This is a genomic window from Prescottella equi, from assembly GCF_020171745.1.
GTDB classification, from domain to species: domain Bacteria; phylum Actinomycetota; class Actinomycetes; order Mycobacteriales; family Mycobacteriaceae; genus Prescottella; species Prescottella equi_A.
Genome location: NZ_JAIVAH010000023.1, coordinates 1 through 57671, shown reverse-complemented (window position 1 = coordinate 57671; position 57671 = coordinate 1). Strand labels below are relative to the sequence as shown.

52 protein-coding genes (1 of these 52 running past the window's edge) are annotated in these 57671 nt (G+C 69.3%); 21 read left to right on the top strand and 31 right to left on the bottom strand.

The annotated features are described in order from the left end of the window. The 4 genes from infB to rimP form a co-directional block, all read right to left on the bottom strand. Positions 1-1426, bottom strand: the 5' end (the start) of a protein-coding gene (gene infB, locus LCL87_RS19585) for a translation initiation factor IF-2 (RefSeq protein WP_225022821.1). It extends 1460 nt beyond the left edge of the window; only the first 1426 of its 2886 coding nucleotides appear in the window; the start codon lies at positions 1424-1426; its stop codon lies off the left edge, out of view. 226 nt (positions 1427-1652) lie between these two features. Then, positions 1653-1967, bottom strand: coding sequence for a YlxR family protein (locus LCL87_RS19580; RefSeq protein WP_225022818.1), 315 nt, complete (start codon positions 1965-1967; stop codon positions 1653-1655). Positions 1968-2011: 44 nt separating this feature from the next. Beyond that, positions 2012-3043, bottom strand: coding sequence for a transcription termination factor NusA (gene nusA, locus LCL87_RS19575; protein ID WP_225022817.1), 1032 nt, complete (start codon positions 3041-3043; stop codon positions 2012-2014). Further along, complete coding sequence (rimP, locus tag LCL87_RS19570; RefSeq protein ID WP_225022815.1) at positions 3040-3609, bottom strand: ribosome maturation factor RimP; 570 nt, start codon at positions 3607-3609, stop codon at positions 3040-3042. The genes nusA and rimP overlap by 4 nt, the downstream gene beginning before the upstream one ends. A gap of 226 nt (positions 3610-3835) precedes the next feature. On the opposite strand from rimP, the gene LCL87_RS19565 reads away from it, so the two are divergent. From LCL87_RS19565 to LCL87_RS19555, 3 genes are all read left to right on the top strand, one after another. Continuing rightward, positions 3836-4327, top strand: coding sequence for a hypothetical protein (locus LCL87_RS19565; RefSeq protein WP_225022813.1), 492 nt, complete (start codon positions 3836-3838; stop codon positions 4325-4327). Then, on the top strand, positions 4324-4770 hold the full coding sequence (locus LCL87_RS19560; protein ID WP_225022811.1) for a ferritin-like domain-containing protein: 447 nt from the start codon (positions 4324-4326) through the stop codon (positions 4768-4770). The genes LCL87_RS19565 and LCL87_RS19560 overlap by 4 nt, the downstream gene beginning before the upstream one ends. An 86-nt stretch (positions 4771-4856) precedes the next feature. Further along, complete coding sequence (locus LCL87_RS19555; protein ID WP_225022803.1) at positions 4857-5345, top strand: nuclear transport factor 2 family protein; 489 nt, start codon at positions 4857-4859, stop codon at positions 5343-5345. On the opposite strand, the gene LCL87_RS19550 is transcribed toward LCL87_RS19555, so the two are convergent. Continuing rightward, on the bottom strand, positions 5279-6790 hold the full coding sequence (locus tag LCL87_RS19550; protein WP_225022801.1) for an MFS transporter: 1512 nt from the start codon (positions 6788-6790) through the stop codon (positions 5279-5281). The genes LCL87_RS19555 and LCL87_RS19550 overlap by 67 nt on opposite strands. A gap of 129 nt (positions 6791-6919) precedes the next feature. Between LCL87_RS19550 and LCL87_RS19545 the strand changes: the two genes are divergently transcribed. Continuing rightward, positions 6920-7531 carry a TetR/AcrR family transcriptional regulator gene (locus LCL87_RS19545; RefSeq protein ID WP_225022800.1) on the top strand — a complete coding sequence of 204 codons (612 nt, stop codon included), beginning with the start codon at positions 6920-6922 and terminating at the stop codon, positions 7529-7531. 204 nt (positions 7532-7735) lie between these two features. Beyond that, complete coding sequence (locus LCL87_RS19540) at positions 7736-7891, top strand: hypothetical protein (protein WP_225022791.1); 156 nt, start codon at positions 7736-7738, stop codon at positions 7889-7891. A 71-nt stretch (positions 7892-7962) separates the two neighbouring features. Here LCL87_RS19540 and nuoN read toward each other — a convergent pair whose 3' ends face one another. The 14 genes from nuoN to LCL87_RS19470 form a co-directional block, all read right to left on the bottom strand. Then, positions 7963-9552, bottom strand: a complete 1590-nt coding sequence (gene nuoN, locus LCL87_RS19535) for an NADH-quinone oxidoreductase subunit NuoN (protein ID WP_225022789.1) — start codon at positions 9550-9552, stop codon at positions 7963-7965. After that, positions 9549-11129 carry an NADH-quinone oxidoreductase subunit M gene (locus tag LCL87_RS19530; protein WP_225022787.1) on the bottom strand — a complete coding sequence of 527 codons (1581 nt, stop codon included), beginning with the start codon at positions 11127-11129 and terminating at the stop codon, positions 9549-9551. Before LCL87_RS19530 ends, nuoN begins: the two co-directional genes overlap by 4 nt. Next, a complete protein-coding gene (gene nuoL / locus LCL87_RS19525; RefSeq protein ID WP_225022785.1) occupies positions 11129-13078 on the bottom strand; it encodes an NADH-quinone oxidoreductase subunit L in 1950 nt (649 codons plus the stop codon). The genes LCL87_RS19530 and nuoL overlap by 1 nt, the downstream gene beginning before the upstream one ends. A 1-nt stretch (position 13079) precedes the next feature. Then, entirely contained in the window at positions 13080-13379 is a 300-nt protein-coding gene (nuoK, locus tag LCL87_RS19520; protein WP_005513807.1) for an NADH-quinone oxidoreductase subunit NuoK, read from the bottom strand. Then, entirely contained in the window at positions 13376-14212 is an 837-nt protein-coding gene (locus tag LCL87_RS19515) for an NADH-quinone oxidoreductase subunit J (RefSeq protein ID WP_225022777.1), read from the bottom strand. The genes nuoK and LCL87_RS19515 overlap by 4 nt, the downstream gene beginning before the upstream one ends. Further along, positions 14212-14781 carry an NADH-quinone oxidoreductase subunit NuoI gene (gene nuoI, locus LCL87_RS19510; RefSeq protein ID WP_225022775.1) on the bottom strand — a complete coding sequence of 190 codons (570 nt, stop codon included), beginning with the start codon at positions 14779-14781 and terminating at the stop codon, positions 14212-14214. The genes LCL87_RS19515 and nuoI overlap by 1 nt, the downstream gene beginning before the upstream one ends. Beyond that, complete coding sequence (nuoH, locus tag LCL87_RS19505; RefSeq protein WP_225022767.1) at positions 14774-16075, bottom strand: NADH-quinone oxidoreductase subunit NuoH; 1302 nt, start codon at positions 16073-16075, stop codon at positions 14774-14776. The genes nuoI and nuoH overlap by 8 nt, the downstream gene beginning before the upstream one ends. After that, entirely contained in the window at positions 16072-18519 is a 2448-nt protein-coding gene (locus LCL87_RS19500; RefSeq protein ID WP_225023090.1) for an NADH-quinone oxidoreductase subunit G, read from the bottom strand. The genes nuoH and LCL87_RS19500 overlap by 4 nt, the downstream gene beginning before the upstream one ends. 8 nt (positions 18520-18527) lie before the next feature. Continuing rightward, complete coding sequence (gene nuoF, locus LCL87_RS19495; protein WP_225022765.1) at positions 18528-20594, bottom strand: NADH-quinone oxidoreductase subunit NuoF; 2067 nt, start codon at positions 20592-20594, stop codon at positions 18528-18530. Continuing rightward, positions 20591-21925 carry an NADH dehydrogenase (quinone) subunit D gene (nuoD, locus tag LCL87_RS19490; RefSeq protein WP_225022763.1) on the bottom strand — a complete coding sequence of 445 codons (1335 nt, stop codon included), beginning with the start codon at positions 21923-21925 and terminating at the stop codon, positions 20591-20593. Before nuoD ends, nuoF begins: the two co-directional genes overlap by 4 nt. Beyond that, complete coding sequence (locus LCL87_RS19485; protein ID WP_225022761.1) at positions 21922-22674, bottom strand: NADH-quinone oxidoreductase subunit C; 753 nt, start codon at positions 22672-22674, stop codon at positions 21922-21924. Before LCL87_RS19485 ends, nuoD begins: the two co-directional genes overlap by 4 nt. Then, positions 22674-23246: a NuoB/complex I 20 kDa subunit family protein gene (locus tag LCL87_RS19480; RefSeq protein WP_225022759.1), complete on the bottom strand. Its 573-nt coding sequence runs from the start codon at positions 23244-23246 to the stop codon at positions 22674-22676. Before LCL87_RS19480 ends, LCL87_RS19485 begins: the two co-directional genes overlap by 1 nt. Before the next feature lie 39 nt (positions 23247-23285). After that, positions 23286-23654 carry an NADH-quinone oxidoreductase subunit A gene (locus LCL87_RS19475; protein WP_225022757.1) on the bottom strand — a complete coding sequence of 123 codons (369 nt, stop codon included), beginning with the start codon at positions 23652-23654 and terminating at the stop codon, positions 23286-23288. 301 nt (positions 23655-23955) lie between these two features. Further along, on the bottom strand, positions 23956-24369 hold the full coding sequence (locus LCL87_RS19470; protein WP_225022755.1) for an Rv3143 family two-component system response regulator: 414 nt from the start codon (positions 24367-24369) through the stop codon (positions 23956-23958). 92 nt (positions 24370-24461) lie between these two features. On the opposite strand from LCL87_RS19470, the gene LCL87_RS19465 reads away from it, so the two are divergent. After that, entirely contained in the window at positions 24462-25031 is a 570-nt protein-coding gene (locus tag LCL87_RS19465) for a hypothetical protein (protein WP_225022753.1), read from the top strand. 18 nt (positions 25032-25049) lie between these two features. Here LCL87_RS19465 and LCL87_RS19460 read toward each other — a convergent pair whose 3' ends face one another. Continuing rightward, positions 25050-25670: a YdcF family protein gene (locus LCL87_RS19460; protein ID WP_225022752.1), complete on the bottom strand. Its 621-nt coding sequence runs from the start codon at positions 25668-25670 to the stop codon at positions 25050-25052. Between the two features lie 117 nt (positions 25671-25787). Beyond that, positions 25788-27518: an acyl-CoA dehydrogenase family protein gene (locus tag LCL87_RS19455; protein ID WP_225022750.1), complete on the bottom strand. Its 1731-nt coding sequence runs from the start codon at positions 27516-27518 to the stop codon at positions 25788-25790. Between the two features lie 184 nt (positions 27519-27702). Here LCL87_RS19455 and LCL87_RS19450 point away from each other — a divergent pair, with 184 nt between their 5' ends. The 6 genes from LCL87_RS19450 to LCL87_RS19425 are packed head-to-tail and all read left to right on the top strand — an operon-like array spanning position 27703 to position 34733. Continuing rightward, complete coding sequence (locus LCL87_RS19450) at positions 27703-28635, top strand: oxygenase MpaB family protein (RefSeq protein WP_225022748.1); 933 nt, start codon at positions 27703-27705, stop codon at positions 28633-28635. 30 nt (positions 28636-28665) lie between these two features. Beyond that, positions 28666-30021 carry a cytochrome P450 gene (locus LCL87_RS19445; RefSeq protein WP_225022746.1) on the top strand — a complete coding sequence of 452 codons (1356 nt, stop codon included), beginning with the start codon at positions 28666-28668 and terminating at the stop codon, positions 30019-30021. Positions 30022-30039: 18 nt separating this feature from the next. Continuing rightward, positions 30040-30639: a TetR/AcrR family transcriptional regulator gene (locus LCL87_RS19440; RefSeq protein WP_510850812.1), complete on the top strand. Its 600-nt coding sequence runs from the start codon at positions 30040-30042 to the stop codon at positions 30637-30639. A gap of 43 nt (positions 30640-30682) precedes the next feature. Next, entirely contained in the window at positions 30683-32263 is a 1581-nt protein-coding gene (locus tag LCL87_RS19435; RefSeq protein ID WP_225022735.1) for a succinic semialdehyde dehydrogenase, read from the top strand. Positions 32264-32274: 11 nt separating this feature from the next. After that, on the top strand, positions 32275-33891 hold the full coding sequence (locus LCL87_RS19430; protein WP_225022733.1) for an AMP-binding protein: 1617 nt from the start codon (positions 32275-32277) through the stop codon (positions 33889-33891). Then, the gene (locus LCL87_RS19425) at positions 33888-34733 is read left to right on the top strand and encodes an SDR family oxidoreductase (RefSeq protein ID WP_225022731.1); all 846 of its coding nucleotides are present in this window, start codon (positions 33888-33890) and stop codon (positions 34731-34733) included. The genes LCL87_RS19430 and LCL87_RS19425 overlap by 4 nt, the downstream gene beginning before the upstream one ends. A 47-nt stretch (positions 34734-34780) precedes the next feature. On the opposite strand, the gene LCL87_RS19420 is transcribed toward LCL87_RS19425, so the two are convergent. Further along, positions 34781-36526, bottom strand: coding sequence for a proline--tRNA ligase (locus tag LCL87_RS19420; RefSeq protein WP_225022729.1), 1746 nt, complete (start codon positions 36524-36526; stop codon positions 34781-34783). A gap of 275 nt (positions 36527-36801) precedes the next feature. Here LCL87_RS19420 and LCL87_RS19415 point away from each other — a divergent pair, with 275 nt between their 5' ends. The 3 genes from LCL87_RS19415 to yaaA all read left to right on the top strand — a co-directional run bounded on the left by LCL87_RS19415 (position 36802) and on the right by yaaA (position 41239). After that, the gene (locus LCL87_RS19415) at positions 36802-38847 is read left to right on the top strand and encodes a neocarzinostatin apoprotein domain-containing protein (protein ID WP_225022727.1); all 2046 of its coding nucleotides are present in this window, start codon (positions 36802-36804) and stop codon (positions 38845-38847) included. 186 nt (positions 38848-39033) lie between these two features. Beyond that, entirely contained in the window at positions 39034-40377 is a 1344-nt protein-coding gene (locus LCL87_RS19410) for a hypothetical protein (protein WP_225022725.1), read from the top strand. 118 nt (positions 40378-40495) lie between these two features. Next, entirely contained in the window at positions 40496-41239 is a 744-nt protein-coding gene (gene yaaA / locus LCL87_RS19405; RefSeq protein WP_225022723.1) for a peroxide stress protein YaaA, read from the top strand. Here yaaA and LCL87_RS19400 read toward each other — a convergent pair. The 8 genes from LCL87_RS19400 to mqo all read right to left on the bottom strand — a co-directional run bounded on the left by LCL87_RS19400 (position 41226) and on the right by mqo (position 50964). After that, positions 41226-42104: a DMT family transporter gene (locus tag LCL87_RS19400; protein ID WP_225022721.1), complete on the bottom strand. Its 879-nt coding sequence runs from the start codon at positions 42102-42104 to the stop codon at positions 41226-41228. The two genes, yaaA and LCL87_RS19400, sit on opposite strands and share 14 nt — an antisense overlap. Before the next feature lie 28 nt (positions 42105-42132). Beyond that, positions 42133-43539, bottom strand: coding sequence for an MFS transporter (locus LCL87_RS19395; RefSeq protein WP_225023080.1), 1407 nt, complete (start codon positions 43537-43539; stop codon positions 42133-42135). Between the two features lie 86 nt (positions 43540-43625). Further along, the gene (gene cobA / locus LCL87_RS19390; protein ID WP_225022719.1) at positions 43626-44852 is read right to left on the bottom strand and encodes a uroporphyrinogen-III C-methyltransferase; all 1227 of its coding nucleotides are present in this window, start codon (positions 44850-44852) and stop codon (positions 43626-43628) included. 45 nt (positions 44853-44897) lie between these two features. Then, positions 44898-45260, bottom strand: coding sequence for a cobalamin biosynthesis protein (locus LCL87_RS19385; RefSeq protein WP_225022717.1), 363 nt, complete (start codon positions 45258-45260; stop codon positions 44898-44900). Then, positions 45253-46635 (bottom strand): cobyrinic acid a,c-diamide synthase CobB, encoded by a 1383-nt coding sequence (locus LCL87_RS19380; protein WP_225022715.1) that lies wholly within the window; start codon positions 46633-46635, stop codon positions 45253-45255. The genes LCL87_RS19385 and LCL87_RS19380 overlap by 8 nt, the downstream gene beginning before the upstream one ends. Then, positions 46629-47243 carry a cob(I)yrinic acid a,c-diamide adenosyltransferase gene (cobO, locus tag LCL87_RS19375; protein WP_225022713.1) on the bottom strand — a complete coding sequence of 205 codons (615 nt, stop codon included), beginning with the start codon at positions 47241-47243 and terminating at the stop codon, positions 46629-46631. The genes LCL87_RS19380 and cobO overlap by 7 nt, the downstream gene beginning before the upstream one ends. 42 nt (positions 47244-47285) lie before the next feature. Then, the gene (locus LCL87_RS19370) at positions 47286-49187 is read right to left on the bottom strand and encodes a magnesium chelatase subunit D family protein (RefSeq protein WP_225022710.1); all 1902 of its coding nucleotides are present in this window, start codon (positions 49185-49187) and stop codon (positions 47286-47288) included. A 241-nt stretch (positions 49188-49428) separates the two neighbouring features. Next, positions 49429-50964, bottom strand: coding sequence for a malate dehydrogenase (quinone) (gene mqo, locus LCL87_RS19365; RefSeq protein ID WP_225022708.1), 1536 nt, complete (start codon positions 50962-50964; stop codon positions 49429-49431). Between the two features lie 177 nt (positions 50965-51141). Here mqo and LCL87_RS19360 point away from each other — a divergent pair, with 177 nt between their 5' ends. From LCL87_RS19360 to LCL87_RS19350, 3 genes are read left to right on the top strand one after another with little or no spacing between them, the layout of a single operon-like run. Beyond that, entirely contained in the window at positions 51142-52164 is a 1023-nt protein-coding gene (locus LCL87_RS19360) for an alpha/beta hydrolase (protein ID WP_225022706.1), read from the top strand. Continuing rightward, a complete protein-coding gene (gene mtr / locus LCL87_RS19355; RefSeq protein WP_225022704.1) occupies positions 52161-53549 on the top strand; it encodes a mycothione reductase in 1389 nt (462 codons plus the stop codon). The genes LCL87_RS19360 and mtr overlap by 4 nt, the downstream gene beginning before the upstream one ends. A 59-nt stretch (positions 53550-53608) precedes the next feature. Then, on the top strand, positions 53609-54886 hold the full coding sequence (locus tag LCL87_RS19350; RefSeq protein ID WP_225022702.1) for a lipase family protein: 1278 nt from the start codon (positions 53609-53611) through the stop codon (positions 54884-54886). Here the strand turns inward: LCL87_RS19350 and LCL87_RS19345 are convergent. Further along, positions 54855-55289, bottom strand: a complete 435-nt coding sequence (locus LCL87_RS19345) for a hypothetical protein (protein ID WP_225022700.1) — start codon at positions 55287-55289, stop codon at positions 54855-54857. The genes LCL87_RS19350 and LCL87_RS19345 overlap by 32 nt on opposite strands. A gap of 257 nt (positions 55290-55546) precedes the next feature. On the opposite strand from LCL87_RS19345, the gene LCL87_RS19340 reads away from it, so the two are divergent. The 3 genes from LCL87_RS19340 to LCL87_RS19330 are packed head-to-tail and all read left to right on the top strand — an operon-like array spanning position 55547 to position 57511. After that, the gene (locus LCL87_RS19340) at positions 55547-56431 is read left to right on the top strand and encodes an ABC transporter ATP-binding protein (RefSeq protein ID WP_237692485.1); all 885 of its coding nucleotides are present in this window, start codon (positions 55547-55549) and stop codon (positions 56429-56431) included. Further along, complete coding sequence (locus LCL87_RS19335; protein WP_225022689.1) at positions 56428-57279, top strand: ABC transporter permease; 852 nt, start codon at positions 56428-56430, stop codon at positions 57277-57279. The genes LCL87_RS19340 and LCL87_RS19335 overlap by 4 nt, the downstream gene beginning before the upstream one ends. Then, positions 57269-57511: a helix-turn-helix transcriptional regulator gene (locus tag LCL87_RS19330; protein WP_084846777.1), complete on the top strand. Its 243-nt coding sequence runs from the start codon at positions 57269-57271 to the stop codon at positions 57509-57511. The genes LCL87_RS19335 and LCL87_RS19330 overlap by 11 nt, the downstream gene beginning before the upstream one ends. Positions 57512-57671: the final 160 nt, after the last annotated feature.

Below are 57671 nucleotides of genomic sequence, written 5' to 3'. Positions count from 1 at the left end.
GCAGGCGGGTCTTGCCGTGGTCGACGTGACCCATGACGGTGACCACCGGCGGACGCGACGCGAGATCGTCCTCGTCGCCCGCGTCCTCGCCGTAGGTGAGGTCGAACGACTCGAGCAGCTCGCGGTCCTCGTCCTCCGGGCTGACGACCTGGACGACGTAGTTCATCTCGCCGCCGAGCAGCTCCAGGGTCTCGTCGTTCACCGACTGAGTGGCCGTGACCATCTCACCGAGGTTGAACAACGCCTGGACCAATGCTGCGGGGTTCGCGTCGATCTTGTCTGCAAAGTCCGACAGCGACGCGCCACGGGCGAGACGGATGGTCTCGCCGTTGCCGCGGGGCAACCGCACGCCACCGACGGCGGGCGCCTGCATGCTCTCGTACTCGGCGCGCTTCGCCCGCTTCGACTTGCGACCACGTCGCGGAGCACCACCGGGGCGACCGAACGCACCCGCGGCACCGCCGCGACCGCCCGGACGTCCACCGCCGCCACCGGGGCGACCGCGGAAGCCACCGGGAGCGCCTGCACCTGCGCCTGCACCCGCACCGGCACCTGCACCGGGAGCGCCGCCGCCACCACGGTATCCACCGCCGCCGCCACCGGGACGACCACCGGGAGCACCGGGACGACCGCCACCGGGACGACCGGCACCGGGTGCCGGACGCGCCGCACGCTGCGGCATCGCACCCGGGTTCGGGCGCGGAGGCATCGATCCGGGGCTAGGACGGGGACCGCCCTGGCCGGGAGCCGGACGCGGACCACCGGGGCCGGCGGCCGGACGCGGAGCACCGGGCACGCCGGGACGCGGCGCACCACCCTGCGGGCCGGGGCGCGGACCGCCCGGACGCGGAGCGCCGGGAGCCGGACGCGGCGCGGGGCGCTCGGCCGGAGCCGACGAGTACGGGTTGTTGCCGACGCGCGGCGGCTTGGGGCCGGGGCGCGGACCGCCGGGCTTGGGACCCGCCGGGGCGGCCGACGCAGCCGGAGCTGCGGGGGCCTGGGCGGCCGGAGCTGCAGGCGCCGGAGCAGCCGGAGCTGCCGGGGCCGGCTTCGGCGCCGGACCCGGACGCGGTCCGGGGGTCTGGGCTGCCGGAGCGCTCGGTGCTGCGGGGGCCGCCGGAGCCGCGGGCTCTGCGGGGGCTGCCGGAGCCGCCGGTGCGGGCTTGGGGCCGGGGCGCGGGGCGCCCGGCTTGGGTGCGGAAGCACCGGGAACACCGGGCTTCGCCGACGGACGCGACGCATCGCCGCCCTCCGGCTTCGCATTCGCCGACGGGAAGGACTCCCGCAGACGACGCGCGACCGGGGCTTCGACGGTCGAGGACGCCGACTTCACGAACTCGCCCTGCTCCTTGAGCCGTGCGAGTAGTTCCTTACTTGTGACACCGAGTTCTTTAGCCAACTCGTGCACGCGGGCCTTGCCTGCCACTGCTCTCCTCTACTGAGAGGTCGAGCGAGCGACTGGTGCCCGCACGACCTCGGTTATCTCCGAAGGACGTTCATCGCTGGTGCTTCACGGTGTGCTCATGAGTGCTTGTGCCTGTTCTCTGAGGTACTGCTCGACGTTCTCGAGTGGTTGTGCAACTCGAGGGGGCTCGAGTGGTACTGCGTCCCGCGTATTCACTGTCGTGCTCGCACAGGTTCGGATGGTCCGCCTACGACGACTCGGAATTCTCGACCAAGCGGTCGAGCTCCGAGGAGTCCAGACTTCCGGACACCCGCAGTGCTCTGCCGAATGCTCGGCGCCGCCCTGCTTCGCTCAGACACTTCGGATCGCGATGCAACCATGCACCTCGCCCCGGGAGCCTTCGCTTCGGATCGGGAGTGAGGACGAATCCGCCGGATTCGGCCTCTCGCGCCACGACCCTGAGCAAGTCGGTGGCCAGCCCTTTCTGTCTGCACCCGACGCAAGTTCGCTCCGGAATCCCGGCTCGGACACGCGTCGATACAGCCAGTTCACGCTGAACCATCGACCACTCTACCGCTGTATACCCGCGAACTCCGCATTCTGTTCCTAAGCACCTGTCGTTTCGCGACCGATCTGTGACTCGGGGTCGGTCGCTGCATCGCTGCGGATGTCGATGCGCCATCCGGTCAATCGCGCAGCCAGACGTGCATTTTGCCCCTCCTTGCCGATGGCCAGCGACAACTGGAAATCGGGGACGACCACCCGCGCGGCCCGCGCCTCGGGGTCGACAACAGTGACGGACACCACTTTCGAGGGCGACAGCGCGTTGCCCACGAACTTCGCCGGGTCGTCGTCGTAGTCGATGATGTCGATCTTCTCGCCGGCGAGTTCGCTCATCACGTTCCGGACGCGCTGCCCCATCGGACCGATGCACGCCCCCTTGGCGTTCAGACCGGGAACCCGCGAATGGACCGCGATCTTCGAGCGGTGGCCGGACTCACGGGCGACCGCGACGATGTCGACGGAACCGTCGGCGATCTCGGGGACCTCGAGGGCGAACAGCTTGCGCACCAGGTTCGGATGCGTGCGCGACAACGTGATCTGCGGTCCACGCTGGCCACGCGAGACCCCGACGACGTAGCACTTGATCCGGTCACCGTGCTCGTAGGTCTCCCCCGGCACCTGCTCGGCCGGCGGAATGAGGCCCTCGGCACCGTTGGCCTCGCTGCCGATCCGGACCACGACCATGCCACGCGCGTTGGCGCGATTGTCGCGCTGGATGACGCCGCCGACGATCTCGCCCTCGTGCGTCGCGAACTCGCCGAAGCTGCGCTCGTGCTCCGCGTCGCGCAGGCGCTGCAGGATCACCTGGCGCGCGGTGGTCGCCGCGATCCGCCCGAATCCCTCCGGGGTGTCGTCCCACTCCTCGCCCACCTGGTTGCCGTCGGCATCGACGTCGCGGGCCATGACCCGGACGACACCGGACTTGGTGTCCACGTCGATGCGGGCGTGGGGCTGATGCCCCTCGGTGTGGCGGTACGCCGTCAGCAGGGCCGTCTCGATCGCGGCGATGATGGTGCCCGCGGAGATTCCCTTCTCGGCCTCGATTGCGCGCAGCGCTGCGATGTCGATATTCACTTGTCCGACCCTTCTTCGTTCTCTTCGTTCGACGCTTCCACGTCCGCAGGCGCTACCCGGCCCTCGGGAATTCCTCCCGCAAGCTCGAGCTCCTTCGCGTCCGGACGCGAGAACTCCACCTGCACTACAGCTTTCCGGACATCTTCGAGTTCCACCCGGCGCACGACCGGACCACCCTTGGCCTTGACGACGATGTCGACGCCGCCGCCGGAGAGCCGTCCGACCCGGCCGGTCACCGACTCCTCCGGGAGTTCGACGAGAACCTTGCGCCCCTGAGCGCGGCGCCAGTGCCGCTCCTCGGTGAGCGGCCGGTCGATTCCCGGCGACGTCACCTCGAGGGTGTACGGCGACTCCCCGAAATCCGACACGGCGTCGAAGGCGTCGGAGATGACATGACTGAGGCGGGCGACCTCGTCGAGTTCGAGCCCCGCATCGCTGTCGACCATCACGCGCACCGCGCTGTGGCGACCTGCGAGCGTGATGGTTACATCCTCGAGGTCGTAGCCCTCACGCGCGATGGGATCGGCGAGAAGCTCGATCACCCTCTCCCTCGACGGCACCGGCATCTGGGACGCTCCTCGCTTCAGTTGTGGTCATCGCTGACGTGCGGCGATAGCGTCGATTGTCGACTTCGACGAAGCACGACAAGACACACCACCGGTTGGACTGTGGAGTCTCAAGGGTATCGCGCCGCGGGACTGGTCGTGACCGCCCCGGCGCGCCCACCCGCCGCCTGCGCCCCGCGACCTGCTCGGTACCGCCGATCGAGTGTCGGGCTGGCACGATGATCATGTGCGAACGACCTTCCTCACCACCCCGGTGTCACGACGCGCCGCATTGCGTGCCGCAGGCGGCGCCGTGCTGGGTACCACCGCGCTCACGCTTGTCACCGGCTGCTCGGATTCCGGCGACGCCGTCACCCCGGCGGAGGTGGACGCGCTCACCGAGCAGGCGCGGTCCGCGCGCCGCGACGCCGCGAACGCGACGGCCACGATCGCCGCCCGCCCCGATCTCGCGGCAGCGCTCGGCGTCATCGCGGCGGAACGGACAGCGCACGGGGACGCACTGGACGAGGAGATCGCGCGGGCCGCGAGCACGCCGTCATCGACGACCGCGACGACGCCGGCGGCCGCGCCGGTCGACATCGATCAGTTGAGGGCCGACCTGGCGTCGGCGCAGCGCGACGCCGGCACGCTCGCCCGGACCCAGACCGGGTATCGCGCGGGCCTCCTCGGTTCGATCAGCGCGTCGTGCGCCGCGCAGCAGGTGGTGTTGCTGCCATGAGTTCCACCAGTCCCGGGCCCGAACAGCAGGCCCTGATCGACGCACTGCAGGCCGAGTACGCGGCCGTGTTCGCGTACGGCATCGTCGCCGCCTTCTCAAACACCAACCGCACCGACCTCGTCGCGGCGAACACCGCCGCCCACCGCGCCCGTCGCGACGCGACCCTCGATGCCCTGGCGGCTGCCGACGTCGACGCGCCCGAACCCGAGGCCGGATACACGATCCCGTTCGCGGTGACCGATCCGATCTCCGCCGCCCAACTCGCGGCCCAGGTCGAGGCCGACACCGCCGCGGCGTGGCTGTCGGTGATCGAACGCAGCCAGTCCGAGCACACCCGCGAGGTGGGCGTCACCGCACTCACCGAGACGGCCGTCCGCGCGGGCAACTGGCGCGCGATCCTCGGGATGAACCCCGCGACGACGGCGTTCCCGGGTCGGCCCTGAGTTCTCCACTGAGCGGGAAAGCCTCTCGCGAATCGCCTTGCAGGACCTAGGTTCTGTGACACAGATCGCAACCGAGAGGATTTCCCGTGACGGAACGCTCCATCGAACAGCGCCTCGACGACCTCGAGCGAATCGAGGCCATCAAGGCACTCAAGCACCGCTACCTGCGCGCGTGCGACGCCAAGGACGCCGACACCTTCCGCGCCTGCTTCATCGACCGCGGCGCCCAGATCGACTACGGCCCGCTCGGCAAGTTCGACGACGCCGACCCCATCGCCGAGGTCTTCCGCACCATCGCACTGCAGAAGGTCGACGGCAAGAACGTCATCCTCGACATGCACCACGCCTTCCACCCGGACATCACCCTGCGCGGCGACGACCTGGCGGACGGCAAGTGGACTCTCGCCTTCCGCCAGGTCAACCTCATCGACAACACCGAGACCGTTCGCTCCATCGAATACGTCGACGAGTACGTGATCGAGAACGGTGAATGGAAGATGTCGAAGTGTCAGTCGATCACGCTGTGGTCGATGACCCGGCCGCTCGCCGAGGGCACCGTCGTCACCGAAGGCTGATCGGCGCCTTCCGACTTCGCGGCTCGCCGCGGTGGCATCAGTGCTGCCGCGGCGACCGCCACCGCCACGAACCCCGCCCCCACGTACAGCGCCGGCGCCAGCGCGTCCGTGTACCCGGTCGGCGTGAGACTGCCGCCCGCACCGAGGAACACCGCGGTCAGGATCGCGATACCGAGCGCGACACCGATCTCGCGCAGGGTCGAGTTGATCGAACTGGCCGTCGCCTGATCGGCCTCCTTCATGTCGGCGAGTACCGCCGTCGCATTGGGCGCGAACGTCAATCCCATTCCGACACCGGCCATCACGAACGCCGGAACGAGACTCGAGTACGCCACCCCCGGCTCGATCAGCCCCGCCATCCACACCAGCGAGAGCCCCTGGAGAACCAGACCGGTCACCAGCAGTGCCCGCAGCCCGACGCGCGGCGCCAACAGGCCCGCTATCGGCGCGACGACCATCGGGGCCGCGGTCCACGGCAGCGTCCGCAGCCCCGCCGCGAACGGGCTGTACCCGGACACGATCTGCAGGTACTGCGACAGCAGGAACACCGCGCCCATCATGCCGAGCGTGAACGTCAACGCGATGACGTTCGCGATCGAGAATTGCCGTGACCGGAACAGCCGCAGCGGCATCACCGGGAACTCGGCCCGCGATTCCCGCACCAGGAACGCCGCGAGTAGCAGCGCAGCGGCGCCGAGCGTGCCGAGAACCGACACGCTGGTCCAGCCGTCGTCGTTGCCGTGCACGATGCCCCACACGCCGAGGAACACGGCACCACCGGCGAAGAGCACGCCCATCGGATCGAGCGGTTGGCGCCGGCCCGTCGATTCCCGCAGCGCGTAGAGCACCAGCGGCACCGCGAGTGCCGCGACCGGAACGTTGAGCCAGAAGACGGCCTGCCACGAGACGCCGTCGACTACCGCGCCGCCCACGACGGGACCGAGCGCGACACCGAGCCCGGACACACCGCCCCAGACGCCGATCGCCAGCGCACGCTTCGCCAGCGGTACGGCGCCCGCGAGCAGGGTCAACGAGAGCGGCATGATCGCCGCGGCGCCGACGCCCTGGATCGCCCGGGCCGCGATGAGCATGCCCGCCGTGGTCGACAACGCGGAGGCGATCGAGGCGGCCGTGAACACCGCTATGCCCCAGAGGAACACGCGACGACGTCCGAGTCGGTCACCGAGCGTGGAGAGGGAGAGCATGAGCGTTGCGAAGGCCAGGGTGTAGGCGTTCATGAACCACTGCAACTGGCCGACCGTGGCGTCGAGATCCGCCCGGATGACCGGCAGCGCGCTCGTCATCACGAGGTTGTCGAGCGTCGCCATGAACATGGGGATCGAGGCTGCCACGATGGCCAGCCACACGGGAACCGAACGCCCGGGCGGCGGCGCACCGGCCGATTCGGAGGACTGTGGATCGAGTTGATCGGAGAGCGTCGTCATGTCGGCTCCTGAGGCCTGAGGACGGAAACTGCCGGAAACGGTCGGGATCTGTCGGGAACTACCCGTTTGTAAGCATCGAATGATTACTTATCTCGCTCGACGCTAGTTATCGAGTGATAACCTGTCAACATGGCGACGGCGGAAAAAGCGGAGAAGCAGACCCGGATGAGCGCCGAGGCGCGGCGTGAGCTGGTGCTCGCGGCCGCGACCCGCGCGTTCGCCCGCGGCGGGTTCCACGGCACCAGCACCGACGCCGTAGCAAGGGAAGCCGGGGTGTCCCAGCCGTACGTGGTCCGCATGTTCGGGACCAAGGCCAACCTCTTCCGCGAGGTGTTCGCCCACGCCATCGGCCGGATCATGGATGCCTTCGACCCCGCCCTCGACCGCGTCGCCGAGGACCCCGAGAACGAGGAACTGTGGGCCCGGATGGGCGCCACCTACACCGAACTACTGGCCGACCGGGACCTGCTGCTCGTGATGATGCACGGCTTCGCGGCCGGTTCGACGCCCGAGATCGGTGCGCAGGCCCGGGACTGGATGGCGAAGATCTACACGCAGATCCGCACCCGCACCGGGTGCACGCCCGAACACGCGCGCACCTTCATCGCGAACGGCATGCTGCTCAACACCCTGGTCGCGATGGAGGCACCGCAGCACGCCGACCGAGATCCGGCCCTCGCCGAACTCTCGGTGTGCGCGTTCGGCAACAGCCTCGCCGCGGCGGTCGGCGACGGCGACTGACACCGAATCCGGATTGCCCGAATCAGGGGTTGCCGGTAGGGGATTCGTCACGGATGAGGGTCCCCCGGGGCGATCCCCTATCGATCCCCCCAATTGCCCCCTAACCTGTCGATGATCCCTCGCGGCGACGCCCCACGCACGGTGGAATGACAACCGACACCACACGGTGTCGACCCTTGGATCGAGCGACACCTAGGAGCCACGATGTCCATTTCCGCGATCTTCAACGCCCTGCTCTCCGCAATGTTCGGCGCCAACCTCGGATTCGGCTCGGAAGGAGGCGACGGCAGTGCCGCCGGCTCCACCGGTGGCGCGAACGGTGGCGGTCAGGGCGGTGGCGGGTTCAACTTCGGATCCTGATCTCCGACACACGAGCGCTGGCGGACACCGAGACGGTGTCCGCCAGCGCTTTTCGTTGTGCCCGGCGACGCTCAGATCAGGAACTCGGCCGCCCGCTCGGCGAGGTCGAGAACCGGCTGCGGCACGATCCCCAGCACCACGGTGACCACTGCCGCGACGACGACCGCGCCCACCGTCGGCGCACTGGGCACCACGACCGGGCGCGCATCCTCGGGCGGATCCGCGAAGAACATCAACACGACGACACGCACGTAGAACACCGCGGCGATGGCGCTGCTGACCACGCCGACGATCACCAGCGGCACCGCTCCGCCGGACGCGGCGGCCTGGAACACCGCGAACTTGCTGACGAACCCACTGGTGAGGGGGATGCCGGCGAACGACAGCAGCAGCAGCGCGAACGTCGCGCAGAGAAGGGGCGAGGTCCGGCCCAGGCCCGCCCACCGCGACAGGTCGGTCACTTCGGCCCCGGACCGGTCCCGCACCAGGCTCACGACCGCGAACCCGCCGAGCGTGCTGAAGCCGTACGCCAGCAGGTAGAACAGCGTCGCGGAGATGCCCGCGTCGTTGCCGGCGATCACGCCGGTGAGGATGAACCCGGCGTGCGCCACCGACGAGTACGCCAGCATCCGTTTGACGTCGGACTGCGTGATCGCGAGGAGCGCGCCGCCCAGCATGGTGAGGATCGCGACCGTCCACAGCACGGGGCGCCAGTCCACGGCCAGGCCGGGCACCGCGACGTAGAAGACGCGCAGCGTCGCGCCGAACGCCGCGATCTTGGTGGCCGACGCCATGAACGCCGTGATCGGCGTCGGCGCGCCCTGGTAGACGTCGGGGATCCACGAATGGAACGGCACCGCGCCGACCTTGAACAGCAGGCCCACCGAGAGCATCGCCAGGCCCATCTGGGCGAGAATCACGTCGCCCACCTGCTCGTCGACGGCGCGGCCGATGCCCGGCAGGTCCACGGTTCCGGCGTAGCCGTACAGCAACGCCGTCCCGAACAGGAAGAACGCCGACGAGAACGCGCCCAGCAGGAAGTACTTGAGCGCCGCTTCCTGCGAGAGCAGCCGTCGGCGCCGGGCCAGCCCGCACAGCAGGTACAGCGGCAGCGAGAGCACCTCGAGCGCGACGAACATCGTCAGCAGGTCGTCGGCCGCGGGGAACAGCAGCATGCCGCCGATCGCGAACAGTGCCAACGGGAAGACCTCGGTCTGCGTGACCCCGGCCCGGGCAGCCTCCCGCTCGGCGTCGCTGCCCGGCACCGCCGACGCGCGCGGGGTGAACGCGTCCACGCCTCGCGCCACTGCCGAGACGGCCTCGGCCGGGGCGGCGGCCGCGGCGCGGTCGAGGCCGCGATCGGCGATCAGCAGCACCGCCAGGAGCGAAACGCACAGGATGGTGCCCTGCAGGAACAGCGTCGGACCGTCGATCGCGACCGATCCGACCGCGGCCGATTGCCTCGTGCCCGCGAGCGCGATCACCGCGACGCCCGCCGAACCCAATGCGCCGAAGGTGAGCACCAGGTGAGCGGCGTAGCGCGTGCGGCGCGGCCAGAACGCCTCGACCAGCACGCCGGCGACCGCAGCGCCGAACACGATCAGCATCGGCGACAGCAGGCTGTACTCGATGTTGGGCGCCGGTAACACCGTGGGATTCATCGGGGTTCACCTCCGTCCTGCTCGGCGACGACGGGCGCCGGGTCCTGGCGGTCGATCGTGGTCAGCGTGCTGGTGACCGCCGGGGTGACGACGTCGAGGATCGGCTTCGGGTAGACCCCGAGGACCAGGAGCAGCGCTATCAGCGGTGCCACGACCGCGATTTCGCGGCGTCGCAGGTCCCGGATGCGGTCGTTGCCGGACGTGACGGGTCCCGCCATCATCCGCTGGTAGAGCCACAGGATGTACAGCGCCGCGAGCACGAGCGCGATGGTCGCGACGACGGCGGCCGCCGGGTACCGCGTGTAAGTACCGATCAGGACGAGGAACTCGCTGACGAACGGCGCGAGGCCCGGCAGCGACAGCGTCGCGAGCCCCGCGATCAGGAACGTGCCGGCCAGCAGCGGCGCGACCTTCTGCACGCCGCCGTAGTCGGCGATGACCCGCGTCCCGCGGCGCGACACGAGGAATCCGGCAACCAGCATGAGTGCGGCAGTGGAGAAGCCGTGGTTGACCATGTAGAGCGTCGAACCGCTCTGCCCCTGGCTGGTCATCGCGAACACCCCGAGCACGATGAACCCGAAGTGGGAGATGGAGGTGTACGCGATCAACCGCATCACGTCGGTCTGCCCGATCGCGAGCAGCGCACCGTAGACGATGCTGATCACCGCGAGGGTCACGACCAGCGGCGCGAAGTACTGTGCGGCGTCGGGGAAGAGCTGCAGGCAGTACCGCAGCATCGCGAACGTGCCGACCTTGTCGACGACGGCCATCATCAGCACGCCGGTCACCGGGGTCGACTGCACCGCGGCGTCCGGCAGCCAGCTGTGCAGTGGCCACAGTGGCGCCTTGACGGCGAATGCGAACATGAAGCCGAGGAACAGCGCGTTGGCGACGGGGGAACTGATCGCGAGCTCGCCGGACGACACGGCGTCGACGATCGCCCGGAAGTCGAAGGTGCCCGACGCGAACGGGCTGTCCGCCCCGGCCGTCACGACGTACAGACCGATCACGGCGGCGAGCATGATCAGCCCGCCGAAGAGGTTGTACAGCAGGAACTTCACCGCGGCCCGCGATCGGCCCGGACCCGGCTGCCCGTATCCGCCGATGAGGAAGTACATCGGGATCAGCATCGCCTCGAAGAGCACGTAGAACAGCAGGATGTCGAGGGCCAGGAACGACATCAGCACCATCGACTCGACCACCAGGATGAGCGCGACGTACGCGTGCGTCCCGCGCGGCCTGGCGTCGTCGGCGGGCACGTCGCGCCAGCCGGCCAGGAGCAGCAGCGGCACCAGGACCGCGGTGAGCAGCACCAGCGCGAGCGCGATGCCATCAAGTCCCAGCTCGTAGCGGGTCCCGAACGCCGGTATCCACGAATGGGATTCGACGAACTGGTACTGCTCACCGGCAGGATCGAACCGCACCGCGAGCACGACGGCGATCGCGAGCGTCGCGAATCCCACCACGAGCGCGAGCCACCGGGCCGCCGACCGCTGCCGCGCGGGCAGCGCACCGGCCACCACCGCTCCCACGAGCGGCAACAGCCACAGCGTCGTCAGCCAGGGAAAGCCGTCCATCACACCCTCCCCACCAGTGCCGCCGCGACCACGAAGACCGCTCCGACGAACATGTACAACGCGTACGACCGGACGAACCCGGTCTGCAGTCGGCGCAGCGCGACCGACAGCAGCCCGAGCACCGCGCCGATACCGCTGGTGGCGCCGTCGATCCCCTTGTCCTCGACCACTGTCAGTGTCTTCACCACGCGCTGACCGGGCCGCATGAACACGGCCTCGTCGACATCGTCGCCGTACAGGTCGCGCCGAGCGGCGACGGTCAGAGCCGACACCTGCGCGGGCGCCACGACCGGCACCGGCCGGGTTCCGAACTGCCGGTAAGCGATTCCGACGCCGACGAGCACGACGGCCAGCGTGACGGCGGTGACCACCCACACCGGGACCGCGAGTTCGCCGTGTTCGGCTGCGCCGCCGAACTCGGTCCAGACCGGTTCGAGCCAGTGCTCGAGTGTGCCGCCGATCGCGAGCAGGCCACCAGCGGCGACGGATCCGACGGCCAGCACGATCATCGGGGCGGTCATGACACCCGGCGACTCGTGCGGGTGGGTGACTGCGCCTTCTGGTCGCTCCGCAGGCTCCGCTCCCGCGGGGCCCCATCGGCGCTCACCGAAGAACGTCATCAGCATCACGCGGGTCATGTAGAACGCCGTGAGCCCCGCGCCGAGCAGGGCGACCGTGCCGAGCGCCGCCCCACCGGCGCCCCCGGACCCGAACGCGGCCTCGATGATCTTGTCCTTGGAGAAGAACCCCGAGAACGGCGGAATCCCGATGATCGCGAGGTAGCCGAGTCCGAAGGTTGCGAAAGTGATCGGCATGAACGTCCGGAGGCCGCCGTAGCGGCGCATGTCGGTCTCGTCGTTCATGCCGTGCATCACGGATCCGGCGCCGAGGAACAGGCCCGCCTTGAAGAACCCGTGCGCGAGCAGCAACATGATCGCGAACGCGTACCCGGCGGGACCGAGTCCGGCGGCCATCACCATGTAGCCGATCTGACTCATCGTCGACGCGGCGAGGGCCTTCTTGATGTCGTCCTTGGCGCACCCGATGATCGCGCCGAACAGCAGCGTCACCGCTCCGACCAGGACCACCGCGACCTGTGCGCCCGGCGCCGCCTCGTAGATCGGCCCGGACCGCACGATCAGGTAGACGCCGGCGGTGACCATGGTGGCGGCGTGTATGAGCGCCGACACCGGGGTGGGGCCCTCCATCGCGTCGCCGAGCCACGACTGCAGCGGCACCTGTGCCGACTTGCCGCACGCGGCGAGCAGCAGCACCAGGCCGAGCGCTGTCGTCACTCCCCCGCTCGCGTCGTCGACGCCGCCGAGAACGTCGGCGAACGACACCGAGCCGAACGTCGCGAACATGATCATGAGCCCGACCATCAACCCCATGTCACCGACGCGGTTGACGACGAACGCCTTCTTCGCGGCCGTCGCCGCCGTCGGTTTGTACTGCCAGAACCCGATCAGCAGGTACGACGCGAGACCGACGCCCTCCCACCCGACGTACAGGCCCAGGTAGTTGTCGGCGAGCACGAGCAGCAGCATCGCGGCGAGGAACAGGTTGAGGTAGGCGAAGAAGCGCCTGCGACCGGGGTCGGTCTTCATGTAGCCGACGGAGTAGATGTGGATGAGCGATCCGACACCGGTGATCAGCAGCACGAAGCACATCGACAGTTGGTCCAGCCGGAGGCCGGAGTCGACCTGCAGACCCGCCACCGGAAGCCACGAGAACAGGTGCTGCTCGAATACCCGGTCCGAGCCGTCGCGGCCCACCATGTCGGCGAACAGCGCGACGGCCACCGCGAACGACGCGAGCGCGGCGGCGCACCCGAGCAGGTGCCCCCAGCGGTCGCTGCGGCGTCCGGCGAGCAGCAGGACGGCGGCGCCGAGCAGGGGCAGTGCCGGCAGGAGCCAGATGAGCGCGTGAATTCCCGTCCCCCCGTTCATGTCAGTACTTCAGCAGGTCGGCGTCGTCGACCGAGGCCGAGCGACGGGTGCGGAAGATGGTCATGATGATCGCGAGGCCGATGACGACCTCGGCGGCGGCGACCACCATCGTGAAGAACGCGAACACCTGGCCGTCGAGGTTGCCGTGCATCCGCGCGAACGTGACGAACGCGAGATTGGCGGCGTTGAGCATCAGCTCGATGCACATGAACACCACGATCGCGTTGCGCCGCAGCAGTACTCCCGCGGCGCCGATCGTGAAGAGCAGCGCGGCCAGGTAGAGGTAGTTGTCCGGGTTCATCGGGGCTCCTCCCCGTCGGCCCGTTGGCTGTCGGGGCCCATCCCGCGCGGAGTTAGGATCCGGCTGACGGACTCCCGCGCGTACGTTCCGTCGGGCAGACGTGCAGGCAGGTCGACCGCGTTGTGCCGGGCGTACACGCCGGGGCTGGGCAGCGGTGTCACCCGGGCGGATTCGTCTGCGCCTGCGCCCCATTCACGGAAGCGTTGCTCCGACATCTCCCGCTGGCTCAGGCGGCGTTCGAACCGCTCGCGGTGCGCGAGGACCATCGCACCGATCGTCGCGGTGATCAGCAGCGCCCCGGTCAGTTCGAACACCCACACGTACCGGATGAAGACGAGTTCGGCGATGCCCTCGACGTTGCCACCCGACGCGGAGTTGGCCTGGTCGAGTCCGACGAAGCCCACCTCTCCGGAGCGGACCACCCCGACGGTGGCGTTGCCGAGACCGCCGATCAGCAGCAGCCCGAAGCCGAGGCCCGCGACGACGGCCGCGATGCGTTGCCCGCGCAGCGTTTCCACGAGCGAGTCCGACGAGTCGACCCCGACCAGCATGAGTACGAACAGGAACAGCATCATCACCGCGCCGGTGTATACGACCACCTGCACCACGCCGAGGAACAGAGCACCCTGCGCGATGTAGAGCACCGCGAGCACGATCATGGTCATGGCGAGGCAGATCGCCGAGTAGACGGCCTTGGGTGCGCACACGACTCCGAGTGCCCCGAGCACCGCGATCGTGCCGAGGATCCAGAACTGGACGGCCTCACCGGTGGAGGTCCGGGTGAAGACGTCCGCGGCCAGCAGCGCGGTCGACTGTGCGGTCGCGGCATCCACTACGTCACCTCCTCGGACCGGGACACGGACTCGGGCTCCGCCTCGGGTACCGACCCGGCGATCGTTCCGATCACGTTGCCGCGGTAGTAGTCCTCGTCGGTGGTGCCCGGCGCCATCGGGTGCGGCGGTGGTTCCATCCCGGGCTGCAGCGGCGCGAGCAGGCGGTCCTTGCCGTAGATCAGGTCGACGCGGTTGTCGTCGGCCATCTCGTACTCGTTGGTCATCGTCAGAGCCCGCGTCGGGCAGGCCTCGACGCACAGTCCGCAGCCGATGCAGCGCAGGTAGTTGATCTGGTAGACCCGCCCGTATCGTTCGCCCGGCGAATAGCGCTCGTCGTCGGTGTTGTCGGCGCCCTCGACGTAGATCGCGTCGGCCGGGCACGCCCACGCGCACAGTTCGCAGCCGATGCACTTCTCCAGCCCGTCCGGGTGTCGGTTGAGTTGGTGCCGGCCGTGGTAGCGCTCCGCGGTGGGGGCCTTCTGCTCGGGATAGAACTCCGTGACGGGTTTCTTGAACATCGTCGAGAACGTCACGCCGAAACCCGCGACGGAGTCGAGGAACTCAGGCATCGAAATCCTCCCTTCCGGGATGTCCCGACCGCACGAGCGGACGGGCAGGGTGAGGCTCCTGCCCCGGCAGCGGCGGCACCGGGAAGCCACCCGCCAGCGGGTCGAAGGGTGTGCCGGCGTCCGGTTGGACGGTCTGCGATTCGGCACGTGCGGCGCGCAGCCGGCGATACAGCAACGCCAGCAGACCGAGGGCCACGATGCTGCCGCCGACCACCAGGACGATCCATCGGGACTCGTAGCCCTCGTTGCGCAACGCCCGGACGGTCGCGACGATCATGATCCATGCAAGCGCGACGGGGATGAGGACCTTCCAGCCCAGGTTCATGAACTGGTCGTAGCGCAACCGTGGGAGGGTGGCGCGCAGCCACATGAAGACGAACAGGAAGCCCCAGACCTTGACGGTGAACCACAGCAGCGGCCACCACCCGGAGTTGGCGCCGTCCCACATGTTCAGCGGCCACGGCGCGTGCCAGCCGCCGAGGAACATCGTGGCGGCGAGCGCCGAGACGGTGACCATGTTGACGTACTCGGCCAGCATGAACATCGCGAACCGCAGCGACGAGTACTCGGTGTGGAACCCACCGACCAGCTCGCCCTCGGCCTCCGGCAGGTCGAACGGCGCGCGGTTGGTCTCGCCGACCATCGACGTCACGTAGATCAGAAAGGCCGGCAGCAGCAGGAACACGTACCAGTTCCCATCCTGGGCGGCCACGATGCCCGACGTGGACATCGTCCCGGCGTCGAGGAACACTGCCGCGAACGTCAGGCCCATCGCCACCTCGTACGAGATGACCTGCGCGGTGGACCGGAGTCCGCCGAGCAGTGGATACGTCGAACCCGACGCCCAGCCGGCGAGCACGATGCCGTACACACCCACGGACGTGACCGCGAGAATGTAGAGCACCGCGACCGGAAGGTCGGTGAGCTGCAACGGCGTCCGGTGGCCGAGGATCGACACCTCGGGCCCGAACGGGATCACCGCGAACGCCATGAACGCGGGCACGACCGCGATGACCGGCGCGAGCAGGTACACGGGTTTGTCGACCCCTGCGGGGACGATGCCCTCCTTCAGCGCGAGTTTGACGCCGTCGGCGAGGGACTGCAGGATTCCGCGCGGGCCGACCCGGTCGGGTCCGACGCGCATCTGCATCCACGCCAGCACTTTTCGTTCGGCGTAGATCGCGATCAACACGGTCAGCACGAGGAAGACGAAGATGCCGAGCGCCTTGACCACCACGAGCCACCACGGGTCGTGGCCGAACATCGACAGGTCGGCGACAGCCAGTGTGTTCATCGCACGACCTCACCTTCGGCGGGCCGTCCGGTGACGCCGTCGTCCTCCGCCGGCCCGACGCGGACGACGTCCCCGGGCCGGGCCCCGAGTTGCCGATGGACCGCCGACCCGGGCGAGTGGATCGGCAGCCACACCACCCGATAGGGCAGGTCGGTGATCGCGAGCGGCAACGTCACCGACCCTCGGTCGGTCCCGACCGTCACCGGATCGCCTTCACGCATACCGAGTTCGGCGGCGCAGTCGGCGGACAGACGCACGACGGACGGCCGCGCGGTCCCCGCGAGGAAGGGTTCGCCGTCCTGCATGCGGCCCGCGTCCAGCAGCATTCGCCAGCCCGCCAGGACCGCCTCTCCCGGGCCGGGTTCGGGGGTCGCCGACGGCGGCGTGCCGATCATCGGCGGACGCGCACCCCGCCAGAAGCCGAGGCGGTCGAGTTCGGCCCGAGCGGACGCGACGTCGGGCAGGACCAGCGGCCTGCGCGCCTCGGCGGCGATCGCGTCGAGCACCCGCAGGTCAGGGAGGGCGCCGGTCCGCGGAAGCGCCGTCTCGAACGGCCGCACCCGTCCCTCCCAGTCCACGAAGCTGCCGGTCTTCTCTGCGACGGGCGCGACCGGGAACACCACGTCGGCACGATCGGTGACGGCGCTGTGCCGCAGTTCGAGACTCACGACGAAGTCGGCGGCATCGAGGGCGGCGAGGGCCGCGCGCGGATCCGGGAGGTCGTCGGGGTCGACACCGCCGACGAGGAGGGCACCGATCTCGCCCGACGCCGCGGCGGCGAGGATGCCGCCCGTGTCGCGGCCGACGCGGCCCGGCAGATCCGGAACCTGCCACACCTCGGAGACCTGCCGGCGAGCCTCCGGATCGACGAGCGGGCGGCCGCCCGGGAGGACGCCCGCGAGAGCACCGGCGTCGAGTGCGCCGCGCTCCCCTGCCCGCCGCGGAATCCACGCCACCAGCGCCCCGGTGTCGGCGGCGAGCGCCGCGACGGCGGTGAGAGTGCCGGGAATCGCGGCGGCGCGCTCCCCGACGACGATCACCGCGCCGGGACGACGCAGGAACTCGGACCCGGCCAACTCGTCCAGGATCGCCGGTTCGTCGCCGGGCACCGCGCGCAGTAATCGGCCGGACATCTTCTCGAGCCCGCGGGTCGCGAACGGCGCGATGGAGAGGATCACCGCACGCTTTGTGCGCACGGCCTTCCGCAGGCGGAGGAAAACGATCGGCGATTCCTCCTCGGGTTCGAACGCGACGAGCACGACGGCGGACGCGTTCTCGAGGTCGTCGTACGTGACGGCCGCGGGATCCGCGGAAAGTCCGCGGCCGGCCACGTGCGCGGCCAGGAACGCGGATTCCTCCGCGGAGTGCGGCCGGGAACGGAAGTCGACGTCGTCGGTGCCGAGCACGACGCGCGCGAACTTCGCGTACGCGTACGCGTCCTCGAACGTGGCACGTCCGCCGACGAGCACCCCGGCCCGGCCGGCCGCGGCGGCCAGGCCCCGGGCCGCGACCGTGAGCGCCTCGGGCCAGGACGCCGGCCGCAACTGTCCTCCGCCGTCACGCACGAGCGGGGTCTCCAACCGGTCCGGCTGGGTCGCGTAGGTGAACGCCCACCTACCCTTGTCGCAGTTCCACTCCTCGTTGACCTGGGGATCGTCGCCGGCGAGTCGGCGCAGCACCGTCCCGCGGCGGTGATCGGTGCGTTGGGCGCACCCGCCCGCGCAGTGCTCGCACACGCTCGGGGTCGACACCAGATCGAACGGCCGGGCCCGGAACCGGTAGGCGGCGCCGGTGAGGGCACCGACGGGGCAGATCTGGACGGTGTTTCCGGAGAAGTAGGAGTCGAAGGGCTCGTCGTCGGCGATGCCCACCTGCTGCAGCGCACCCCGCTCGAGCAGTTCGATCATCGGATCGCCCGCGATCTGGCGGGAGAACCGGGTGCAGCGGGCACACAGCACGCACCGCTCCCGATCGAGCAGCACCTCACTCGACAGCGGAATCGGTTTGGGGAACGTGCGTTTGACGCCACCGAAGCGGGACTCCGCCCGCCCGCTGGACATCGCCTGGTTCTGCAGCGGGCACTCGCCGCCCTTGTCGCAGACCGGGCAGTCGAGCGGATGGTTGATCAGCAACAATTCCATCACGCCCTTCTGGGCGCGGTCGGCGACCTCCGAGGTGACCTGCGTGCGGACGACCATGCCGTCGGTGGCGACCGTCGTGCACGACGCCAGCGGCTTGCGCTGGCCCTCGACCTCGACGAGGCACTGACGGCACGCACCCACCGGATCGAGCAGCGGGTGGTCGCAGAACCGCGGGATCTGGATGCCGATGCCCTCGGCGGCGCGGATCACCAGGGTCCCCTTGGGAACGGTGACCTCCACTCCGTCGATCGTGAGTGTGACGCGGTCCGACGGCACCGGCTGGCCCGACGCGTCGGCGCCCATGTTGACGGTCACGATCTCCCCCCTTCCGGTCCGGACGGGACCCGGGCGACGAGCTCCGACGCCTCCGGGTCGAACGGGCACCTGCCGCCCTCGACGTGCGCGATGTATTCGTCGCGGAAGTACTTCAGCGACGACATGATCGGGCTGGCCGCGCCGTCACCGAGCGCGCAGAACGACTTGCCGAGGATCGTGTCGGAGACGTCGAGCAACTTCTCGAGGTCGGCCTCGCTGCCCTCACCGCGCTCGAGGCGTTCCAGGATCTGCACCAGCCAGTACGTGCCCTCGCGGCACGGCGTGCACTTGCCGCAGGACTCGTGCGCGTAGAACTGCGTCCAGCGCAATATCACCCGCACGATGCACGTCGTCTCGTCGAATATCTGCAGCGCCTTGGTGCCGAGCATGGATCCTGCCTCCGCGACACCCTCGTAGTCGAGGGGCACGTCGAGGTGATCGCCGGTCAGGATCGGCGTCGACGACCCGCCCGGCGTCCAGAACTTGAGCCGATGTCCCGCGCGCACGCCGCCCGCGAGATCGAGCAACTGCCGCAACGTGATCCCGAGCGGCGCCTCGTACTGTCCGGGCCGCGTCACGTGGCCCGAGAGCGAGTACAGCGTGAAGCCCGGGGACGCCTCGCTGCCCATGCCGCGGAACCATTCCGGCCCGCGCAGGATGATCGGCGGGACACTCGCGATCGACTCGACGTTGTTGACCACGGTCGGGCACGCGTAGAGACCGGCGACGGCCGGGAACGGCGGACGCAGCCGAGGTTGCCCACGCCGCCCCTCGAGCGAGTCGAGCAGCGCGGTCTCCTCGCCGCAGATGTAGGCGCCGGCCCCGGCGTGGACGACGATGTCGAGGTCGTACCCCGAGCCGAGGACGTCGCGTCCGAGGTATCCGGCGTCGTAGGCCTCGGCGACGGCGGCCTGCAGTCGCCGCAGCACGGGCACCACCTCGCCACGCAGGTAGACGAAGGCCTGCCCGGCGCGGATCGCATACGCCGCGATCACGACACCCTCGATCAGTGCGTGCGGGGTCGCGAACATCAGCGGAATGTCCTTGCACGTACCCGGTTCCGACTCGTCGGCGTTGACGACCAGGTAGTGCGGCTTGGCGGTTCCGTCCGTCGCCGGGTCCTGCGGGATGAACGACCACTTCATGCCGGTGGGGAATCCCGCGCCACCGCGGCCCCGCAGTCCGGCGTCCTTGACGGTCTGGATCACCTCGTCCGGGTTCATCCGCAGCGCCTTGCGGAGAGCGGTGTACCCGTCGTGACCGTGGTAGGCGCCGAGGGTCCACGACCGGTCCTCGTCCCAGTGGCTGCTCAGCACCGGGGTGAGCAGCGTCGCGGCGTCCCCGCGCGCCGAGTGCAGTCCGGCCAGCGTCGCCGGCCCGGCTCCCCCACCCGCCTCGAGCGCGCCCGGTCGGCGATCCGGGAACCCGGCGAGGATCCGGGCCGTGTCCCGGAACGAGCACAGCGGCGCACCGCGCGTGGGCGTGACCTGCTCGCCGGACCGCAGGGCATCGACCACCGCCGTCGCCGAGTCCGGCGTCTGATTGTCGAAGAACTCCCAGTTGACCGTCATCACCGGCGCGAAGTCGCACGCCGCGTTGCACTCGATGTGTTCGAGGGTGATCGCCCCGTCCGCTGTGGTCTCGCCGTCTCCGACACCGAGGTGCTCGCGCAGGGCGGCGTGGATTGCATCGCCGCCCATCACCGCGCACAGGCTGTTTGTGCACACCCCGACGTGGTACGTACCGGTCGGCTCGCGCCGGTACATCGTGTAGAACGTGGCGACCGCCGTCACCTCGGCGGCGGTGAGTCCGAGTTGCGCTGCGCAGAACTCGATTCCGGCCTTCGAGACGTAGCCGTCCTCGGCCTGGACGAGGTGCAGCAGCGGCAGCAGCGCCGAGCGCGCGGTGCCCTGCGGCACGTCGCCGGGTGACCGGTACCGGGCGACGATCTCCTCCGCGTCGGCGGCGAGACGGGCCGCGACGTCGGGCGGATATGCGGCCCGCTCGTGCGGGCGCGGGCCCAACTCGAGGAACACCGGCCCGGCGGCGCGCGATTCGGTCATCGGTCCACTCCCCCCATGACTGGGTCGATGCTGGCGACCGACGCGATCACGTCGGCCACCATCCCGCCCTCGCACATCGCCGCCACGGCCTGCAGGTTCGTGAACGACGGGTCGCGGTAGTGCACCCGGAACGGCCGGGTGCCGCCGTCGCTGACCATGTGCACGCCCAGTTCGCCGCGCGGCGACTCCACCGGCACGTACACCTGGCCGGGCGGGACCCGGAACCCCTCGGTGACGAGCTTGAAGTGGTGGATCAGCTCCTCCATCGAGGTGCCCATGATCCGCCGGATGTGTTCGAGCGAGTTGCCCAGCCCGTCGGCGCCGACTGCGAGGTCCGCGGGCCACGCGATCTTCCGATCCGCCACCATGACCGGTCCCGGCCGGAGCCTGTCGAGGCACTGCTCGACGATCTTCAGCGACTCGGCCATCTCGTTCACACGCACGAGGTAGCGGCCGTAGCAGTCGCTGCCCGTGTCGGTGACGACGTCGAATTCGTAGTTCTCGTAGCCGCAGTAGGGATCCGAGCGCCGCACGTCCAGCGGAAGGCCCGTCGCCCGCAGCACCGGACCGGTGACGCCGAGCGCCATGCAGCCCGTCAGGTCGAGGTACCCGATCCCCATGGTCCGGGCCTTCCAGATCGGGTTCTCGTTCAGCAGATCCTCGATGTCGCGCAGGCGCCGCGGCATCAGATCGAGCAGCTCACGCACCTTGGCCACGGCACCGTCCGGCAGATCCTGCGCCAGTCCCCCGGGCCGCACGTACGCGTGGTTCATGCGCAGCCCGGTGATCATCTCGAAGATGTCGAGGACCAGTTCGCGTTCCCGGAACCCGAACAGCATCGGGGTGATCGCACCCAGTTCCATGCCACCGGTCGCGAGCGCCACCAGGTGCGAGGAGATCCGGTTGAGTTCCATCAACAGCACCCGCACGACGGTCGCGCGTTCGGGAATCTGATCGGTGATGTCGAGCAGCTTCTCCACGCCCAGGCAGTACGCGACCTCGTTGAAGAACGGCGACAGGTAGTCCATCCGCGTGACGAATGTGACGCCCTGCGTCCAGTTGCGGTACTCGAGGTTCTTCTCGATCCCGGTGTGCAGGTAGCCGATTCCGCAACGCGCCTCGGTGACGGTCTCGCCCTCGATCTCGAGGATCAGCCGCAGAACACCGTGGGTGGACGGATGCTGCGGCCCCATGTTGACGACGATGCGCTCGGCCCCGGCCTCGTGGGCGTGCTGCGCCGCGTCCACCAGGTCGTCCCAGTCCTGACCGCCGACGGTGAACACTGCATCGCCGCTGTCGGTCTCGCCGGAGTGCTCGCGAGGACGGTTCACTGGTACGCCCTCCTCTCGTCCGGCGGCGGAATCTTCGCCCCCTTGTACTCGACGGGGAGGCCGCCGAGTGGGTAGTCCTTGCGCTGCGGATGCCCCGTCCAGTCGTCGGGCATCTCGATCCGGGTGAGCGACGGATGGCCGTCGAACACCATCCCGAAGAAGTCGTACGTCTCGCGCTCGTGCCAGTCGGTGGTCGGGTACACCGCGTGCAGCGACGGCAGGTGCGGGTCCGCATCGGGCACAGCCACTTCCAGGCGGACCCGGCGTCCGTGGGTGACGGACATCAGCGGGTACACCGCGTGCAGTTCACGGCCCGGGTCCTGCGGGTAGTGCACCCCGCTCACCCCGAGGCACAACTCGAAACGCAGGTCCGGATCGTCGCGCAGGCGTCGCGCGACGGTCGGCAGGTGTTCGCGTCGCACGTGCAGCGTGAGTTCGCCGCGGAAGACGACAACCTTCTCGACGGCGTCGTCGAAGAGCACGCCGACGGTCCCGAGAGCCTCGGCGAGCGTGTCGACGAGTTCGTCGAACCACCCGCCGTACGGGCGGGGGGTGCTGCCGGGCAGCGTGACCGGGCGGACCAGGCGCCCGTATCCGGAGGTGTCGCCGGTACCGCCGACACCGAACATGCCCTGCCGCAGTCCGATCATCTCGCCGCCGGCGACCCGTTCGGGGGGCACGGTGCCCTCGGGTCCCGCGGTCGCCTCCGGGTCCGACCCGCCCAGCACGTCGTCGTGGTCGATCGCCATCACCGCACCGCCCCCGCCGTGTGGCCCGGCAGGCCGAGGTCGACGACCGGCCGCGCCGTCAGGGCCGCCGTCTCCGCCGCCCGCACGGCCTCCTCACGGTTGACGCCGAGCGGGGTGTCCTGGATCTTCGCGTGCAGCGCGAGAATCGCGTTGAGCAACATCTCGGGCCGCGGCGGACAGCCCGGCAGATAGATGTCGACGGGGACCACGTGGTCGACGCCCTGGACGATCGCGTAGTTGTTGAACATGCCGCCCGAGGACGCGCACACCCCCATCGCGAGAACCCATTTGGGTTCGACCATCTGGTCATAGACCTGCCGCAGCACCGGGGCCATCTTCTGGCTCACCCGTCCCGCCACGATCATGAGATCGGCCTGCCGGGGCGACGCGCGGAAGGCCTCCATCCCGAAACGCGCCAGGTCGTAGCGCCCCGACGTGGTCGCCATCATCTCGATCGCGCAGCACGCGAGGCCGAACGTCGCCGGCCACAGCGAGCCCTTGCGGGCGTAGCCGGCCACGGTCTCGACCGTGCTCAGCAGGAAGCCGCCCGGCACCTTCTCTTCGAGCCCCATCCTTCGATCACCTCCGCTCCGTGGTCACCCAGAGATCCGCTAGTCCCAGCTCAAACCCCCACGCCGCCACTCGTAGACGTAGGCGACCGACACGTTGAAGACGAACACCGCCATCGCGGCCAGACCGAAGACACCGAGAGCGTCGAAGTGGACGGCCCACGGGTACAGGAAGACGATCTCGATGTCGAAGATGATGAACAGCATCGCCGTCAGGTAGTACTTCACCGGGATGCGCTGTCCGCTCGCCCTCCCACCGGGCTGTTCCATCGGCTCGATCCCGCACTCGTACGCCTCGAGTTTCGCCCGATTGAGGCGCTTGGGTCCGACCGCCGACGCGACGAACACGGAGAAGACCGCGAAGGCCACCGCGATGGCGCCCAACACGAGAATCGGCACGTAGGCGTTCACCCTGCCTCAGCTCCTCCGGTCGTGAGCCTGGGCCGTCCGGTGCCGGACGGTCGACCGTGCGAGCAAGCGCAGGAGCAGTGCCTTCGGAGAAGCTTGGTCAGCCCTTTCTGCCTGTGCGCCAGCCCGTACGGCAATCACGGACGGCGGGTAGCCAGGGACGACGCACAATCACGCAATCAGGAAAACCCACCCGCCGAATGTGATCTACGCCTCAGCCTACCCAGATTGCCCCCCGGCTTGGCCTCGGTTTTACCCGCGAGTCTTCCGGCAACGAGATCGACTCGGACCGGACGCGAGCGCGTCACGCCGGGCGGAGCAGCGACACCACAGCCTGGGCCAGCGCGAACGGATCGATCGGGTGCTCAACGACCCCGTCCGCCCTCGACCAGTCGGCCAGCCACCGATCGTCGGCGCGTCCGGTGAGCACGACGATCGGCGGGCACGCGTCGAGTTCGTCGCGCAGCTGCTTGGCGAGGCCCATTCCACCCGCGGGCTGCGCCTCACCGTCGAGCACGGCCAGGTCGAGGCCACCCGCGTCCATCTCGCGGATCACCACCGGCGCAGTCGCGACCTCGAGGTATGCGAACTCCGGAAGATCGGGATGCGGGCGCGTGCCCAGCGCTCGGATCACCTGCTCCCGCGTCGAGGCGTCGCTGCTGTAGACGAGCACGCGAAGCGTCACGGAGTCGTCGGAGCGCACGGTCGGATTGGCCACGGATCCGATGCTACGACCGCAGCCCCCGGCGCACCGGGAGGCGAGTCCGATTCGGCCGTTCCCGGAATCGGGTTGCCGCTAGTCTGCCGAGTATGGGGGAAACAACGAAAATATCCACCCGCATCGCGGTCGGGGTAGGTACGGCAGCGCTGTGCGCGGGCGCAGTCCTGCTGTTCACCGACTCGGCGGACGCAGCGCGCACAGAACCGGGGGCCGTCGCCGAATCGCCCACGGCGGTTCCGGTGGCGTGCCCGGCAGGAGGTCTCGACTTCGGGCCCGCCCGCGCGGGCGTCGCCGAGACCATGGTGCCCGACACGCCGCTGTTCGCCGAGGTGTGTCGCTACGACAGGCCCGGCGGGGAAGCGGAACCGGTCCCGCCGCACCTGGCATCGTCGGGGCGCCTCGAGGGCGCCGCGCTCGACGCCGTCGTCGATGCCCTCAACGCCGCGGGCCCGACGAATCCGCGTCGCTGCGGGGCCCCGATGGCCCTGAGCGCAGCGACGATCACGTGGGCCACCTTCCACTACTCGGACGGACCTCCGGTGCAGGTGTACTGGTCCGGGCCGTGTAATCAGTCGCACAACGGAACGAAGCTCGCCGACGGTATCGCCCACGAGATCCCGCCGTACTGGACGAACCCCGTTCCGCTGCAGGTCAACTGACACTCACGCCCTGGAGCGTCAGAAGCCCGGGGCCGCCACCGGGACGTACCGGAACTGACCGGATGCCGACTGGAACGCTCCGAGAGCACGGTCGATGTGCGACGCAGAGGTGACGAGCACGGCACCGTCCGCCCCTGCGCCGGAGAGGATCTGGGCGGTGTTGCGTGCGTTGTCGACGGTCGAGAACGAATCGTTCTCGAGAATGATGTTCGCGGGATTGACGCCCCGGAGCACGAGACCGGCCAGCATCGCCTGCGCTTCCGTGTACGGCAGCGGCTGCGTCGGCCCGCCGGAGACGATCACCTTGTTGGCCGGATGCAGACGGGCGATCGCGGCCGCCGTGTTCAACCGGGAGTTGAGGACTGCGGGCAGCAGGCCGTCGGCGTTCAGACGGGCACCCAGCACCACGATGTACCGGGAAGCGGGGTCGCCGGTGGTGAGGTAGGCATGTGCCGCGGCGTACTGACCGAGCGACGAGACGGTGTCGGAAATCCCGGACGCCGCAGTGTATTCGAGGGTGTCGATGCCCTGACTGATGAGTCCCGGAATGTTCAGCGAGGCCGCATGAGCCGGCACCGCGGCGACGACGGGCAGGGCGGCCACTGCGGCCGCGACGACGATCGTTCTCAACTTCTGCATTCGCCTGTGTCTCCCCAGGTTCGGCGGTCTGTATCGATGACGCGGATCACACCCTACGGGTGAAACGGTCACCCGTCATCCGGTCGGACGACACCGGCCGCTGACCACCGAAGATGCCTAGCCCCGCATCTCGTAGGCGCCGTCGTACTCGACGACCTGCTCCCACACCCGCCCGAAGCGAGCAGTGTCGACGACGGGCTTGCGGATCACACCCAGCGCCCACTCCTGCTGCGCGTCGGTCGACGACGGCTTGCCGTGCAACGCCACTGCGTAACCGGAGAAATCGCGGATGAGGATGTCGAAGATCTGCTCGACGAGGTCGCGGTCGATGCCGGCGATATCGACCTGCTCGAGGATCAACTGCCCGTAGACCACCAGCTCGAAGAGATGCCCGAGCGTGAGCAGGAAGTCGAGGTCCTCGAGCTGGGTGGCGTCCGGACCGGCCGTCGCGAGCAGTTCACGGAACGCGAGCGCCTGTTCGTGGAACCGGGCGACGTTGGGGATGTCGCCGTGTTCGACATACGCGCGGGTCCAGTCGTGGAACTGCACCTTCGCCGACCCGCGGGCCGGGCCCTGCGCCCAGAAGAACTCGTCGTCGGCGTCGTCGGTGCGGGTTCCGATCTCGGGGTACTCGGCGGGGTTGAACAGGTAGTTCGGCATGAATTTGAGGATGAGCGCGACGTTGACGTGCACGGTGCCCTCGAGCTTGGGCAGTGTGCCGATCAGTTCGGCGGCCTCCCGGAAGTAGGTGTCCTTCTCGTAGCCCTTCGCGGCGACTACGTCGTGCAGCAGCGCCATCACGGTCTCCCCCTCCGAGGTGACCTTGGCCTTGGTCATCGGGTTGAAGAGCAGGTAGCGCCGGTCCTCGGGACCGGCGCTTCGGAAGTAGTCGACGGCGCGGGCGCTGAACAGCTTCATCGCGATCAGCCGGGCGTAGGCGTCGACGAAGTTCGCCCGCACGTGCGGAAAATCGGTGACGCGCTTGCCGTAGAGAATCCGGTTGTGCGCGTGCGTGATCGCCTCGTAGAACGCGTGCTCGCACATACCGATCGACGCCGTGCACAGGTTGAACTTGCCGACGTTGACGGTGTTGAGGGCCGCGGAGAAGGCGTCGGGGCCGGTGTGCAGGATGTCCTGCTCGCGCACCGGATAGTCGCGGAGCGCGAAGGTGCTCACGTACATCTGGCCGTGCACGACGTTGTCGATCAACCGGTAGTGCAGGTGCCGGCTGTCCACGACGAAGAACACGTACCCCTCGGCCCCCTCGACGTCGGTGCGACGCCCGAAGACCGACACCATGCCGGCCACGTTGCCGTTGCCGATGTAGTACTTGGTGCCGTTCGCACGGAACACCGCGTCGCCGGCGCCGTCCGCACTCGGGGTGAGCAGCATGTCGGTGGAGTAGACGTCGGCGCCGTGCTCGCGCTCGGACAGCCCGAACGCCATGACACCGCCCGCCTCGAGCTGGTCGGCGGCACGCTCCCTGGCCACGGCGTTGGCGCTCATCCAGATCGGTCCGAGGCCGAGCACCGTCACCTGCCACAGGTACCAATAGGAGAGGCCGTAGAAGCCGAGGATCTCGCTGAGGGCCGCGTTGCGGGCGGCGTCCCAGCGCTTGTTGGGGTCGCCTTTCGACTCGGCCGCGGGCGTCAGGAACGTCGCGAACAGCTTCTCGTGCCCCACGAAATCCAGGAAATCCCCCGTCCACACCGCGTGGAGGTCGTCCTGGAGCAGACGCCGCTTCCCGCGGGCCTCGAACCAGGCGATCGTCGCGCGCAGCAGTCTGCGCGTGTTCGGATCGAGGTTCACGGGGTCGTACTCGCGCGGGTTCAGCAGCAGCTCGCCCAATGTCCTCGCCCTCCGCAGTGTGGATGGGACACCCGGTTCGGGTCTTCCACGTCCACTGTGCGCCAGACGGCGCCACCGCTGCGCGAAATCGTCGGGAAATCTTGTCCGGCCGGTCACCCACTGCTACGTTCTGACACAGAGATACATGTTTGTTCCACTGTCCCACTCTCGACAGAAGGCACTCATGACGTCACCTCGTTTCGACCCGGCATTCGACGCCCTCATCCGCGAAGCCGAGCCCGTACTCGTCGATGACGACACGACCGAGCACGCACCTCCGCTCGGCCCCGATTCGCTGGTCTGGAAGTTCTACGGCGACGTTCGCGGGGTTCTCGGCTTCCAACGTCTGGCCGGCACCGAGAACTGCATCGAGCAACTCGGCAAGGCCGTCGAGGACCACTCGGTGATCTTCTCGGACACGCTCGGCCGGGCCCGACGGAGCGGACCGCCGATCATGAAGACGGTCTACAGCGAGGATCCACACCGCTGGGGCCGAACCGTCCGCGACTTCCACCGGTCCATCAAGGGCACGATCGCCGACGGGTCTCGCTACCACGCGCTCAACCCGGAGCTCTTCTATTGGGCGCACGCGACGTTCGTCGACCAGGTCCTGTACGTCACCGACACGTTCATCCGGCGGCTCTCGTACGACGAGAAGGTGCAGATCTTCGAGGAGAGCAAGCGGTGGTACGCGCTCTACGGGGTCAGCGCCCGCAACGAACCGCAGACCTACGAGGAGTTCGTCGAGTACTGGAACGGCATGCTCGATCGGTTCGTACCGACGAAGACGATCGTGTACGCGACCGGCTACATCCGTAAGGGAGTCCCCCGGCCGCAACGCATCCCGGCCCCGGTGTGGGCCGTCCTGGCCGCACCGATCGACGCGCTGACCCGCAACATCGTGGTCGGCACGCTGCCAGCCCAGATGCGCGAGGTCTGCGGGCTGGAGTGGGACACGAAGCAGGAGAAGCGCTTCCAGCGGTTCGCGCGGGCGGTACGGGCACTGAACCCGGTGTTCAACCGGCTCCCGCTCGGCGCGCTCTATCTGCCCTGGGCTCGCGACGCGTGGCGCCGCGTCGGCGTCGATCCCCGCCCCCTGCACAACCGACCTGCTTGACCCGACGACATCGAACGCCCAGGAGTGCTCATGCGTAACAAGCAGTTGGCCCCGGTTCCCGCGGGCAGCGATCTGGAACCCATTCACGGCACCGGCGATCCGGGTGTGATCGAGGTGTTGCGCTTCGTCCGCGATCCGCTCGCGATGGTGGCCCGCCGCCGGGAGATGTTCGGCGACATCACGTATCTCAACGCGTTCGGACTGAAGTTCGTCATCCCGCTCACCGCCGACGGTTCCGAGGCGGTGGCGATGAACCGTCAGAAGGCCTTCGCGAACGAACCCGCGTGGGGTTTCCTGATCGGACCGTTCTTCCGCCGCGGCATCATGCTGATGGACTTCGAGGAACACCGCCACCATCGGCGAATCATGCAGCAGGCCTTCACGAACACCCACCTCAAGGGGTACCTGCAGGACATGCAGCCGATGCTCGCCGACCGGGTGGCGCACTTCCCGGTGGGCGACGATGTCCGACTGCTGGACGAGTTCAAACAGTTGACGCTGGATCTGGCGCTCGAGATCTTCCTGGGACTCGATCTTCCCCGCGCCGAGGCGGACCGGATCAACAAGGCGTTCGTGGACTGCGTCGCCGCGGGCCTGTCGATCATCCGCAAGAACGTCCCGGGCACGAAGTGGTCGCGCGGACTGGCCGGGCGCCGGACGCTCGAGGAGTTCTTCTACCGGCACCTGCCGGCCAAGCGCGCCACCGCGACCCCCGACCTGTTCTCGGTGCTGTGCCACGCGCAGTCGGAGGACGGCCACACCTTCAGCGACGAGGACGTGGTCAACCACATGATCTTCGTGCTGATGGCGGCACACGACACCTCGACGATCACGCTCACCACGATGGCGTACTACATGGCCAAGCATCCCGAATGGCAGGCCAAGGCACGCGAGCAGTCCCGCGAACTGCCACCCGAGATCTCGTACGACACGCTCGACCGGTTCACCGTGCTCGACGCGATCATGAAGGAGTCCCTGCGGCTGAACGCCCCGGTGCCCGGACTGCCCCGCCGGGCCGTCGAGGACACCGAGATCTGCGGCCACTTCATACCGAAGGGCACCTACGTCAGCGCCATCAACATCGTCAGCCACCACGATCCGGCGCTGTGGACCGACCCCGAGCGGTTCGATCCCGAACGATTCTCGCCCGAACGCGCCGAGGACCGGGTTCACCGCTTCGCGTGGATGCCGTTCGGTGGCGGCGTCCACAAGTGCATCGGCCTCTACTTCGGGCAGATGGAGATCAAGACGATCATGCACAACCTGCTGCTGCGGTACGAATGGTCGGTGCCGGAGGGCTACGAGTGGAAGCTCGACAACTCGACGCTGCCGGTCCCCAAGGATCACCTGCCGGTCCGGATGCGGCGCCTGCGGGGGACACCGTGACGACCGCCGGCAGCCGATATGCTCCCCCTGATGTCCATACCAGCCGAGTCCTCCACCCCGTCCGTGTCACCGGAGCAGGTGATGCTCGACGCCGCGCGCGCGGAGTTCGAGCGCTACGGGATCCGGCGCACCAACATGGACGACATCGCCCGCCGGGCGGGCATCTCCCGCAGCACCCTCTACCGGCGGTTCCCGAACAAGGACGCCCTCGTCGAGACCCTGCTGCTGCGCGAGACCGCACTGTTCTTCGGCGAACTGGACCGGGTGGCCGAGAACCGGGATCCGCACGGCGCGGTGATCGAGTGCTTCGCCCGCGGCGTCCGGATGGCGCAGGAGATACCGCTCATCGCCCGGATCCTCGAGAGCGAACCGGAGATGATCCTCGGGCTCAGCACGCGCACCGACGGGGCACCGATCGCGCAGGCCGCAGCCCAGGTCGCCGTGGCGTTGCGGCGCAGCGGCGTCACGATGTCCGACGACGACCTGCGTGCGGTCTCCGAGATCCTCATCCGCATCGCGGTCTCGTTGATGCTCAATCCGCAAGGGCAGCTGGACCTCTCGGACCAGGCTGCGGTTCGCCAGTACGCGGAGCGGTACCTGGTGCGACTGGTCTGGTGACCGGGGCACTCGGCCTCGAGCGCACCCCGCCGAGGAGGTACGCGTGACCTCGCTCGCGACCACCGGAGCCGAATGCTCCGCAACTCCACCTCCCGGCATCGGACCCGGCCTGCTCGACGAGTTGCTCCGGCAACTCCCCGGCTCCGCGGAGTTGCACCGCGCCCGCGCGCCGTTCGACGGCGACCTGCTCCCCGCGGTGCCGCAGTCCGATCCGGACTCGATCGCGGCCGCGGCCGCCGCCGCCCGCCGAGCGCAGTCACGCTGGGCCGACACACCCGTCGGTGATCGAGAGAAGCTGGTGCGGCGCTTCGCCCGTGCCCTGATCGCCCACGAGCGCGAACTGTGCGACCTCATGCAGTGGGAGACCGGCAAGGCCCGGGTCCACGCCGCGATCGAGGTGCAGGGCGTCGTCCAGGTCGCCACCTACTACGGGACGACCGGCGCCGTGCACCTGAAGTCGCATCGCGCGACGAGCGCGGTCCCCGGCGTCGTCACGGCCCGGGTGAGCTACCGACCCAAGGGACTGGTCGGGGTGATCGCCCCCTGGAACTACCCGCTGTTTCTCGCGGTCGGCGACGTGATCCCCGCGCTCGTGGCCGGCAATGCGGTGCTCAGCAAGGCCGATTCGCAGACGCCGTTGACGCTGCTGCTGGCCCGGACACTGGCCGTCGACGCCGGGCTACCCGCACCGCTCTGGCAGGTGGTCGCCGGTTCCGGCAGCCGGATCGGGCCTGCGGTGATCGACGCCGTCGACTACGTGTCCTTCACCGGATCGACCGCCACCGGGCGCGAGATCGGCCGCCGCTGCGCGGACCGTCTGATCGGGGCGTCGCTCGAACTCGGCGGCAAGAACCCGATGATCGTGTGCGCCGACGCCGACGTCGATTCCGCCGCAACGGGAGCGGTGCAGGCGTGCTTCTCGAACGCCGGGCAGATGTGCATCGGCATCGAGCGGATCTACGTGCACCAGGACGTGTATCCGCGGTTCGTCGCGGCGCTCGTCGAACGGACGCGCCGACTCCGGCTGGGGCCCGGGTACACCTACGACGTCGACATGGGATCCCTGACCTCCGACCGACAACTCGAGAACACCGTCCGCCACGTCGACGACGCGGTCACGAAGGGTGCGACGGTACTCGCCGGGGGTCGACCGCGCCCCGATCTGGGTCCGCTGTTCCACGAGCCGACCGTGCTCGCCGACGTCACCGACGACATGCTCGTGTTCGCCGAGGAGACCTTCGGGCCCGTCGTGTCGGTGTACCGGGTGGCCGATGACGACCAGGCCGTCCGGGCCGCCAATGCCGGCGAGTACGGGCTGAGTGCGAGTGTGTGGTCCCGGGATCCGAAACGGGGCCGCGCGATCGCACAGCGGATCGTCGCCGGGGGTGTGGGCGTCAACGACGGCTACCTGTCGGCGATCGCGGCCCTCGGCGCGCCGATGGGCGGGATGCGCGCGAGCGGGGTCGGCCGCCGGCACGGCCGGGAGGGCATCGTGCGCTACACCGAACCGCAGACCGTCACCTCCCAGCGCATCCCGATCGCGTACCCGGACCGATTCCGGGCCACGCTGCTGCGCGCCCTCAATCTGGGCAATCGAGCGAAACTCTTCTTCCCGCACCGCTGACGAGGAGCACGATGAAGCTTCGAACCACGGCCACACGGCTCCGCAACGAGGCCGCCGCCGCACGCGTCCTGTGGACCGCCGGGATGGTCCCCCGCGAGCCCCGCGCGGCGGTCGCCGGAGTCCGCGCCGTCGCACGACTGGGGCCGTTCGGCGGGCTACCGGCGTACTGCGCGGCCGTGCACGGCGACGCTGTCGCGGTGATCGACGACCACGGGAGCCTCACGTTCGCCGAGTTCGCCGAACGCACCCACCGCCTCGCGAACGCCCTCCGTGGCGAACTTCCCGATCGTGGGCGGCAACCGAGCATCGGCATCCTGTGCCGCAACCATGCGGATGCCCTCGTCACGCTGTGCGCGGGCGCCGCCGTCGGTGCGCGCGTCGTGTTGCTCGGCGCGGACTTCGGTCCGCAGCAGGTGGCCGTCGTCGCCGAGCGTGAACGCCTCGACGCGATCGTCTACGACGGGGAGTTCGGCTCTGCCGTAGCCGAATTCGACGGTCACCGCTGGTGCGCGTGGTACGACGACGAAGCTCCCGCAGACGCGCTCGACCGTCTCGTCGACCGCGGTGCCCACGCTCCGCCGCCCCGTCCCCCGCATCCCGCGTCGCTGGTCATCCTCACGAGCGGCACCAGCGGGATCCCGAAGGGGGCGCCGCGCGCCGAGCCCCGAACGCTGCTGCTGACCGCCGGCCTGCTCGAGCGCATCTCCCTCCGGGGCGGCGAGCGGGTCCTGTTGTCGGCGCCCGTCTTCCACGGATGGGGACTACTGGTCGCGGTCCTCACTCTTATGCTGGGCGGGACGCTGGTGCTCCGTCGACGATTCGACGCGGCGGGTGCGCTGGCCGACCTCGAACGGTTCCGCTGCGGTGCGTTCATCGCGGTGCCCACAATGCTCCGCCGCATCGTCGACCTCGGCGGCAGCGTCCGAACCACGGACCTGTCCGCGCTGCGCATCGTCGCCAGCGGTGGGGCACGGTTGGAACCCGCACTCGTCCAGGCGGTCTCCGAGGCTCTCGGCCCGGTGCTGCACAACCTGTACGGCTCCACAGAGGCCGCGTACATCAGCATCGCGACGCCGTCGGATCTGGCGAACGCCCCGAATTGCGCCGGACGTCCAACGCTGGGCACCACGCTCCGGATCGCCGACGCCGCGGGACGCGTCCTGCCCGCCGGCGCCACGGGCCGGATCCTGGTGCGCACCCCGGCCCAGATCGACGCCTACACCGACGGCACCCGGCGCTCCGGCGCCGACGGGTTTCTCGACACCGGCGACCTCGGGCACGTCGATGCGTTCGGCCGCCTGCACGTGTCGGGACGGTCGGACTCGATGATCGTCTCCGGCGGCGAGAACGTGTTTCCCGAGGAGGTGGAACTCGCACTCCTCGACCATCCGGCGATCGCGGACGCGGCCGTCACCCCGGTCGCGGATACCGAGTTCGGGCAGCGCCTGCGCGCGTATGTCGTGTGCGTCGGGGACCTCGACGAACGGGCGGTCCGCGACTACCTCGCGGCCGAACTCCCCCGGTCCCGGATGCCCCGCGACGTCGTCTTCGTCGACACCCTGCCCCGCGGATCGTCGGGGAAGGTCCTGCACCGCACGCTGGACGACCTGAAGGAGAACCACGCATGAGGGGTATCGACCCGAGAGGTCGCGTCGCGGTGGTCACCGGCGGCGCCCGTGGAATCGGCTGGGCGACGGCCGCGGCCCTGCGCGACGCCGGGGCGCACGTCGCAATCGGCGACCTCGACCCGGCCCGCACCGCACTGGCCGCCGAGGAACTCGGCGTCCACGGCAGCCGACTGGACGTCACCGACACGGCATCGGTCGAGACCTTCCTCGACGACGTCGAAGCCCACCTCGGTCCGGTCGCGATCTGGATCAACAACGCCGGGATCATGCCGATCGGCCCGGTGCTCGAGCAGACGGACGCGGTGATCCGCCGGGCGGTCGACGTGAACGTGATCGGCGTGATGACCGGCGCCCGGGCCGCGGCGCGGCGGATGGTGCCGCGCGGCGAGGGGCGGATCGTGAACGTCGCGTCCATCGCCGGACGCATCCCGGCGCCCGGCATGGCCGTGTACAACGGCACCAAGTTCGCAGTGGTCGGGTTCGGTGAGGCGCTCGACGCCGAACTGGCCGCTCACGGCGTCCGGGTGTCGACAGTGCTGCCGTCGTTCACGAACACCGCGCTGGTTTCGGGAACCACGCCGGGCCGGATGACCCGGCCCATTCCTCCGGAGCAGGTGGCCGCGGCCATCGTCGCGACACTACGGCGGGGGCGGCGCCAGGCCGTCGTACCGCACCGCCTGTCGACGGGAAGTGCCGTGTGGCAACTGTTCCCGCGGCCGGTCGCCAGGACACTGCGCCGGACCCTCGGGCTGGACACCGTGTTCCTCGACATCGACTCCGGCCGAGCCGAATACGACGCCCGGATCGCTCGGGACGTGAACCCGGCCGAACCGAGCGACTGAGACCGAGGCTGGGCGCCGCAACAGCGACGCCCGGCCTCGGGATCGGATCAGCTACGGATCGCGGCGAGGATCTCGGCGAGCGCACCGTCGACGGGCACCTCACGGGATTCGCCGGTGAAGCGGTCGCGCAGTTCGACGTTGCCCTCCGCGAAGCCGCGGCCCACGACCACGACCAGCGGGACGCCGATCAGCTCGGAGTCCTTGAACTTCACGCCCGGCGACGCCTTGCGGTCGTCGAACAGGACCTCGACGCGAGCCTTGTCCAGCTCGGCGGCCAGGGCCTCGGCGCCCTCGCGGGCGGCGTCGTCCTTGTTCGCGATCACCAGGTGCACGTCGAACGGGGTGACCTCGGCCGGCCAGCGCAGGCCCTTGTCGTCGTGGTGCTGCTCAGCGATCACCGCGACCAGGCGCGAGACGCCGATGCCATACGAGCCCATGGTCGGACGGACCGGCTTGCCGTTCTCGCCGAGCACGTCGACGTTGAACACATCGGTGTACTTGCGGCCCAGCTGGAACACGTGGCCCACCTCGATGCCGCGGGCGGCCACCAGTGCGCCGGCGCCGTCGGGCGACGGATCGCCGTCACGCACCTCGGCGGCCTCGATGGTGCCGTCGGGGGTGAAGTCGCGGCCGGCGACCAGACCCACGTAGTGCTTGCCTTCCTCGTCGGCGCCGGTGATCCAGCTGGTGCCGTCCACCACGCGCGGGTCGACGAGGTAGCGGACACCGTTCTCCTGCAGCGCCTTCGGGCCGATGTAGCCCTTGACGAGGAACGGGTTGTTCTTGAAGTCGGTCTCGGTGATGAGCACGTATTCGGCGGGCTCGAGCGCGGCCTCGAGTCGCTTCTCGTCCACCTCGCGGTCGCCGGGGATGCCGATTGCGAGCAGTTCCCACTCGCCGCCGGGCACGCGGGTCTTCACCATGATGTTCTTGAGCGTGTCCGCGGCGGTCACGGTCTTACCGAGGTCGGCGCCGTTGGCCCACTCGACGAGGGTGTCGATGGTCTCGGTTCCGGGGGTGTCGCGCACCTCGGCGGCGGGCAGGCCGTCGAACGGGATGGGCGCGGGAGCGAGCGTCTTGACGGCCTCGACGTTGGCGGCGTAGCCGGATTCGATGCAGCGGACGTAGGTGTCCTCGCCGATCTCGCTCTCGGCCAGGAACTCCTCCGACGCGCTGCCGCCCATCGCACCCGAGGTGGCGGACACGATCACGTACTTGACGTCGAGACGGGCGAGGATCCGCTCGTAGGTGTCGCGGTGCGCCTGGTACGACGCCGTCAGGCCCTCGTCGGTGAGGTCGAACGAGTACGAGTCCTTCATGACGAACTCGCGGCCGCGCAGGATGCCGGCGCGGGGCCGCTCCTCGTCGCGGTACTTGGTCTGCACCTGGTAGAGCGTGACCGGGAAGTCCTTGTACGAGTTGTACTCACCCTTGACGGTGAGCGCGAAGAGCTCCTCGTGGGTGGGACCGAGCATCATGTCGTTGCCCTTGCGGTCCTTGAGGCGGAACAGGCCGGCGCCGTACTCGGTCCAGCGGTTCGACGTCTCGTACGGCTCGCGCGGCAGCAGCGCGGGCAGCAGGATCTCCTGCGCGCCCATCGCGTTCATCTCCTCGCGGACCACTCGCTCCACCTCGCGCAGCACCCGCAGGCCCAGTGGCAGCCACGAGTAGACGCCGGGCGCGATGCGGCGCACGTAGCCGGCGCGAACCAGCAGCTTGTGGCTGGCGACCTCGGCGTCGGCCGGGTCGTCGCGGAGGGTGCGAAGGAACAGGTGCGACATGCGAGTGATCACGGGGCACCAGCCTAGTCGGTGAAGTGCGGAGACCGATCGAGGGCACCGGTCGGCGACATCCTCGGCGCTCCCCCGGACCGGCGCTGGTCCGCCACAAAATTCACGGGAAATGACGTAACTCACCCAATTTCCCGGAACTCGAGGTAGCTTAGCCTCGCCTTCATAACCATAGGCTTAGCTTTCCCCCGAGGTTCCGCGCGTCCCCAAGCGCGCAACCGCGGCTGCGACCAGGAAGAAGAAAGATGCACGCGTTACGCAGGGCTGCCCTCGCGACCATGGCAGTCGCGATGTCGCTGGCGTTGCCGGTCGGCATTGCCGTTTCCGCCCCTTCCACCGGCGGCGGAGCCGTTGCCCAAGCAGCTCCGAGTTCGCCGGTCACAACCGTCACCCCGAAGACCGGATTGAAGGACGGCGACACGATCACCGTCTCGGGCGAAGGCTTCTCCGGGGCGGGCGCCGGCATCTATGTAGGACTGGTCCAGGACGACAAGTTCTCGACCACCGACGGCAGCGTCTGGATGACCCAGAAGTGGATCACATCGGCCGACATCAAGAGCGGCGCGTGGAGCACGAGCGTCAAGGTCGTCGCCAAGGCGGGCGCGTTCGACTGCATCGCGAATGCCTGCTCGATCTACACCGTCGCAGCCCACGGCTCGAGCGACCGCACCCAGGACACCGACGTCCCGGTGTCGTTCGCGGCCGTGACTCCGACGACCACTCCGGCCCCCACCACGACGACAACCGCGCCGACGACGACCACGACGCCTCCCACCACGACGACGACGGTGCCGCCGACCACGACGACTCCGAAGCCGACGACCACGACGCCGAAGCCGACGACGACACCTCCGACGACCACGCCACCCACGACCACGACGACGCCGCCGGTGACGGGCAGCGGACCCCGCGTCAGCACGAGCAAGACCACCGGACTCAATGCCCAGGGCGACACGATCAGCGTCCGCGGCAGCGGGTTCGCGACGACCGGCATGGGCATCTACGTGGGCATGGCGCAGACGAGCAAGTACTCGTCGACGAATGCCGACATGTTCTACGGCACGAAGTACATCAAGCCGGCCGACATGCCGGGTGGCTCGTTCTCGGTGACGATCGACGTCATCGGCGCTTTTGCGAACGGTGACTGCGTCAACAACGAGTGCGCCATCTACACGCTCGCAGCGCACGGCTCGTCGGACCGCAGCCAGGACACCAAGACCAAGATCAGCTTCGTCGGCACCGCACCGCCGGTCACCGGTGGCGGTGGCACCGGAACCGGTGGGGGCGCAACGGGACCCGGTGCAGCGGGCGCTGCGCCCGGCACCACGTTCACGGCCAACAGCAACCTGTCGGTGTCGCTGTCGAAGGCGTCCGACATCAATCCCGCGGGCGAGAACATCACGATCTCCGGGTCGGGCTTCTCCGGCGCGGCCCCCGGCCTGTACGTCGGTCTCGTGCAGGACAACGTGTTCTCCGCCGCCGACGCGTCGGTGTGGATGACCTCGGCGTTCGTCAAGCCCGAGCAGATCTCGGGCGGCAACTGGTCGCTGCCGATGGACCTCGTCTCCACGTCCGGAGCGTTCGACTGCATGAAGAACGCGTGCTCGATCTATACCGTCATGGCACACGGTTCCTCGGATCGCAGCCAGGACACCAAGACCCCGGTGAGCTTCGTCGGCGGAGTCGCCCCGGGCACCGTCACCGCGCCGCCCGCGCTGACTGCCGCCGGCGCGCCCGGTGCCGCGAAGACCGTTGCCGTGACGGTGTCGAAGGCCAAGGGGTTGAAGATCGAGGGCGACGAGATCACCATCTCGGGCACCGGCTTCTCGGGTGAGCAGCCCGGTATCTACGTCGGCCTGATCCAGGAGAACAAGTTCTCTACGACCGATGCGGGCGCCTGGATGACCACCGCGTACATCACGCCCAGCAGGATAAAGGACGGCGCCTGGTCGACCAGCATGAAGGTCCAGGCCGTCAAGGGTGACTCGGACTGCACCAAGAACGCCTGCTCGATCTACACCGTCGCCGCGCACGGCTCGAGTGACCGCAGCCAGGACACCCAGACGCCCGTCAGTTTCGGCGACGACCCCAACGCGCCCAACGCCGACAAGGCCGCGGCCGCAGCCCTGACCGCGGACGGCGGCCCGACCGACGGCGACATCTCCGCTGCGGACGAGTCGAACAGCACGTCCGATTCCGCAATCCGCAATCTCGCGGACGCGATCTCCGACGGCACCGCGTGGATCATCCCACTTCTCATCGGCGCGGTCATCGGGGCCGGATTCGCGGTCGCGACCACCGTCGCGCTTCGCCGCCGGACCTAGCACCCAGCGTTTGACCGAGGGGTGCCCACACCGGGCACCCCTCGTGAGACACGCCCAAAATCGTTGAATCACAACCAGTTCGGCACACACACAGGACCGAACAAACCTCTTTACGTACGGCCTAATTAAGGCTAGCTTTACCTAACACTCGCCATGTTTCGGCGACACACACCAGAAGGTAGGAAAATGCGCGCGTTAACAAAGTCCGCGGTCGTGGCGGTTGCCGCCACGGTCGCCTGCACGCTGCCGTTGGGCGTCGCCGCAGCACAGACCAGCCCGTTCGGCTCGCTGGGCAGCCTCGGATCGAGCGATCCCGGCCCCGAGACCCCCGCGCCGCAGGTGACCGCCTCGAAGACCACGGACATCGCCGCCGCCGGTGAAGACATCATCATCTCCGGCACCGGCTTCGAGGGTGCCGCTGGCAAGGGCATCTACGTCGGCGTCATCCAGGACAACGAGTGGTCCTTCACTGACGCGGATGCCTGGGGCGCACAGACTTTCGTCGTTCCGACCTCGATCGTCGGCGGCGCCTGGAGCACCACGCTCAACATCAAGGCCATCCAGGGCGGCGCGGACTGCGTCGCCAATGCCTGCTCGATCTACACCGTCATGGCGCACGGGTCCACCGACCGCAGCCAGGACACCAAGACCCCGATCACGTTCGCAGCACCGGTCGCCCCGGCCGGCCCGACCCTGACAGTGTCGAAGACGACCGGGCTGACGAACGGCGAAGACCTCACGATCACCGGCACCGGGTTCGGTCGCGAGGGCCAGGGCGTCTACTTCGGTCTTGCGCAGAACGACAAGTATTCGACCAGCAATATCGGCGCCTACAACGACTACGGATGGATCAGGGCAGCGCAGGTTGTCGACGGCGGCTTCACCGCAACACTGAAGGCCACCGCGATCAAGGGCGACGCGGACTGCTACGTGAACGCCTGCTCGATCTTCACGTTCGCGGACCGGTACACGCCCACCGACCGCAGCCAGGACACCCAGACCCCCGTCACGTTTGCCCCGGTCGTCGCGCCCACCACTCCTGCGGTGACCGCATCGAAGACCACGAACCTGACCGTGGGTGAGACCATCACCGTCTCGGGCACCGGGTTCCAGGGCGCCGCGGCCGACACCGGCATCTACTACGGCATCGTCCAGGACAACAAGTTCTCGACCACTAACGCCGGCGCGTGGATCACCACCGGATACCTCGCCCCGGGTCAGATCGTGGACGGCGCCTGGACGGCGACCATTTCCGCGACCGCGATCAAGGGCGACTCGAACTGCTTCGTGAACACGTGCTCGATCTACACCGTCATGGCACACGGCTCCACCGACCGGACCCAGGACACCACGACGCCGATCACGTTCGCTCCGCTGCCGCCCGCGAACCTGGTCGTCGATGCTCCGGAGATCGAGAACGCCGCGAGCGTCCAGAACGAGTCGGACAGCGGCCTGCCGGTGGCTCCGCTCGCGATCGGTGGCGCCATCGCCGCCGGCCTGGCAGTGACGGCACTGCGTCGTCGCGCCTGAGCTGTCGTCGCGCCTGAGCTGACACCCTGACCTGACATCGGTCGCACGTCTGGCCTTCGCCCCACGGGGCGGAGGCCAGACCTGTTTCCGGTCGGCAACACCGGTACGGTTACCCACTGTGCTGGTGCTGCTTCCCCCTTCCGAAACCAAGTCCGACGGCGGCAAGGGCGTGCCGCTCGATCTCGGCGAGCTGTCGATGCCGCAGCTGACGGAGACCCGCGAGATGCTCGCGACGGCGCTCGTCGACCTCGCGGCGGACACCGAAGCGTCGAACCTGGCGTTGGGGCTGGGACCGAAGCAGGCCGACGAGATCGAGCGCAACGCCAAGCTGTGGGTCTCCCCCACCCGTCCCGCGCTCGAGCGCTACACCGGCGTGCTGTTCGACGCCCTCGACGCGAAGTCGTTCACGAAGGTGCAGCGGGAGAAGGCGTTCCGCCGACTCGCGATGGGGTCGGCGCTGTTCGGCGCCGTCCGCGCGGGCGACCCGATCCCGGCGTACCGGTTGTCCGGCGGCTCCAGGCTGCCGGGCTTCGGCACGCTGCAGTCCCTGTGGAAGCCGGAACTGACCGACGCACTGGTCACGGAGGCCGACGGCGGGCTGGTGGTGGACCTGCGTTCGGGCACCTACCAGCAGCTCGGCCCGGTGCCGGACGCGATGATCGCGACTGTCCTCACCGAGCAGCCGGACGGCTCCCGCAAGGTGGTCAGCCACTTCAACAAACATCACAAGGGTCTGCTGGCGCGCGCACTGACGGTGACCCGTGCGGAGCCGTCCGACATCAAGGGCGTCGCCCGGGTCGCGGCGAAGGCGGGGCTGCGGGTGGAGATCGCGTCGGACTCCGAACTGATCATCCTGACCTGACGCCGGTCACGACGTCACGAACCGGGGCGCCGCCCTCGTGTTCGGCGGCGCCGCGCGCGAGCGCGACGACCGACACGGCGGTCGCGACGAGCGCGGCGATCAGCAGCAGGCCGACGCCGCGGCCCACGTCGAGATATTCACCCAACACCACGAACCCGAGGAGCGCGGCGACGGCCGGTTCCGTCACCGTCGTCGCGGGCAGCGACGCCTGCAGCTCTCCGGTGCGGAACGCGAGTTGCTGGATCCCGACGGCGGCCGCGAACACCGCGACCAGCACGTACACCTCGAGTGACGTCAGCAGCGACACCGGGCCCCGCGCGAGCAGGTGCACAACGGATTTGGTGAGCACCGCCCCCACGCCGAACAGCGCGCCACCGGCGAGTCCGAACAGCAGTGCGCGCCGGGCGGCGGACCCGCTCCGCGCACCGAGCAGGCACAGTGCGAGCGCGGGCACCCCGATCGCCGCGACGACCATCCAGTGCCAGGTCTCCGCGCGCTCGGCACCCGGTTTCGGGTCGCCGACGACGACCAGCAGTGCGACGGCCACGGTCAACGTCGCCGCCCACGCCCAGTCCGATACGCGCACCGTCCGGCCCGACAACCGCGCGCTCAGCGGCAGCGCGAACATCAGCGACAGCACCAGCAGCGGCTGCACCAACAGCAGCGATCCGACACCGAGCGCCGCCGCCTGCAGGCCGTAACCGGCGGCGCCCGCAAGGGCACCCGTCCACCAGGCGCGGTCGCGGATCGACTCCGTGAGGGAGTCCGACGCCGATGTCGCGGCCCGCTGCCGCATCACGTTCCCGATCGCGATGCACAGCGCGGAACCGAGAGCGAGCAGGACGGAGAGCAGGGTGTCGACCACTCGCGAGATCCTAAGCGCCGGGACCGGTTCAGGCCTGCTGCGCGGCTTTCTCCGCGACCTGGGCCTGTGCGACCTGTTCGGGCGTGAACCGGATGAACAGCGCGGCAAGCGCGGCGAGCGCGGCGAGGATCGCGCAGCCGAGCAGCGCGAAGGTGTAACCGCTGGAGAGGGCGTCGAGCTGGGTCTGGTTCATCTCGGTGGCCGGCACACCCGACACGCCGCCGAGCGACATGGTCTTGGACGTGGCCATCGCGCCGACGATCGCGAGACCGACGGGCCCGAACAGCGTCTGCGCCACCTGTGCGATCGCGGCGAGCGGACCGATCTCGCTCGGCCCCACACCGGCGATGGCACACAGCGGCAGCGGCACCACCGCGAGGCCGACACCGAAACCGACCCCGACGACGAGCACGAACAGGTTGCCGACGTACGTCGCGGACGCGTCGAGGGTCGAGCCGTACATCAGGCCGACAAACGTGATCAGGGTTCCCGCGACGACGAGCCAGCGCGGCTGCACCTTCACGGCGATCTTGGAGGCGACGAACGCCGCGGCGCCGAGACCGAACGCGAACGGCACGAACGCGAGGCCGGCGTGCAGCGGCGTGTACTTCAGGACGTCCTGGACGAACAGCGCTACGAACGGCGCGAGCGAGAACATCACCATGCCGACGAGGGCGAGCGAGATGAACGTCGCGACGCGGCTGCGGTTGCGGAACAGCGAGAACGGCAGCAGCGGATTCTCGGCGCGCCGCTCCACGGCCAGGAAGGCACCCAGCAGGGCCAGACCGCCGACCAGCCCGACCAGGACGAGCGGACTGCCCCAGCCCATCTCGGGTCCCTCGGTGAAGCCGAACACGACGCCGGTGCAGCCGAGGGTCGCGAGGATCGCGCCCGGGACATCGAGCTTGAGGCGCTCGGCATTGGTCTCCTCCAGCGCCCGGAACGCGAGCAGCAGGATGACCAGGCCGATCGGAACGTTGATGAGGAAGATCCACCGCCAGGACACCTCGGTGAGCGCGCCGCCGACGATCAGACCCAGCACCGAGCCGATGCCCGTCATGGCCGCGAAGATCGCGATGGCCTGGTTGCGCACCGGGCCGGGCGCGAACGTCGTGGCGACGAGGGCGAGTGCCGTCGGCGACGCGATCGCCGCGCCGACGCCCTGCAGGGCGCGCGCGGCGACCAGGGTGGCCTCGTTGACGGCGAGTCCGCACAGCAGTGAGGTGACCGTGAACAACGCCACGCCGCCGATGAACACCCGTTTGCGGCCGAACGCGTCACCGAGGCGACCGCCCAGAAGCATCAGGCCACCGAACGTCAGCGCGTACGACGTGATCACCCAGTTGCGCCCGGAATCGCTGAGCCCCAGGTCTTCCTGGATCTTGGCGAGCGCGAGCGAGGCGACCGTGCCGTCGAGCACCATCATCAGCTGCATGCCGCTGAGGACGACGATCGCGAGACCGAACGCCCGTGTGGTCACGGGGTACTTCACGACGATGGAGTCAGACACAAGAGTTCACGTTACCGAGGGTCGACGGAAAACCCGGCCACCGGACCGATCACGACGATCGCCGGCGGGCGGATGTTCTCCTCCCGGACCCGCGCGGCGACGGTCGCGAGGTCGGCGCGCAGCACCCGCTGGGTGCGCAGCGTGCCCTCCTGGATCACCGTGACCGGCGTCTCGGCGGGGCGACCGCCCTCGACGAGAACGGCCGCGAACTTCTCGATCCGCTCGACGGCCATCAGCAGCACGATCGTGCCGCGCAGCTTCGCCAGCGCCGACCAGTCCACGAGCGAATCCGGGTGGTCGGGGGCGACGTGCCCACTGACGACGACGAACTCGTGGGTGACGCCGCGGTGCGTGACGGGGATGCCGGCCGCCGACGGCACCGAGATCGCACTGGTGATGCCGGGCACGACGGTCACCGGAACGCCGGCCTCCGCGCACGCCTCGAGCTCCTCGTAGCCGCGGCCGAACACGTACGGGTCGCCGCCCTTGAGCCGGACGACGAACTTGCCGGCCTTCGCGTTGTCGATCAGGGCGGCGTTGATCGCCTCCTGCGCCATCGCGCGGCCGTACGGGATCTTCGCGGCGTCGATGACCTCGACGTGCGGTCCGAGTTCGGCGAGCAGTTCCGGCGGCGCGAGCCGGTCCGCGACGACGACGTCGGCGCGCGCCAGCAGGCGACGACCGCGCACGGTGATGAGGTCGGGGTCGCCCGGTCCCCCACCGACCAGCGCGACGCCGGGCGCCGGGGCCTCGTCGGTGTCGGTGACGGCCCCGGACTGCAGCGCCTCGAGCAGCGCGGTGCGTACCGCGGCCGAGCGCCGGTGTGCACCGCCCGCGAGCACCCCGAGGGACAGACCGTCGAAGGTTCCGGTGGCCGGGGTGACGGCGGTGCCCTCGCGGGCGCTGTCGGCGCGGACGCAGAAGATCCGGCTGCGCTCGGCCTCCGCGACGATCGCGGCGTTGGTGTCGGGTTCGTCGGTGCACGCGATCGCGTACCAGGCGCCGTCGAGGTCGCCGTCCCGGTAGTCGCGCAGTTCGACCGTGATCTGCCCGGACGTACCCATGCCCTCGACCGCGGGTGTGACCTCGCGGCTGATGAGGTGGACGTTCGCGCCGGACGCCACCAGCAGGCCGAGGCGGCGCTGCGCGACGGTGCCGCCACCGACCACCACGACACGACGGTCCGTCAGGTTGAGTCCGACCAGGTAGCTGGTCTCGTCACCGGCGGAAGCAGACACTCGTCTCCCCGTTCTCCAGAATCGTTCGGTTGTCATCTCGACAGATCACGAAACACTACGGGCGACCGCGAGGGTCACGCCATTCGTCACGTGCTTCGTCACAATCAGCGGGCCGTCGTTCGCGGCGAGGATCGCGGCGGCCTCGGCAACGCTGGGCGTCCCCACGGCGCCGTCCACCGTCTCGGCGGGGTTCGGCACGGTCACCGCCGCGAGGTCCTCGGCCGGGTACCCGACCAGTGCGGCGCCGAGCACCTCGGCCGCGTCCACGAACGGCGCCAGCACGGTCTTCCGGTCCAGCGTGGCCAGTACCCGCACCGGCTCGTCGCCACACACCTCGAGGACCGCGGCGACGATGTCGGCGGCGCCTACCCGGCTGCCGGCGCCCACGCCGACGCACAGGTCACCCACGAGCGGCCTCCACGAAGCGGCGGATCGCGTCGGGGTTCCCGGCGGGATGGGTGTGCAGGTACGACGCGTGCACCGATCCGGCGGCGAAGCCCTCCCGGGTGGCCCCGGCGTCCCACGCCCGCCAGCCCCAGGCCGGGCCGAACCCATCGGCCGTCTCCGTGTCGAGCGCGGTGCGGTGGAACTCGTGTCCGGTGACGCGGGTTCCGGCGTCGAAGAGCACCGAGTCCGTCACGGCGACGGCCTCCCGGTAGCCGAGCGTCAGCCGCGAGCCGAAGCGGGCGTCGACGTCGATCACACCGGCCATCGGGTGCCCGTCGAGGCTGCGGGTCAGGTACAGCAGTCCCGCGCACTCGGCGTGGATGGGAGCCCCGTCGGCGGCGAGCTGTCGAACCTGCTGCAGCAGTGCCGTGTTCGCCGACAGCGCCACCGCGTGCTCCTCGGGGAAGCCGCCGGGCAACACCAGACCGGCGGTGCCGGTGGGCAGTTCGTCCTGCAGCGGGTCGAACGCCACGACGTCGGCGCCCGCGGCGTCGAGCAGTTCGCGGTGCTCGGCGTACCCGAACGTGAACGCGACACCCCCGGCCAGCGCGATCACCGGACGCGGGCCGCTCGGGACCGGCCCGACCTCGGCGGCCGGATCCCACGCGGCATCGTCGACGGACGAGCGCGCGAGCGCCCGGATCGCATCCAGGTCAAGGTGCGCGGCCGCGAGTTCCGTCATCGCGGCGACGGCGTCGAGGGCAGCGCGGCCGTGTTCGACGGCCGGCACCAGCCCGAGGTGCCGGGACGGGACCTCGAGTTCGGCCAGGCGCGGCACGGACCCGAGGACCGGCAGCCCCACCCGCTCGCACGCCTGGCGCAGCACCTGCTCGTGCCGGGCACTGCCGACCCGGTTGAGGATCACCCCGCCGATGCGCACGGCTGCGTCGTAGGTCGAGAAGCCGTGCAGCACAGCGGCCAAACTCTGGCTGTGCCCGCGCGCGTCGATCACCAGGACCACCGGCGCACCCAGGGCGGCGGCCACCTGCGCGGTGGAGCCCTCCGCCGACGGCTCGGTCGATCCGGGGTCGATCTTGCCGTCGAACAGCCCCATCACGCCCTCGACCACCGCGATGTCGCAGTCGTCGCTGCCGTGCCGGAACAACGGGCCGATCCGCTCGGCGCCCACCAGTACGGTGTCCAGGTTCCGGCCCGGCCGCCCGGCGGCCAGCGCGTGGTAGCCGGGATCGATGTAGTCGGGTCCGACCTTGAACGGCGCGACCCGAGGGCCGGCGGCACGGAGCGCGCCGACGAGGCCGGTCGCGACGGTCGTCTTGCCGCTGCCCGACGCCGGGGCCGCGATCACGACGGCCGGGGTGCTGGGAGCGTTCACCATTCGATGCCGCGCTGGCCCTTGCGGCCGGCATCCATCGGGTGCTTGATCTTCGTCATCTCGGTCACCAGGTCGGCGGCGTCGATCAGCGCCTGCGGCGCGTCCCGGCCGGTGATGACGACGTGCTGGTTGCCGGGCCGGTTCCGCAGCACCTCGACCACCTCGTCGACATCCACCCAGCCCCACTTGAGCGGGTAGGTGAACTCGTCGAGCACGTAGAACCGGTGCGTCTCGGCCGCCAGACGGCGGGCGATCTCCTGCCAGCCCTCCGCCGCCGCGGCGGCGTGGTCCTCCTCGGTGCCGTGCTTACGGGTCCAGGACCAGCCCTCGCCCATCTTGTGCCATTCCACCGCACCGCCGACGCCGCTGTTCGTGTGCAGCTCGCCGAGCGCCCGGAACGCGGCCTCCTCGCCCACCTTCCACTTCGCGCTCTTGACGAACTGGAAGACGCCGACGTCGAAGCTCTGGTTCCAGGCGCGCAGCGCCATCCCGAAGGCGGCCGTCGACTTTCCCTTACCGGGGCCGGTGTGGACGGCCAGGACGGGCTGGTTGCGGCGCTGACGGGTGGTGAGCCCGTCGGCGGGCACGTTCTCGGGTACGCCCTGAGGCATGTGCAGTCCCTTTCTCGGGCTTGTCTGTTCGGCTGACCCAGCTCAGGCGGCCGCGCGGACGACGCCGGCGACCTGCTGCGCGGACAGTTCCGCGAGACGGACGTAGCCGCCGCGCAGGTCGCGCGCGAGTTCGGCGGCCAACCCGAGGCAGACCATGCCGGTCTCGCAGTCGACGACGATCGACGCGGCGTTCGTGTCGGCCAGCATCCCCGCGGCCCGCCGCGCGCGGGCGACGGCATCCTTCGCGCCGGTGGCGCGGCCGTCGGTGAGCGCGACGACGAGGGCGCGGCGGCGCGGATCACGCACCCGCTCGCGCAGAACGACCTCACGCGCCTTCAGGAAGCCCGCCGCGAGGGGCGTGCGTCCGCCGGTCTTCATCGCCCGCAAGCGACGCACCGCGACGTCCACGGACGACGTCGGCGGGAGCACCAGTTCGGCGTTCTTGCCGCGGACGGTGATCACGGCGACCTTGTCCCGGCGCTGGTAGGCGTCGCGCAGCAGCGAGACGACGGCGCCGGTGACGGCGGCCAGGCGATCCCGCGCGGCCATCGAACCGGACGCGTCCACCACGAACAGCACCAGGTTGCCCTCGCGGCCCTCTCGGACGGCTCCGCGAATGTCACCGGCTGCCAGCCGCATCGGACCACCGGCACGTCCCCGCGTCACCTGATGCTCGGCGGCGGCGAACAGCGTGCCCACCAAGTGGAGGCCGGTGCCCGGCTCGGTCGTCGCCCGCACGGTGCGGCCGCGGGTCGAGCGGGACCGGGACCTCCGGCCGGGAGCACCCTCGCCGAGTCCGGGAATCTCGAGCAGTCGCGCCCGGAACTGCGGGCCGGGCGCACCTGTGCCTCGCTCCGACCCCGATCCACTGCCCGGCGCCGGTGAATCCTGTTCACCCGTTTCGGTTTTCGAGTCGCCGACGGGCGACTCGGGCTCGGTCGGCGACTCGCCGCCGCCCGGACCGTCGGGATCTGGTTCGGGCTCGTCCTGCGCACGCGCGTCGGCGTCGGCCTGGTCCATCGCGTCGTCGAGCTGCTGCGGGTCGAGGCCGGGCTCGTCGAACGGGTCGCGCCGACGTCGGTGCGGCAGAGTCAGTTCCGCGGCGATCCGCACGTCTTCCTCGGTGACCGCGTCGGCGCCACGCCACGCGGCGTGCGCGGTCGCGGTGCGCGCGAGCACCAGGTCGGCGCGCATGCCCTCGACGTCGAACGACGCGCACACCGACGCGATGCGGCGCAGTTCGGTGTCGGACAGTGCGACACCGTCGACGACGGCGCGGGCGTCCGCGATCCGGCGGGCCAGGTCGGCATCCTCGTCGGCGTACCGGGCGGCGAAGCCGTCGGGGTCGCGCTCGTAGTCGAGGCGTCGGCGGACCACCTGCATACGCACGTCCACGTCGCGCGAGGCGGCAACGTCGACGGCGAGACCGAACCGGTCGAGCAGCTGCGGGCGCAGCTCGCCCTCCTCGGGGTTCATGGTGCCGACGAGCACGAACCTGGCAGGGTGGGAGTGCGAGACACCGTCGCGTTCGACGTGCACCCGGCCCATCGCGGCGGCGTCGAGCAGCACGTCCACCAGATGGTCGTGCAGGAGGTTGACCTCGTCGACGTACAGCACGCCCTGGTGCGCGTCGGCGAGCAGTCCGGGCTGAAAAGCGCGTTCGCCGTCGCGGAGCACCTTCTCGAGGTCGATCGAGCCGACGACGCGGTCCTCGGTCGCCCCGACCGGCAGTTCCACGAGCCGGGCCCGGCGGCCCTCCCCCACCTCGGGCAGCAGCGCGGTGAGCGCGCGCACCACGGTGGACTTGGCGGTGCCCTTCTCGCCCCGAACCAGCACTCCGCCGATGCCGGGGTGGACTGCGCACAGGATCAGCGCCAGCCGTAGGCGGTCCTGCCCGACGATGGCACTGAACGGATAACCGGCAGGTTCGTGACTGTGACGCAACGATCGAATCCCTTCACTTCTCGGTTTCCTCGCCGAGAGCTTGGCCTTGCGAAACGTTGCGGCATTCTGGCTTCGGGTGCACCTCGTGCGCCCTCACAGTGGCGGGACCGCGCCTGGTTCTCACAGGACTTCCCCGCAGACGTTTCTCTGCTGCAGCACCCTACCGTGTGCCGGGTGAGGGCCCGACAGCACGCCGCCGCGGCCCGGAGTGAGACTCCGGGCCGCGGCGGGTGGGGGTATGTCAGACGGTGGCGGACTCGACCACCGGGGCCGCATGCGCGGGCACCGACGCGGGGACGTCACCGAGCTCGAGCGAGCGGGTGCTCCAGTCCCAGACCTGCTGGAACAGGTCGGTGTTGTCCGAGAGCTTCAGGCCCAACGACGGGACCATCTGCTGCAGCTTCGGGGTCCACGCCTGGAACTCGCGCGGGAAGCAGCGCTGCAGGACGTCGAGCATCGCGGGAACCGCGGTGGACGCGCCCGGCGAGGCGCCGAGCAGGCCGGCGATGGTGCCGTCCTCGGCGTTGACGACGGCGGTGCCGAACTCGAGCACGCCGCCCTTGCCCTTCTTACGGATGACCTGCACGCGCTGACCGGCGGTGATGAGCTCCCAGTCGCCGCCCGTGGCGCGCGGCACGAACTCGCGCAGCGTGTTGATGCGGTCGGCGGGCGACTGCATGAGCTCACCGATGAGGTACTTGGTCAGGCCCAGCTCCGTCAGACCGACGCCGAGCATCGAGGTCAGGTTGTTGGGCTTGACCGAGCCGGGCAGGTCGGTGACCTTGCCGTTCTTGAGGAACTTGGGCGACCAGCCGGCGTAGGGGCCGAAGAGCAGGCCCTGACGGCCGTTGATGACGCGGGTGTCGAGGTGCGGCACCGACATCGGAGGCGCACCGACGGCGGCCTTGCCGTACACCTTGGCACGGTGCTGGGCGATGAGCTCGGGGTTGGTGCAGCGCAGGAACTGGCCGCTGACGGGGAAGCCGCCGAAGCCCTTGGCCTCCTTGATGCCCGACTTCTGCAGCAGGTGCAGCGCACCGCCGCCGGCGCCGACGAACACGAACTTGGCGTTGACGGTCTTCTTGGCGCCGGTGCGCAGGTTCTCGACCTTGACCAGCCAGCTGCCGTCGGACTGCTTGGTGAGGTTGCGGACCTCGTGACCGAAGAACACCTGGCCGCCGGACTTGCCGACGTAGCCCAGGAGCTGCTTGGTGAGCGCACCGAAGTCGACGTCCGTGCCGGACTCGGTCCAGTTCAGGGCGACCGGATCGGTGTAGTCGCGACCCTTGGCCATGAGCGGCAGACGCTCGGCGAAGAAGCCCTCGGACTCCGAGTACTCCATACCGGCGAACAGCGGGTGGCCGGCGAGGGCCTCGTAGCGCGCACGCAGGTACTTCACGTTGTCCGCGCCGTGCACGAAGCTCACGTGCGGGATCGGGTTGATGAACTCCTTGGGATCGGTGAGGATCCCGTTGTCGACGGCGTACGCCCAGAACTGCCGCGAGACCTGGAACTGCTCGTTGACGTTGATCGCCTTGCTGATGTCGACGCCGTCACCCTTGGCCGGGGTGTAGTTCAGCTCACACAGCGCCGAGTGGCCGGTGCCCGCGTTGTTCCACGGGTCACTGCTCTCGGCCGCGGCGGCGTCGAGTCGCTCGAAGGTGGTGATCGACCAGTCGGGCTGCAGCTGACGCAGGATCGCGCCGAGCGTTGCGCTCATGATGCCCGCACCCACGAGCACTACATCGGTCTTCGCCACTACGTTCTGCTCTGACACTGGAGAATCGACTTCCTTGTCTGTTCACACGCGACCTGATTCGCACGCATCGCCCGCTCGGACACATCGCGTGGACAGACCGCTTTTCGCGCGCCTGTGGCGCTTAGGTTACCTGTGCGTCACCTTCCCCAATTGTGCCCCTCGCAAACGACTTCGTTCGCCCAATAGAGTGTGATCGTGACTACTTGGGCCCCCGACGTCCTCGGCGACGGATACCAGCAGCTGACGATCCCTTTGGGTCCCGACCCGGACGGGGAGGGCGAGGCCGAGGCGACGCTGGTCCGCTACCAGCCCGGCAATCTGACCGGGAACCGCGCGGTGCTGTACGTGCACGGGTTCACCGACTACTTCTTCCAGCAGCACGTCGCCGAGCACTTCGCCGAGCAGGGCTATTCCTTTTTCGCCCTCGACCTGCGTAAATGTGGCCGCTCGCGGCGGCCGGGCCAGACCCCGCACTTCGTGACGGACCTGAAGCTGTACGACGCGGAACTGGACGAGGCGCTACGCCTGGTCCGGGAGCAGATCGGCGGCGGGCAGGTCCTGCTCGTCGCGCACTCGACGGGCGGGCTGATCCTGCCGCTGTGGCTCGACCGGCTCGAGCGCAAACCAGGCGGATCTGCGGGTGCGGGTGTGGCGGGTGTCATCCTCAACAGCCCGTGGTTCGACCTGCAGGGACCGGCGCTGCTGCGCACGGCCGGCACTTCGGCGGCGATCGACGCGCTCGGCCGGGTGTCGAGCAAGACCCCGCTGCCCGGCCAGAAGCTCGACACGTACGGCTCGAGCCTGCACATCGGGTCGAACGGCGCCTGGGACTACAACCTCGACTGGAAGCCACTCACCGGTTTCCCGGTGCGGTTCGGCTGGCTCCGCGCGATCCGCCGCGGGCACGCCCAGTTGCACCAGGGTCTCGACATCGGGGTGCCGTCGCTGATCCTGCGATCGAAGCGGACCGTGTTCGCGTCGCGCTACAACGCCACCGTCGACGCGGCCGACGCCGTCCTCGACGTCGAACAGATCGCCAAGTGGGCAGGCTGCCTCGGCGACCGCACTACGATCGTTCCGATCGACGGCGCTCGTCACGATGTCTTCCTGTCCACCGAGAAGCCGCTGGCGGACGCGTTCCACGAGGTCGACCTGTGGCTGGCCTGGCTCGACGCACACCACCTCGACGCCACCCGAGAGACTGGAGCACCTGCGTGACCCACTTCGACATCGCGATCATCGGCACCGGATCGGGCAACTCGATCCTCGACGAACGCTACGACGGCAAGAAGATCGCGATCATCGAAGAGGGCATCTTCGGCGGCACGTGCCTCAACGTCGGCTGCATCCCCACCAAGATGTACGTGTACGCCGCGGAGGTGGCGCGCACGATCACCGAGTCCTCCAAGCTCGGCATCGACGCGACGCTCGACGACGTCCGCTGGCCCGACATCGTCAAGCGAGTGTTCGGCCGGATCGATCCGATCTCCGCCGGCGGCGAGCGGTACCGAACCGAGGACTGCGACAACGTGACGGTGTTCCGGGGGCACGCCCGGTTCGTCGGTCCGCGCACCATCGACACGGGAACCGGGGAGGTCATCACCGCCGACCAGGTCGTGATCGCCGCCGGATCGCGACCCACGATCCCGAACCAGGTCCTCGAGGGCGGCGTCCGCTACCACACCAACGACGACATCATGCGTCTGCCGGAGTTGCCCGAGCGCCTGGTGATCCTCGGATCCGGTTTCATCGCAGCGGAATTCGCGCACGTCTTCTCGGCGCTGGGCGTCCGGGTGTCGATCATCGGCCGCAGCGAGCGACTGCTGCGCCACCTCGACAAGGACGTCTCCGCGTGGTTCACCGAACTGGCGCAGCGCAAGTGGGACGTCCACCTGGGGAACCCGATGGTCGCCGCACGGACGGCGGGCAACGGCATCGAGATCGAACTGTCGGACGGCACGATCGTCGCCGGCGACGAACTGCTCGTCGCGGTGGGCCGCACCCCCAACGGCGACCGCCTGGACGCCGCGCTGGGCGGCATCGCGGTCGACGAGTCGGGCCGGGTGATCGTCGACGAGTACCAGCGCACCACCGCGGAGGGCGTGTTCGCGCTCGGCGACGTGTCGTCGCCGTACCAGCTCAAGCACGTCGCGAACCACGAGATGCGGGTCGTCCAGCACAATCTGCTGCTCGACGCCTGGAACCCCAGCGAGCGCTCGACGGCACGCCTGCGCCGCACCGATCACCGGTTCGTGCCCGCGGCAGTGTTCACCGACCCGCAGATCGCGAACGTCGGGATGACCGAGGAGCAGGCCCGCGAGGCCGGCCTCGACATCACGGTCAAGATGCAGAACTACTGCGACGTCGCGTACGGCTGGGCCATGGAGGACGACGAGGGCTTCTGCAAGGTGATCGCCGAGCGCGGCACCGGACGCCTCCTCGGCGCGCACGTCATCGGCGCGCAGGCCCCCACGGTGATCCAGCCGCTCATCCAGGCGATGAGCTTCGGGCTGTCGGCGCAGGACATGGCCACCGGTCAGTACTGGATCCACCCGGCGCTGCCCGAGGTCGTCGAGAACGCGCTGCTCGGTCTGGAGATCTGAGCCGACGCGGTTCCGCCGAACCGCCTCGACGATCGTTGGCGCTGAGCTAGATTCGGCGGATGATGGGTTCCCGGATGGGCCGCCGTATCGTCACTGCGATCGCCGTCGCGCTCGTCGCGGGCGCACCGAAGATCCTCACTCCCACTGCGTCGGCCGCCCCGATGGTCGCACCGGCACTCGACGCACCCGGGACAGTCCTCGAGTCCGCCCCACTGCCGCAGCCGTTTTGGCTGCCGGGCACCGGCGCGGCGTACCGGGTCACGTACCTGACCACGGGCCCGCGCGGCGTCACCCCGTGCACCGGCCTGGTGTTCGTCCCCGAGGGCACACCGCCGCCGGGAGGCTGGCCGGTGATCGCCTGGGCGCACGGGACGATCGGCAACTCCGACGCGGACGCCCCGTCGCGCAACGGCATCGACTCGGACAGCGCCCGATACGTGAAGAACTGGCTGGCCCGCGGGTACGCCGTCGCAGCCACCGACTATGTCGGCCTGGGCACTCCCGGCGTGCCGCCCTACCTACACGGGGAGTCCGCGGCACACAGCGTCATCGACTCGGTGCGGGCGGCCCGCGCCGTCGACGACACCCTCTCGTCGCGGTGGGCGGTCATCGGACTTTCCGAGGGTGGACAGGCCGCGGTGTTCACCGCGCGCACCGCCACCGCGTATGCGCCCGAACTCGATTACCGCGGCGCGGTCGCGGCCGGCGTGCCGTCGAACATCGAGACATTCACCCCGCTGGCCGGACCGGACTTCCCACCGAAAGGCATTGCCGGGCTGACCAACTTCATGACGTTCGTGATCGCCGGATTCCGCGACATCCATCCCGAACTCGACGTGGACAGCTATCTGACACCGATCGGCCGCACACTGGTCGACGCGGCGCCGGAGCTGCCGTACCGACAGTTCGCCCAGCTTGCCGCGAATGTCTCGGTGGCCCAGATGCTCTCACGATCGCTCGACGATTCGGCACTACTGACCGCACTGCGCGACTATCTGCGGGTGCCGACCTCAGGGTACGACCGGCCGCTGATGATCGCGCAGGGGGCCGAGGACCCGACGGTACCGCTTCCGTTGACAGTCAAGCTCATCACGGAAATGAACCTCGCCGGCACCCGTCCGGACTTCAGGATCTATCCGGCCGACCACATCGGCAGCCTGTTCGCCAACGAGGCGGACGCGGTCACGTTCATCACCAAGGCGTTCGCGTGCCAGAGTGAATCGGACGATCCCGAGTGCAGACCCAGCCCCCTGGGGTCCTTGGGCTCGCTCGGGCCCGGAGGGGTCGTCGGCTCACTCGGGTCGGTCAGCCTCCTCGGACTCCTCGGGTCGAACTGAGCGCGACCCTACGGTCGGGCAGCCAGGCGTGCCATCCCGCGAGGAGCACCGCCAGCACGGCCGCCGGGACGAAGAAGCCGAACACGGCCTGTGGCGCGGGCGCGAAGAACGTGCCGAACGAACCGCCGACCAGAACCGCGGCGACCAGCACCCCGACCCAGCGCCGAAAGACGACGGCGGGGAGCAGGCACAGCAGCGCCGGGACGGCGAGCGCGGCCACGATCGACGGCCCGTAGGTGCGGGCGATCGACCGTTCACACTCCTCCCCGGGCATGATCCCGTCGTCCGGATATCCCAGCTCGCACGACGTGATCTGCATCATCGAACTGGTCGCGGCGACGACCGCCAGCCCGGCGCAGACCCACGCCAGCAGAATCCACCCCGCCCGAACGGCATTCAGCATGCCCACCCTCCTCGCCCCTCGGCGACGACGGTACGAGGGATCGCAGCGCTCGCTGAATCCGACACACCGGACAGTCGATCCTGAAGGATTTCCGTCGCCCGGCGAGAGGAATCCTTCAGGATCACCGCAAGATCGGTTTCCCAAGAGCATTGTCGCTGCGAAATGTAGTAGGTATGCTACAAACCATCGAAGACCAACGATGGGGAGGAATCGTGAGTTCGAGAGACGGGGTTGTACTCGAGGTCGACGCACTGCGAATGCGGTACGACGACAACGATGTTCTGCGCGACGTGACGTTCCAGGCGCGACGCGGTGAGGTTCTGGTCATGCTCGGCCCGAACGGGGCGGGCAAGACCACCACGATCGAAATCCTCGAGGGTTTCCGAAAACGCTCGGCCGGAAGCGTTTCCGTCCTGGGCATCGATCCGGCAGAAGGCGACGAACGCTGGCGCGCCCGCATCGGCGTCGTCCTGCAGTCGTGGCGAGATCATGCCAAGTGGCGGGTGCGCGATCTGCTCGACCATCTTGCGGCGTTCTATCGCCCCTACGCCACCGAGCCGTCCCGAGGGCCATGGGACACCGACGAACTCATCGATCTCGTCGGGCTCACCGAGCACGCGGGCGCCAAGATCTCCACCCTGTCCGGTGGTCAGCGCCGCCGGCTGGACGTGGCGATCGGCATCGTCGGCCGCCCGGAGTTACTGTTCATGGACGAGCCCACCGCCGGCTTCGATCCTGCGGCCCGCCGCGACTTCCACGACCTCGTGCACCGCCTGTCCGACCTGGAGGACACGACGGTACTGCTCACCACGCACGATCTCGACGAGGCGGAGAAGATCGCCGACCGGATCCTGATCCTGGCGAACGGCCGCATCGTCGCCGACGGCTCGCCCGACGCGTTGGCCCGCGAGATCGCCGTCGAAGCGGAGGTCCGGTGGACCGTCGACGATCAACGATTCGTGCACACCACCACCGAGTCCACCAAGTTCGTCCACGAACTGTTCAAGCAGCACGGCGATGCCATCGGCGAACTCGAGGTCCGCCGCGCCTCACTCGAGGACACCTACATGGCATTGGTGCGCCGCCACGAGTCCGGCGACGGTGGTACCGAAACACTCACCCTCGCGGAGGTCACCCGATGAATCCCACTGCCAACGCGGTCCGCGCCGGGCTCACCCGCGGGTGGATCGAACTGCGTCAGCTGTTCACCACGGCCCCGGATCTGATCGGCCAGTTCCTGACGCCGGCAATCTCGCTCGCGGTCCTCTTCCTGCTGCGCCACAAGGAGTACGCGGGCAGCGACCTCTCGATCGCCGAACTCGCGCTGCCGGGACTGATCGGCACGATCATCACCTTCAACGGCATCTTCGCGATCGCCAACGTCCTGGTGCTCGACCGCGAGGACGGCACACTCCTGCGCGCCAAGGCCGTCCCGAGCGGCATGATCGGCTACTTCGTCGGCAAGATCGTCGCGGCCGCGGGGTCCGTCCTCGTGCAGGTGGCGGTGGTGCTGGTGGCCGGCATGGTGATCATCGGTGGGTCGTCGCTGGACGGGGCCGGCGCGTGGGCGACGTTCGTCTGGGTCGTGGCGATCAGCCTGCTCGCGACGCTGCCGCTCGGCGCGATCCTGGGCGCCGTCCTCGACGGCCCGCGTGCCACCTTCCTGCTGACGATGCCGTTGATGGGGCTGGTCGCGATCTCCGGGATCTTCTATCCGATCACCGCGCTGCCGGGCTGGCTGCAGGGCATTGCCCAGGTGTTTCCGGTCTACTGGAGCGGCCTCGGGATGCGCTCGGCGCTGCTCCCCGCCGACGCGGTCACCGTCGAGCTCGACCAGTCCTGGCGACACCTCGAAACGGCAGCGGTCCTGGGCGTGTGGGCCGTCGCGGGGCTCCTGATCGCCCCGGTAGTGTTGCGGCACATGGCGCGTCACGAATCGGGTTCGAGCATGGCTGCACGGCGGGAGAAGGCGATGCAGCGTGCCTTCTGAGGTCATCTACAACCGCATCTCGATGCTGCGCGCCGAACGAGGCATCTCGCGCCGAGAGCTCGCCGAGGCTCTGGGGGTCCACTACCAGACCGTCGGCTATCTCGAGCGCGGTGAGTACAGCCCCAGCCTGCATCTGGCGTTGCGGATCGCCGCCTACTTCGAGGTGGCGGTGGAGGTGGTGTTCTCCACCGAGCCCTTCCCCCGGCTGGGATCGGGCGCGGAAACCGCGTAAAGCTCCGCAAACGCCGATCGTGAAGGATTCCTCTCGCCTGGTGAACTGCTCCCCGGAAGTTGGACTGAGAAATTCAGTTCCGACTTCCGGGGAGCAGTTTGATGAGGGCGACGAGTTCACTGTCCGAAGATCAGCGGACCGCGGCGGTAGCGTTGTTCGA

Excerpts from the sequence above, each read along its gene's own strand:
- LCL87_RS19500 (WP_225023090.1), bottom strand. The coding sequence starts at position 18,519 with ATGGGCGCCGACGCGTCGGGCCAGCCGGTGCCGTCGGACCGCGTCACA.
- LCL87_RS19350 (WP_225022702.1), top strand. The coding sequence starts at position 53,609 with ATGATGGGTTCCCGGATGGGCCGCCGTATCGTCACTGCGATCGCCGTC.
- LCL87_RS19560 (WP_225022811.1), top strand. The coding sequence starts at position 4,324 with ATGAGTTCCACCAGTCCCGGGCCCGAACAGCAGGCCCTGATCGACGCA.
- LCL87_RS19485 (WP_225022761.1), bottom strand. The coding sequence starts at position 22,674 with ATGGCGATCGACCACGACGACGTGCTGGGCGGGTCGGACCCGGAGGCG.
- LCL87_RS19450 (WP_225022748.1), top strand. The coding sequence starts at position 27,703 with ATGACGTCACCTCGTTTCGACCCGGCATTCGACGCCCTCATCCGCGAA.
- LCL87_RS19445 (WP_225022746.1), top strand. The coding sequence starts at position 28,666 with ATGCGTAACAAGCAGTTGGCCCCGGTTCCCGCGGGCAGCGATCTGGAA.
- nuoI (WP_225022775.1), bottom strand. The coding sequence starts at position 14,781 with ATGCCTGAGTTCCTCGACTCCGTCGCGGGTTTCGGCGTGACGTTCTCG.
- rimP (WP_225022815.1), bottom strand. The coding sequence starts at position 3,609 with ATGCCGGTGCCGTCGAGGGAGAGGGTGATCGAGCTTCTCGCCGATCCC.
- LCL87_RS19530 (WP_225022787.1), bottom strand. The coding sequence starts at position 11,129 with ATGGACGGCTTTCCCTGGCTGACGACGCTGTGGCTGTTGCCGCTCGTG.
- cobO (WP_225022713.1), bottom strand. The coding sequence starts at position 47,243 with ATGCCTCAGGGCGTACCCGAGAACGTGCCCGCCGACGGGCTCACCACC.
- LCL87_RS19425 (WP_225022731.1), top strand. The coding sequence starts at position 33,888 with ATGAGGGGTATCGACCCGAGAGGTCGCGTCGCGGTGGTCACCGGCGGC.
- LCL87_RS19335 (WP_225022689.1), top strand. The coding sequence starts at position 56,428 with ATGAATCCCACTGCCAACGCGGTCCGCGCCGGGCTCACCCGCGGGTGG.
- LCL87_RS19540 (WP_225022791.1), top strand. The coding sequence starts at position 7,736 with ATGTCCATTTCCGCGATCTTCAACGCCCTGCTCTCCGCAATGTTCGGC.
- nuoF (WP_225022765.1), bottom strand. The coding sequence starts at position 20,594 with ATGACCGAATCGCGCGCCGCCGGGCCGGTGTTCCTCGAGTTGGGCCCG.
- LCL87_RS19550 (WP_225022801.1), bottom strand. The coding sequence starts at position 6,790 with ATGACGACGCTCTCCGATCAACTCGATCCACAGTCCTCCGAATCGGCC.
- nuoK (WP_005513807.1), bottom strand. The coding sequence starts at position 13,379 with ATGAACCCGGACAACTACCTCTACCTGGCCGCGCTGCTCTTCACGATC.
- LCL87_RS19440 (WP_510850812.1), top strand. The coding sequence starts at position 30,040 with ATGCTCCCCCTGATGTCCATACCAGCCGAGTCCTCCACCCCGTCCGTG.
- LCL87_RS19480 (WP_225022759.1), bottom strand. The coding sequence starts at position 23,246 with ATGGGGCTCGAAGAGAAGGTGCCGGGCGGCTTCCTGCTGAGCACGGTC.
- LCL87_RS19410 (WP_225022725.1), top strand. The coding sequence starts at position 39,034 with ATGCGCGCGTTAACAAAGTCCGCGGTCGTGGCGGTTGCCGCCACGGTC.
- LCL87_RS19395 (WP_225023080.1), bottom strand. The coding sequence starts at position 43,539 with ATGCAGCTGATGATGGTGCTCGACGGCACGGTCGCCTCGCTCGCGCTC.
- LCL87_RS19460 (WP_225022752.1), bottom strand. The coding sequence starts at position 25,670 with ATGCAGAAGTTGAGAACGATCGTCGTCGCGGCCGCAGTGGCCGCCCTG.
- LCL87_RS19545 (WP_225022800.1), top strand. The coding sequence starts at position 6,920 with ATGGCGACGGCGGAAAAAGCGGAGAAGCAGACCCGGATGAGCGCCGAG.
- nuoN (WP_225022789.1), bottom strand. The coding sequence starts at position 9,552 with ATGAATCCCACGGTGTTACCGGCGCCCAACATCGAGTACAGCCTGCTG.
- LCL87_RS19415 (WP_225022727.1), top strand. The coding sequence starts at position 36,802 with ATGGCAGTCGCGATGTCGCTGGCGTTGCCGGTCGGCATTGCCGTTTCC.
- LCL87_RS19345 (WP_225022700.1), bottom strand. The coding sequence starts at position 55,289 with ATGCTGAATGCCGTTCGGGCGGGGTGGATTCTGCTGGCGTGGGTCTGC.
- LCL87_RS19340 (WP_237692485.1), top strand. The coding sequence starts at position 55,547 with ATGCGGTACGACGACAACGATGTTCTGCGCGACGTGACGTTCCAGGCG.
- nuoL (WP_225022785.1), bottom strand. The coding sequence starts at position 13,078 with ATGAACGGGGGGACGGGAATTCACGCGCTCATCTGGCTCCTGCCGGCA.
- nuoH (WP_225022767.1), bottom strand. The coding sequence starts at position 16,075 with ATGAACACACTGGCTGTCGCCGACCTGTCGATGTTCGGCCACGACCCG.
- LCL87_RS19380 (WP_225022715.1), bottom strand. The coding sequence starts at position 46,635 with ATGGTGAACGCTCCCAGCACCCCGGCCGTCGTGATCGCGGCCCCGGCG.
- LCL87_RS19430 (WP_225022733.1), top strand. The coding sequence starts at position 32,275 with ATGAAGCTTCGAACCACGGCCACACGGCTCCGCAACGAGGCCGCCGCC.
- LCL87_RS19580 (WP_225022818.1), bottom strand. The coding sequence starts at position 1,967 with ATGGTTCAGCGTGAACTGGCTGTATCGACGCGTGTCCGAGCCGGGATT.
- LCL87_RS19465 (WP_225022753.1), top strand. The coding sequence starts at position 24,462 with ATGGGGGAAACAACGAAAATATCCACCCGCATCGCGGTCGGGGTAGGT.